This is a genomic window from Limnothrix sp. FACHB-406 (assembly GCF_014698235.1).
Lineage (GTDB): Bacteria > Cyanobacteriota > Cyanobacteriia > CACIAM-69d > CACIAM-69d > CACIAM-69d.
Genome location: NZ_JACJSP010000001.1, coordinates 1 through 57,671, shown reverse-complemented (window position 1 = coordinate 57,671; position 57,671 = coordinate 1). Strand labels below are relative to the sequence as shown.

40 protein-coding genes and 1 pseudogene (1 of these 41 running past the window's edge) are annotated in these 57,671 nt (G+C 55.4%); 16 read left to right on the top strand and 25 right to left on the bottom strand.

Features of this window, described 5'->3' with window-relative positions; genetic code table 11:
- Both H6G53_RS00205 and H6G53_RS00200 read left to right on the top strand, forming a co-directional pair.
- A protein-coding gene (locus H6G53_RS00205; protein ID WP_190530542.1) for a glycosyltransferase family 39 protein crosses the window boundary here: on the top strand, positions 1-1,046 show its 3' portion. 643 nt of this gene lie to the left of the window's left edge; only the last 1,046 of its 1,689 coding nucleotides appear in the window; the start codon falls outside the window, past its left edge; its stop codon occupies positions 1,044-1,046.
- Positions 1,047-1,280: 234 nt separating this feature from the next.
- Complete coding sequence (locus H6G53_RS00200; protein ID WP_190530541.1) at positions 1,281-1,811, top strand: DUF4149 domain-containing protein; 531 nt, start codon at positions 1,281-1,283, stop codon at positions 1,809-1,811.
- Between the two features lie 25 nt (positions 1,812-1,836).
- On the opposite strand, the gene H6G53_RS00195 is transcribed toward H6G53_RS00200, so the two are convergent.
- The 3 genes from H6G53_RS00195 to trpS form a co-directional block, all read right to left on the bottom strand.
- Positions 1,837-2,145 (bottom strand): hypothetical protein, encoded by a 309-nt coding sequence (locus H6G53_RS00195; protein WP_099533601.1) that lies wholly within the window; start codon positions 2,143-2,145, stop codon positions 1,837-1,839.
- A gap of 14 nt (positions 2,146-2,159) precedes the next feature.
- Entirely contained in the window at positions 2,160-2,816 is a 657-nt protein-coding gene (locus H6G53_RS00190) for an SDR family oxidoreductase (protein WP_190530540.1), read from the bottom strand.
- A 95-nt stretch (positions 2,817-2,911) separates the two neighbouring features.
- Positions 2,912-3,931 (bottom strand): tryptophan--tRNA ligase, encoded by a 1,020-nt coding sequence (gene trpS, locus H6G53_RS00185; protein ID WP_190355143.1) that lies wholly within the window; start codon positions 3,929-3,931, stop codon positions 2,912-2,914.
- Between the two features lie 282 nt (positions 3,932-4,213).
- Between trpS and H6G53_RS00180 the strand changes: the two genes are divergently transcribed.
- Positions 4,214-4,627 carry a hypothetical protein gene (locus H6G53_RS00180; RefSeq protein WP_190530539.1) on the top strand — a complete coding sequence of 138 codons (414 nt, stop codon included), beginning with the start codon at positions 4,214-4,216 and terminating at the stop codon, positions 4,625-4,627.
- Here H6G53_RS00180 and thyX read toward each other — a convergent pair.
- From thyX to H6G53_RS00160, 4 genes are all read right to left on the bottom strand, one after another.
- Complete coding sequence (gene thyX / locus H6G53_RS00175; protein WP_190530538.1) at positions 4,624-5,346, bottom strand: FAD-dependent thymidylate synthase; 723 nt, start codon at positions 5,344-5,346, stop codon at positions 4,624-4,626. The genes H6G53_RS00180 and thyX overlap by 4 nt on opposite strands.
- A 69-nt stretch (positions 5,347-5,415) precedes the next feature.
- The gene (dcd, locus tag H6G53_RS00170) at positions 5,416-5,997 is read right to left on the bottom strand and encodes a dCTP deaminase (protein WP_099533595.1); all 582 of its coding nucleotides are present in this window, start codon (positions 5,995-5,997) and stop codon (positions 5,416-5,418) included.
- A 151-nt stretch (positions 5,998-6,148) separates the two neighbouring features.
- Positions 6,149-6,679, bottom strand: coding sequence for a cob(I)yrinic acid a,c-diamide adenosyltransferase (locus H6G53_RS00165; RefSeq protein WP_099533594.1), 531 nt, complete (start codon positions 6,677-6,679; stop codon positions 6,149-6,151).
- Between the two features lie 138 nt (positions 6,680-6,817).
- Positions 6,818-8,881, bottom strand: a complete 2,064-nt coding sequence (locus H6G53_RS00160) for a Calx-beta domain-containing protein (RefSeq protein WP_190530537.1) — start codon at positions 8,879-8,881, stop codon at positions 6,818-6,820.
- A 216-nt stretch (positions 8,882-9,097) separates the two neighbouring features.
- On the opposite strand from H6G53_RS00160, the gene ilvC reads away from it, so the two are divergent.
- Complete coding sequence (gene ilvC / locus H6G53_RS00155) at positions 9,098-10,090, top strand: ketol-acid reductoisomerase (RefSeq protein WP_099533592.1); 993 nt, start codon at positions 9,098-9,100, stop codon at positions 10,088-10,090.
- A gap of 307 nt (positions 10,091-10,397) precedes the next feature.
- On the opposite strand, the gene H6G53_RS00150 is transcribed toward ilvC, so the two are convergent.
- Positions 10,398-12,080, bottom strand: a complete 1,683-nt coding sequence (locus H6G53_RS00150; protein ID WP_347343106.1) for an NAD(P)H-quinone oxidoreductase subunit 4 — start codon at positions 12,078-12,080, stop codon at positions 10,398-10,400.
- 457 nt (positions 12,081-12,537) lie between these two features.
- Complete coding sequence (locus H6G53_RS00145; RefSeq protein WP_190530535.1) at positions 12,538-15,510, bottom strand: cation-translocating P-type ATPase; 2,973 nt, start codon at positions 15,508-15,510, stop codon at positions 12,538-12,540.
- A 233-nt stretch (positions 15,511-15,743) separates the two neighbouring features.
- On the opposite strand from H6G53_RS00145, the gene H6G53_RS00140 reads away from it, so the two are divergent.
- The 4 genes from H6G53_RS00140 (at position 15,744) to H6G53_RS00125 (ending at position 21,976) form a co-directional block, all read left to right on the top strand.
- On the top strand, positions 15,744-16,883 hold the full coding sequence (locus H6G53_RS00140) for an ATP-binding protein (protein WP_190530534.1): 1,140 nt from the start codon (positions 15,744-15,746) through the stop codon (positions 16,881-16,883).
- A gap of 144 nt (positions 16,884-17,027) precedes the next feature.
- On the top strand, positions 17,028-18,134 hold the full coding sequence (locus H6G53_RS18615) for a CIA30 family protein (RefSeq protein ID WP_190530533.1): 1,107 nt from the start codon (positions 17,028-17,030) through the stop codon (positions 18,132-18,134).
- A gap of 79 nt (positions 18,135-18,213) precedes the next feature.
- Complete coding sequence (locus tag H6G53_RS00130; RefSeq protein WP_190530532.1) at positions 18,214-21,225, top strand: ATP-dependent Clp protease ATP-binding subunit; 3,012 nt, start codon at positions 18,214-18,216, stop codon at positions 21,223-21,225.
- Between the two features lie 142 nt (positions 21,226-21,367).
- Positions 21,368-21,976 (top strand): L-threonylcarbamoyladenylate synthase, encoded by a 609-nt coding sequence (locus H6G53_RS00125; RefSeq protein WP_099533589.1) that lies wholly within the window; start codon positions 21,368-21,370, stop codon positions 21,974-21,976.
- Between the two features lie 90 nt (positions 21,977-22,066).
- On the opposite strand, the gene H6G53_RS00120 is transcribed toward H6G53_RS00125, so the two are convergent.
- Positions 22,067-27,502, bottom strand: coding sequence for an ATP-binding sensor histidine kinase (locus tag H6G53_RS00120; RefSeq protein WP_190530531.1), 5,436 nt, complete (start codon positions 27,500-27,502; stop codon positions 22,067-22,069).
- An 821-nt stretch (positions 27,503-28,323) separates the two neighbouring features.
- Positions 28,324-29,421 (bottom strand): Fe(3+) ABC transporter substrate-binding protein, encoded by a 1,098-nt coding sequence (locus tag H6G53_RS00115; RefSeq protein WP_190530530.1) that lies wholly within the window; start codon positions 29,419-29,421, stop codon positions 28,324-28,326.
- Between the two features lie 537 nt (positions 29,422-29,958).
- Here H6G53_RS00115 and H6G53_RS00110 point away from each other — a divergent pair.
- Positions 29,959-31,062 carry an LD-carboxypeptidase gene (locus H6G53_RS00110; protein WP_190530529.1) on the top strand — a complete coding sequence of 368 codons (1,104 nt, stop codon included), beginning with the start codon at positions 29,959-29,961 and terminating at the stop codon, positions 31,060-31,062.
- Here H6G53_RS00110 and H6G53_RS00105 read toward each other — a convergent pair.
- Positions 31,059-32,021 carry a sensor histidine kinase KdpD gene (locus H6G53_RS00105; protein WP_190530528.1) on the bottom strand — a complete coding sequence of 321 codons (963 nt, stop codon included), beginning with the start codon at positions 32,019-32,021 and terminating at the stop codon, positions 31,059-31,061. The two genes, H6G53_RS00110 and H6G53_RS00105, sit on opposite strands and share 4 nt — an antisense overlap.
- Before the next feature lie 450 nt (positions 32,022-32,471).
- Positions 32,472-32,792, bottom strand: coding sequence for an STAS domain-containing protein (locus tag H6G53_RS00100; protein ID WP_099535598.1), 321 nt, complete (start codon positions 32,790-32,792; stop codon positions 32,472-32,474).
- A 537-nt stretch (positions 32,793-33,329) separates the two neighbouring features.
- Here H6G53_RS00100 and H6G53_RS00095 point away from each other — a divergent pair.
- Positions 33,330-35,966 (top strand): U32 family peptidase, encoded by a 2,637-nt coding sequence (locus tag H6G53_RS00095; protein ID WP_190530527.1) that lies wholly within the window; start codon positions 33,330-33,332, stop codon positions 35,964-35,966.
- A 68-nt stretch (positions 35,967-36,034) separates the two neighbouring features.
- Positions 36,035-36,625 carry a hypothetical protein gene (locus H6G53_RS00090; RefSeq protein ID WP_190527353.1) on the top strand — a complete coding sequence of 197 codons (591 nt, stop codon included), beginning with the start codon at positions 36,035-36,037 and terminating at the stop codon, positions 36,623-36,625.
- A gap of 370 nt (positions 36,626-36,995) precedes the next feature.
- Here the strand turns inward: H6G53_RS00090 and H6G53_RS00085 are convergent, their stop codons facing one another.
- Complete coding sequence (locus tag H6G53_RS00085; RefSeq protein WP_190355430.1) at positions 36,996-37,754, bottom strand: WecB/TagA/CpsF family glycosyltransferase; 759 nt, start codon at positions 37,752-37,754, stop codon at positions 36,996-36,998.
- A gap of 306 nt (positions 37,755-38,060) precedes the next feature.
- Complete coding sequence (locus tag H6G53_RS00080; RefSeq protein ID WP_099535592.1) at positions 38,061-38,336, bottom strand: HU family DNA-binding protein; 276 nt, start codon at positions 38,334-38,336, stop codon at positions 38,061-38,063.
- Positions 38,337-39,083: 747 nt separating this feature from the next.
- On the opposite strand from H6G53_RS00080, the gene H6G53_RS00075 reads away from it, so the two are divergent.
- The 3 genes from H6G53_RS00075 (at position 39,084) to H6G53_RS00065 (ending at position 41,939) form a co-directional block, all read left to right on the top strand.
- Entirely contained in the window at positions 39,084-39,878 is a 795-nt protein-coding gene (locus H6G53_RS00075) for a pentapeptide repeat-containing protein (protein ID WP_190530526.1), read from the top strand.
- Between the two features lie 90 nt (positions 39,879-39,968).
- Entirely contained in the window at positions 39,969-40,790 is an 822-nt protein-coding gene (locus H6G53_RS00070; RefSeq protein WP_190527356.1) for a SirB1 family protein, read from the top strand.
- A 204-nt stretch (positions 40,791-40,994) separates the two neighbouring features.
- Positions 40,995-41,939 carry a TIGR04168 family protein gene (locus H6G53_RS00065; RefSeq protein ID WP_190530525.1) on the top strand — a complete coding sequence of 315 codons (945 nt, stop codon included), beginning with the start codon at positions 40,995-40,997 and terminating at the stop codon, positions 41,937-41,939.
- A gap of 92 nt (positions 41,940-42,031) precedes the next feature.
- On the opposite strand, the gene H6G53_RS00060 is transcribed toward H6G53_RS00065, so the two are convergent.
- The 10 genes from H6G53_RS00060 to H6G53_RS00015 form a co-directional block, all read right to left on the bottom strand.
- Complete coding sequence (locus H6G53_RS00060; RefSeq protein WP_199291570.1) at positions 42,032-42,595, bottom strand: glyoxalase-like domain protein; 564 nt, start codon at positions 42,593-42,595, stop codon at positions 42,032-42,034.
- A gap of 148 nt (positions 42,596-42,743) precedes the next feature.
- Positions 42,744-43,067: a Grx4 family monothiol glutaredoxin gene (gene grxD, locus H6G53_RS00055; protein ID WP_099535584.1), complete on the bottom strand. Its 324-nt coding sequence runs from the start codon at positions 43,065-43,067 to the stop codon at positions 42,744-42,746.
- Between the two features lie 246 nt (positions 43,068-43,313).
- Positions 43,314-43,565: a BolA family protein gene (locus H6G53_RS00050; protein WP_099535582.1), complete on the bottom strand. Its 252-nt coding sequence runs from the start codon at positions 43,563-43,565 to the stop codon at positions 43,314-43,316.
- A 174-nt stretch (positions 43,566-43,739) separates the two neighbouring features.
- Entirely contained in the window at positions 43,740-45,005 is a 1,266-nt protein-coding gene (locus H6G53_RS00045) for a class I SAM-dependent methyltransferase (protein WP_242030765.1), read from the bottom strand.
- Positions 44,999-45,706: a Crp/Fnr family transcriptional regulator gene (locus H6G53_RS00040; RefSeq protein ID WP_099535580.1), complete on the bottom strand. Its 708-nt coding sequence runs from the start codon at positions 45,704-45,706 to the stop codon at positions 44,999-45,001. The genes H6G53_RS00045 and H6G53_RS00040 overlap by 7 nt, the downstream gene beginning before the upstream one ends.
- 331 nt (positions 45,707-46,037) lie before the next feature.
- Entirely contained in the window at positions 46,038-48,590 is a 2,553-nt protein-coding gene (locus H6G53_RS00035) for a mannose-1-phosphate guanyltransferase (protein WP_190530524.1), read from the bottom strand.
- A 333-nt stretch (positions 48,591-48,923) separates the two neighbouring features.
- Positions 48,924-50,126, bottom strand: a complete 1,203-nt coding sequence (gene corA / locus H6G53_RS00030) for a magnesium/cobalt transporter CorA (protein WP_190530523.1) — start codon at positions 50,124-50,126, stop codon at positions 48,924-48,926.
- A gap of 241 nt (positions 50,127-50,367) precedes the next feature.
- Positions 50,368-53,145, bottom strand: coding sequence for an S-layer homology domain-containing protein (locus tag H6G53_RS00025; RefSeq protein ID WP_190530522.1), 2,778 nt, complete (start codon positions 53,143-53,145; stop codon positions 50,368-50,370).
- A 270-nt stretch (positions 53,146-53,415) separates the two neighbouring features.
- Positions 53,416-55,773, bottom strand: coding sequence for an S-layer homology domain-containing protein (locus H6G53_RS00020; RefSeq protein WP_347343104.1), 2,358 nt, complete (start codon positions 55,771-55,773; stop codon positions 53,416-53,418).
- 47 nt (positions 55,774-55,820) lie between these two features.
- Positions 55,821-56,288, bottom strand: coding sequence for a DUF4079 domain-containing protein (locus H6G53_RS00015; RefSeq protein ID WP_190355342.1), 468 nt, complete (start codon positions 56,286-56,288; stop codon positions 55,821-55,823).
- Between the two features lie 200 nt (positions 56,289-56,488).
- Here H6G53_RS00015 and H6G53_RS00010 point away from each other — a divergent pair, with 200 nt between their 5' ends.
- Positions 56,489-57,100 carry a nitroreductase family protein gene (locus tag H6G53_RS00010; RefSeq protein WP_190530521.1) on the top strand — a complete coding sequence of 204 codons (612 nt, stop codon included), beginning with the start codon at positions 56,489-56,491 and terminating at the stop codon, positions 57,098-57,100.
- Positions 57,101-57,207: 107 nt separating this feature from the next.
- Positions 57,208-57,671: pseudogene (locus tag H6G53_RS00005) on the top strand (IS5 family transposase); the annotation flags it as partial.

Below are 57,671 nucleotides of genomic sequence, written 5' to 3'. Positions count from 1 at the left end.
CCACCCGATCGGCCTGGATGACCTACGGAGTCTTGGTGGCCTGCAATTTCTATGGTCATTTGCCCTTGGCCCTTGGGATTGCTGCCCAAGGAGCCTACGTGGCCCTGCGGGGATGGCTGGAGCGATCGCACCGGGGTTGGAATGCCTTGCGCCATAACCTTCTAGCCTGGGGTGGTTCCCTGCTGGGGGCGCTGGTGCTGTTCAGTCCCTGGCTGGTTTGTTGGCTGACCTATCGAAAACCCATGGGTTGGATCGATCGGGAGCTGACTTGGGGAACCTTGGTGCAGCGTTGGGGCCTGAATTTCAGCGCGATCGCCCTGGATTGGCAAGCCTGTTTCGATCGGCCCCTGTTTGACATCACCCAGGAAACCGACCCGATCACCCTGTCCTGGCACTGGCTCCCGATCGGGTTGTTGCTGGCGATGGTTGCACTCAGCATCCGGCGCTTGCTGCGGGTCACGCCGCCGGATATTTGGCTGTTTCCCCTGTTGACTGGCGCGATCGCCCTGCCCTTTGCCCTGTTGGATGCGGTGGATGGCGGCCAGCGATCGACCATTGCCCGCTACTTCCTTCCGGCCTACTTGGCCCTCACCTGGGTGCTGGCCTTTGGCCTCAGCGAAGCTTGGGCTAACCAACGGCGGCGGCCTTGGGCTGCGGGGGCGATCGCCCTGTTGTGGGTGGTGGGGCTGTGGTCCAGTAGCCAAGGCGTGATGGCTCCCACTTGGTGGAACAAATACAGCAGTTACGACGATCCGGCGATCGCCCAGCGGGTGAGTGAGCTGCAGCCACCCGTGGTGATCAGCGGCAATGCTCTGCGGTTGCTCACCCTGGCCCGTCGCCTGCCGTCCCAAGCCCAACTGATTTACCTAGAGGAACCCGATCTGCCCCTTCCTGAAACCATTCAGCGGGCGATCGCCTATCGGCCCAAAACAGAATGGCTCGATCGGCTCAAAACCAATCCCCGCTACCAAATCCAGGCGATCGAACCCTTTAACAACACTTGGGTCATTCAAGCGCTCGATCAATCACCCCCCAAAGCGCCCTAGCACCGATCGATCGGCCGATCGTCAACACTGGAACATGACCCATTGTGAAACTTGGGCAATGAGCAACCGAAGAACTTCATTTTTTCGATCAGACCATGATCCTCAATTCTCTAGATTCTTCAGCAATCGCCGGTATTACGGTTCATGTGCAAATCATGAATAAACCCAACAAAGGCTACCGCTGATCTCGGAAGTTTCCTAGGCTAGAAATTGGAATTTAGGAGGCGATCGAGCATGAGTTCTGAATTTAAAACCAGTCTCAGCCACGCTCTCGGTCTGGGGCAATCGGCTTGGAAAATGACCGTTGAGATCGCCCTCTTGTTGTGGGTTGGGGCCACCTTGGCGATCGACCTGGCGGCCATGCCGGCCCTCTACATGGGCGGCATGATGGAGCGGCCCGACTTTGCGCCCGTGGGTTGGTTACTGTTCAATGGGTTCAACCACGTGGGGCTGTTGGTGGCCGGGGTTGTGATGGCCGGTGCGCTGGCCTTGGGATATCGTCACGAAGTGAGCCGCCTCAGCGAGCGGTGGGTGGTGGCGATCGCGGCGGTGCTGATGGCCATTATGTTGATGCAAACCTATTGGCTCGCGCCGACCATGGCGGGGCTAGGGGCTTCCCTGTCTTGGGCTAGCACTGCTCCCTCGGTTCCGGCGGCCATGACCCTTTGGCATGGGGGCTACTTTGGGCTGGAAACCCTAAAGCTGCTGTTGAGTGGCAGCCTGTTGGGGTTATGTGTGCGAGGGGCGGTGGTGCGCCAATCCTAATGGCTTGTTATGTGTCAGCTTGGGGCTAATTCCCTGGCGTGATCGGGGCGCTGGGGGTGGGTACGCCAATCAGTCCAAATTTTTGGAAGGCAATCACCACCCCTACGGAGATGACCGCCCCGATCGCCAGACCCGCCAGAAGCAAGATCAAGAAAGTGCGCTGCATCAATTTTTTGGTGCGCGCATCCACGCTTTGGGGAGCCACTAGCCCAGTGCCGTAGCGATCGCCCCCGGGTTCTCCGGTGGGAGATCCAGGCAGTGAACCGGGCAGCGAACCGGGCAGCGACGACCCAGAACCCCCCAAGGGATTGGGATTGGATGAGTTAGGAAACATCGATCGAACCGCGCTTAAACGCTGGCAAAAAGGGCTGACCAAGGCTGCACGGGGGCATCATCCCGCGCCACGATTTCCACAATTTTGTTGCGGGCCGCCGGTTCCCACAAGGCTTCGACACAAACCTTGGCCACCTGCGATCGGGGAATCGATCCCTCAAAGAGCGTATCGACAGTGCTCATCACCACAGGGGTGTCCCGATCTTCGTTTTTCAGACCGCCGGGCCGCACGATCGTGTAGGTCAGGCCGCTGTTTTGCAAGTAGCGCTCACCCTGTTGTTTCCAAAACAGAATCAACCAAAACAAATTCAGCGGGTGGAGCAGTTTGGACACACAAAGGGAAGAGACCAGCACCAACTGCTCAATGCCCGCCGCCTTGGCTGCATCGGTTAAGTTCTTGGTTCCCAGATAATCCACCTGCAAGGGGCCCGTTGGATCCAAGCTGGGCCTGGCTCCGGCAGCGCTCAACACCACCGTGCAACCGGCTAAGGCAGAGTCGATCGAGCGGCGATCGAGTAAATTGCCCTGCACCACTTCCACCGAATCCGGCAAAATCGCGCGAGCGGTGGCCAAATCGCGCACCACGGCCCGCACAGGTACTTGGCGATCGACCAAGGCTTGCACAATTCGCCGGCCCGTTTCGCCGGTTGCACCAAACACCACGGCTTTCATCGTTGTTTCCGTCTCCCTTATCCAGTTGGTTATGGTCTCAAATTCCGGGGCCACACTGATCGCCCGTCAGCGGGTGATTAACCCTCGAATCGGCCCTAAAGCGGTCGCGAATAGCCCAAAGCATCCTTCACCCGAAGCAGGGTGGCATTGGCCACGGCGGCCGCCTTTTCGCGGCCATCCCGCAACACAGATTCCAGATAGCCCCGATCGCCCATCACCTCGTTATATTTTTGCTGAATTGGCTCCAGCGCCGCGATCGTCGTTTCCGTCAGCAGGGGCTTGAACTGTCCCCAACCCATGTCGGCACATTCCGTCGCCACTTCCTCGCGGGATTTGCCGGACAAAATTTGATAGAGACCCAACAGGTTGTGGCATTCGGGGCGATCGGGGTTATTAAACTCCAAACCGCGCTGGGGGTCAGTTTTGCAGCGCTTAATTTTCCTGGCGATCGTGTCGGGGCTGTCCAACAGCTCAATCCGGCTCATCTCCGTCGGATCCGACTTCGACATCTTCTTCGTCCCGTCCGTCAGGCTCATCACGCGGGCCCCTTCCTTGCGGATGGCGGGTTCAGGCACTTTCAGAATCGGCCGCTCCTCGCTGCCGTATTGATGATTCACCCGAATCGCCACATCGCGGGTTAACTCCAAGTGCTGCTTCTGGTCTTCGCCCACCGGCACCAAATCCGCGTCATAAAGCAAAATATCCGCCGCCATCAACACCGGATAGTCCAGCAGACCCACACTGACGTTTTCGCCTTGCTTCAGGGCTTTTTCCTTAAACTGAATCATCCGCTCCAGCCAATTCAGGGGCGTGACGCAATTCAGCAACCAAGCCAATTCGCTGTGGGCGCTCACGTGGGATTGGATAAAGATTGTGGAGCAACTGAGGTCAATTCCACAGGCCAAGTAGAGGGCGGCAATCTTGAAGCTGTCTGCGGCCAACACCGCCGGATTGTGGGGAACGGTGATGGCGTGCAAATCCACCACACAGAAGAAATTGTCGTACTGGTGCTGATCGACGACCCAATTACGGATTGCGCCCAAATAGTTGCCGAGGTGGATGCTGCCGGTGGGTTGTACGCCGGAGAGAACTCGTTTTTTGCTGGTTTGGCTCATGGGTTGCAAAGGGGGCCGATCGGGTGGAGCAGTTTTTTAGGTTGTCTGGGCGGCGACGAGGGAAACGATCGATGGCTCTTGTTCGTCTAGCAATTCCAACGGGGGAACTGCTGGCGTTTCTTGCCACCGCTTAGGAATCCTAGCGCGGCAGTTCGCCGGATTCAATCTGGATGACGATCGGGTTGGATAGCGATCTGGGTGCAGGCTGGGGCAATAACTTGGCTACAATCCGAGAAATTTTGCCTGAACTGTTGAGCTTGATTAGTGAAGAGGGCGATCGCGATGGGGCGGGTTATGGTCTGGGGATGGCGTTTGAGCGGCGGGGCGATCGGAGTCTTGTTGGGCGTGGGGTTAGGAACAATGGGGGCGATCGCCCAACCGGCAGCCCCCAGTGGCTCTTCGGGCAGCAGTCCCAAGCCCTCTTTTTTTGAAGAGTCCCGGAGGCCGGCCCGCACCGGCTTTTCCGAAACCTTTGTGATTGATGCACTGGATGGGATGGCGGATCCTCTGGGTGGGCGCGGCGCAACCGGTAGCGGCACACCCAGCACCGTGAGCGAAGGAGCCAATCGCCCCCGCAGCAACACCCCTAGCGCCACACCGAACAATCCCAGCTCTCCAGTACCGCCCGGGCTGCCCCCTGGGTTCGATCGCACCACCGTGATTATCATTCGGCCAACCGTCAATAATCAGCGCTAGGGCGACAACCGCGCCTTACCCAACCGATTGGTTTCATACCAATCGGCCAAGGCCGGCATCCAATTTTTGAAATGCACCATCAACAAGTCGCACAGCTTTTGAATTTCCAACTGTGCGTCAGCTTTGGCTCGCAAATCGAGAATATGCATGAGCGATCGGGCATTGCAACTCATCACGAAATGCTGGCGCACATCGAAGGGAATCAACCCGCGAGCGTGCTCTTCGGACAGGCCTTCCTCAATCCGTTGCTTATAGCGCTTGCAAGCTTCTAAGCACCAATCCAAATCCGCTTGCCGTTGCTCAGGCGAATAAAAATACTTTTTCCCTTGGCGATCGGCGTAGTAACCAACCGGCCGCAGGTAGAAAATTTCTTCCAGTGCCCGTTTTCCTTCGATTACGTCCAGAATTCGCATTCCTGAATATCTTCCGGACTGAACATCGAAGGAAATTCCTACTCGATGAGTCCGCAATTGTTGCATGGTTGAATGGGGAAAAAAGCCCACATTAAACACAATTTGCGGATGCTCGATCGGCCCAAAATGTCCCCGATTTCCCTGTAAGAGGTGCTTGATAATTAACTCACCCGCTCGGGCCTCGTCGGGGAATTGATCGCGCTCATCAACCACAAAGTTTTCTGAATAATCCTGGTGCATGGCTGCCCACACCAACTGCTGAGGATTGGGCATGGCGGAAAGCACTTCAACACGAAACAGATCCATGACGTTCGAGGGAAAGCGACAATGAGGGGCAGGAAAAGGGAGATGGATAACCGGCAAACTGGGTGCGAATTAGACTCGGGCAATCACGATCGACTCGGGTTGGTCTTGATATTTCCCCCGGCGGGTTTCATAGCTGACTTCGCAAGGATCGCCTTCCATAAAGAGCAATTGCACAATGCCTTCATTGGCATAGATCCGGCAATCGGCGCTCGATGCGTTGGAAATTTCCAGGGTCAAATGGCCGCGCCAGCCCGCCTCTGCTGGGGTCAAGTTGGCAATCAAGCCGACACGGGCGTAGGTGCTTTTGCCGATGCAAAGGACGGTGATGGTGTCGGGAATTTGCAAATGCTCTAGGGCGACTCCGAGGCCGTAGGAGTGGGCCGGCAGGATGAAAAATTCACCGTTCTCATCGCGGTGTAGCTCGGCGGGATCCAGGTTGGCGGGGTTGAAGTTTTTGGGATCAACGACTGTGCCAGGAATGTGGCGAAAAATTTTGAATTCCTTGGGCGACAGGCGGATGTCATAGCCAAAACTGCTGCACCCATAGGAGATGACGGGATGCTGTTCGATGCGCCGTACAAGTTTTGGCTCGAAGGGGGAAATCATCCCTTGGCGGGCCATCTCGGTAATCCAGGCATCGTTCTTGAGCATGATCGTCAGCGAGTGAGGTAGGGCAGCAAGCCACCTTAGCATAAAGCAGCCTTGGGCTTGCTACCCCTGGCTGTGATGGCTTTCGGGGGCGGCGCAATCTAGGGCGCAGTCCCGATCGAGCAGACCAGCCCAAACCAGCCAGAGTTAACGATCAAGAACGACGACTGCGACGCACTTCGGTGATTTGGTCAGCCGCATCCAACAGCGATTGGGGTACGTCGGGCCCAGTCAAAATCACGTCCAGGTGTTGCGGGCAGCGATCGAGCAAATCCAGCACTTCCTTGCAGTCGATCGCCCCCAGCCGAATTGCCAAGCTTAATTCATCCAACACGATTAGCTCGTATTGTCCCGATTGCACCCGATCGACCACCTGTTGCCAAAGATCGCGAATGGCGGCGATTTCTTCCGGCGTGGGCTGGGTTTCATCCAAATTGCGCGAGAGGTCACAACGCAGCCAATCCAGTCGTTGCACCAAGGAGATCGGATGGTCGCTGCCCTGACGAATACCGCCCTTGAGGAATTGGGCCACTAACACCGACTGTCCCTGGCCGGCCACGCGCAGGGCCTGGGCCATTACATCTGTCAGAAACGTTCGCCGGGGTGCGGTAAACACCTGCACCAAACCATGAGCGAGGGAGTTGGACGATCGCGATAGGGTGGAAACCTCAAGTTGCGAGACCATAGCTGATGGGACACCCACAATATCTAGCGTGAAACAGAAAACCTTTTTCAGTCAAACACTAGATATGCGACCCGTCAATGTTGAAGCAAATCAAAATTTTTGCTGTTCAGCAGGCTACGAATTGCAGTGGCGAGCAGCCTAGCCGATCGCGATGTCGTCCAAAATCAGCTTGTCTGCTTGGCTGCCGAAGGTGACCGATCGGGCAATGCCACTGAAGTTCACCACGAAGGGATCGCGGGTCAGGGCATAGGCTCCCACGGGTAAGTTGCTGTCGGCGGTCAGGGGCAGATCGATGATGGCCAAAATGTTTCCGGTGCCGTTGGGCCCATCGTAGAGCGTCACTTCGTGGAGGCCATCCCCATCGGGATCCCGGCGCGGATCAAGGGCAAAGGGGGCTGCATAACGGAAACTAAGTCGATCGCGAAACCCGTTGGCCACGGTCATCACAATCGATCGCCCTTCTCCGTAGGTCATCACTTGGGCGGCAGCTCCGGCATTCAGTAGCGGATCGGTGAAGTTGCCGCTGCCACCCGCGTTGTAATCCAAAATGCCTAGGGCATTGCTGGAAAATTGAACGCCCGTAATCGGATCCGTGCCGATCGGCTGGAGATCGCGCACTTGCCCAAAGTTGACCTGGGCCGTGAATCGATCGTTATCGGCAATCTCCAACACGGCCGTATTTTGCCGCCCCAGCAAGGCCCCGCCCGTCGGGTTGACCAGGGCCAGATTCACCACTTCGGTGGTTTCCAACAGGGCATCATCCCCGATCGAGAATTGAATGGTTTTGGGCGTGGTGTCCCCGTCGGCAAAACTCACCAGAGTGCTGGCAGGAATGCCAAAATCAGCACCGGGAACCGCCGTGCCGCTGGTGGTGGAAATGAGGGCGGTGACGGGGCCGCTGCTGCCGTTGCTGCGGGTAACCGTCACCGAGGCGATCGCCTGGCCTTCCACCACGCTAAAAACCGGCTGGCTGAAGGATAAAGTTCCGGCGGGGCCGTCGTTGTCGATGATTTCCAAGCGGGCGGCGGGGCGTTCTCCGGTGCTGGCTCCGTTGGTCAGGTTCACCAGCCGCAAAATGGCGCTGCGGGTTCCATCCTCCACAAAGTTGTCAATCAGCGGAACTCGGACAAATTGGGTGGTGCTGTCTCCGTCGGCAAACCGCACCACAGTGGGTTCCGGTGCGCCCAGGTCGCGGAAGACGATCGCGCTGTCATTGACAATATCGATCGTGGCGGTAATTTCGCCGTTGGTGCCTCCCGTGCGCGTGATGGCAATCAGGGCGGAACCATCGCTTTCTTCAACGCTGTAGACGGAGCCGCTGAAATCTAATCGTCCCGGTGAAGCCGCTGAAGGCTGGTCATTGTCCTCAATCAAGAGGGTCGCCTGCGTGCGATCGCCCAGTTTGCTGCCCCCGGTTGGATCCGCCAAGGTGAGGCGCAGGGTTTCCGTTCCCTCCACCAGCAGGTCATCCACCAACGGCAACACCACCGAGACCGATCGCTCATCGGCCCCAAACTCCGCCACGATCGGCCCATCCAAGCGCAAATCTTGGCCCAAGATCGCCGTGCCATTGCTCACACCCACCGTGACCGTTTTGGTGGTGATTGGCGATTTCAGAAAGGGAAAACTGCGCTCAATGCGAATACTGGTGAACGGTGTGCCATCTTCCCGAATCTGAAAAGTGCTGTCGCTAAATTGCAGCACCTCCGCTTCCACGAATCGATCGCGCCCCAAGTCTGCCAACCGCACATTGGCCACCCGGGCCAGCAGATTGGTCGTGCCCTTCAGAAAAATCAGCACTTCGCCAGGGCTGTCGGTGGTGCTGGTGGCGATGGTGTCATTGGCGCGATCGCTAACCCGCACAATCTCCAAATCCTCGAACCGCAGCCCCGGAGCCAGCCCAATTCGATCGCTCGTTGGATCAAAATCCTCAATCCGTTGCAGGGCCGCTGCTGTGCCGGTTCCGGCCTCAATCACAAAAATATCGCTGCCCGCCCCACCCCGCAGGCGATTATCTCCCTCGTTGCCGCCCAGGATGTCGGCTCCAGCACCGCCGATCAGGGTGTCGTTGCCCAGGCCGCCGTAGAGGATGTCATCGCCACTGGTTCCGGTTAGGGAGTCATTGCCCCCCTGCCCCAAAACCGCCTGGGCTTCCGTCAAATTCAGCCGATCATCCCCATCGGTCAGCACTAGCAACGCCATACCCAAACCTCTCTCAACATTCCCTATAAATCGCTTGACGACCAATCCCCGATCGCGTTCCCCAAGGGCAACCTGAGCCGGGCCAACGGTTCCCGTACCGTTCGACGTTTGGCCCACAGGCAACCTGAGCCGGGCCAACGGTTCCCGTGCCGTTTTGCGCTAGGATCGAACACTTGCAATGCCCCTTGCACGGCCCACGTCCGAAGGAGAAATCAAATGGCTCGGTTGTACTACGACAACGACGCAAACCTAGACCTGCTGAACGGCAAAACCGTCGCGATCGTCGGCTATGGCTCCCAAGGCCATGCCCACGCCCTTAACCTCAAAGATAGCGGCGTAAACGTCATTGTCGGCCTTTACGAAGGCAGCAAATCCACCGCCAAAGCGCGGGAAGCCGGTCTAGAAGTCGTGTCCGTGGCCGAAGCCGCCAAGCGTGCCGACTTCATCATGATTCTGCTGCCCGATGAAGTGCAAAAGACCGTTTACAGCAACGAAATTCTGCCGAACCTGAGCGCGGGCAAATTGTTGGCCTTCGCCCACGGCTTCAACATTCACTTTGGCCAAGTGGTTCCCCCCGCCGATGTGGACGTGGTGATGGTGGCTCCTAAGGGCCCCGGCCACCTGGTGCGCCGCACCTATGAGCAAGGCCAAGGCGTGCCTGCTCTGTTTGCGGTTTATCAAGACGCAACCGGCAAGGCCCGTGACCTGGCCATGGCCTACGCCAAGGGCATCGGCGGCACGCGCGGCGGCATCTTGGAAACCACCTTCCGCGAAGAAACGGAAACCGACCTGTTTGGTGAGCAAGCGGTGCTTTGCGGTGGCTTGAGCGCCCTGATCAAGGCAGGTTTTGAAACCTTGGTGGAAGCGGGTTATCAGCCCGAGTTGGCTTACTTCGAGTGCTTGCACGAAGTGAAGCTGATTGTGGACTTGGTGGTGGAAGGCGGTTTGGCCAAGATGCGCGACAGCATCTCCAACACGGCGGAATACGGTGATTACGTGACGGGCCCCCGCATCATCACTGACGAAACCAAGGATGAAATGCGTCGGGTGCTGAAGGATATCCAAGATGGAACCTTCGCCCGCAATTTCGTGTTGGAAAATCAGTCCGGTAAGGCTGGCTTCACGGCCATGCGTCGTCGGGAAGCAGAACACCCGATCGAGGAAGTCGGCAAGGATCTGCGGGCCATGTTTAGCTGGATGCAGAAATAGGATTCCCAGGAATTTCCTAGGGTGTCTTTAGCAAATTAATCATGACTAATCCAGGCTTATGAGTCTGGATGCGGCTTGAAAAGATAGCTTTCAAGGGAGTCGATCGGCTCCCTTTTTTGATCTGTATTTTTTCGATCTGTAATTTTTTAGGGCTGTATTTTTGCGGATCTGGTAACTGAATCGGGGGCGATCGACCATCCTCTTGAGATAGCGATCGCCCCCGATCGAAGTCTATTCAGTTAACTCAGTTAACCAATGAATTGACCGAGCGGCGAAACCGGGCATTTTCCAACCCGGTTCCACTGCCCTATTCCGCCAGCGTCGGAGCCTGAGCCACCTTCTGGGCGATCGACCGTTGGAACAGACCCTGGGCAAAGAACTCAGGATTGGCCTTCGCGATCGTGTAAGACTCCCGCACCTGCGAGTTCACGGCCACCGTCTTCACGTCATAGACCTTCGTGGCCAGTTGCGGATACACCCCGATCGCCACGATCGGAATCAGGAACGCCATCGAAATGGCCACCTCACGCTTCCGGGCATCCCGGAACACGGCCTGATCCGGCAACACGCAATCGGTACCGAAACAAACTGCGCCTTCCACATCCTGGTTTTGCAGGCCCGCATTGCCCACCTCGCAAGCCAGATCCGCACTCGTGCCGTAAAACACCTGACGCAGCATCGACAGCAGATAAATCGGCGTGAGAATCACACCCACCGCAGCCAAGAACACCGTCACCGTGCAGAACGTGGAGCTATAGATATCGCTGCTGGTGAACCCAACAAACACCGCCAGCTCACTGGCAAAACCGCTCATCCCCGGCAGCGCCAAGGAAGCCAGCGCCCCCGCCGTGAACAGCGCAAACACCTTCGGCATCAGTTGACCCATGCCGCGCATTTGATCCATCGCCAGGGTGTGGGTGCGGTCATAGGTCACACCCGCCAAGAAGAACAGCAGTGCTGCAATCAGACCATGGGACAGCATTTGCAGCATTGCGCCGCTGACCCCCAAGTCGGTGAACGAAGCGATGCCCAGCAACACAAAGCCCATGTGCGACACGGACGAATAGGCCAAGCGGCGCTTCATATTCGTTTGGGCAAAGGAAGCGAAAGCACCATAAATGATGTTCACCACCCCCAGAATGGCCAGTACCGGTGCGAAGTAGATGTGGGCATCGGACAGCAATTCCAGATTCAGGCGAATCAACCCATAGCCGCCCATTTTCAACAGCACACCCGCCAGAATCATGGACACGGGTGCAGAAGCTTCCCCGTGGGCATCCGGCAACCAAGTGTGCATGGGGAAAATGGCTAGCTTGACCCCAAATGCAATCAACAAACCCGCATAGAGCAACAGTTCCAAGCCCAAGGAATAGTTCTTGAGGGCCAAGTCTGCGATGTCAAAGGTGACGGGGCCGTCGCCGGACAGGGCCAAGGCCAAACCAGCAACCAAGATAAAGATCGAAGCGGCAGCGGTGTAAATCAGAAACTTGGTGGCGGCGTAGCGGCGCTTTTGACCGCCCCAAATGGAAACCAGTAGATACACCGGAACCAGTTCCAATTCCCACTGAATGAAGAGCAGCAGCAGGTCTTGGGCCACGAACACCCCGACTTGGGCTGCATAGAGCACCAACATCAGGAAATAGAACAACCGGGGCTTGCGATCGACCTGCCAGGAGGCCCACATGGCCAACGTGGTGACGAATCCAGCCAACAGAACAAGGGGCATCGAGATGCCGTCAACGGAGACGGCCCAGCTAAAGCCGATTTGCGGCAGCCAGGGATATTTTTCAACCAGTTGGAAGCTGGAGTTGCTGGAGTCGTAGTGCGTCCAGAACGTATAGACCATCAATAGAAAGTCCAATACGCCGACGCTGAGTGCGAACCAGCGGACGGTTTTGCCGTTGCGATCGGGGAGGAGGGGAATCAGGAAGGCCGCGATCAGCGGAAACAGAATGATCGCGGTCAGCCAGGGAAAATGATCCGCCATGATGGTGGTGAGCAAGAATACTTACTGCCTTATGGATGTTGCTATTCTACTGACTTCGTAAAGCGTTATTCATAAATCTTTTTTGCTGTAAGTAAAGAATTAAAAATGGGAATTTTAGGCAATTTTTGCCAGAAATCCTGCTATGGAGCCATTTGGGTGTTCAAGATTGCTGACAAGATCATGATCAGGAATGTCAGTGATTGGTCATGAATTGATAAAGAAATCTAAACTTTCAGTTCAGCAGACCTGAAGACTGGCGCGATCGCGTTACATTTAGCAATTTTTTGATCACCGGCCGCTGTCTTCAGGGAGGTGATTCTGCTCGCGGTGATCGTGCTTTGGGCCTTGGTCGCCACCAGCCATTAAAAACAAGCCATAAAAAAAGGGGAGCGATCGCCCCCCATCATGCTCATGCCAGTGATTTCAGTAATTTCACTGCTTGCGGCTGAATGCCGATCGCCTAGCGCTTGTTCCAGAACCAACGGAGGAACAGCTTTTCGCCCTCAATCCAAACCACAATCAGGGCGCTGAAGCCAAGACAAACCAGCAGTTCCGTGAAATCCAACGCCGAAGTGCCAAAGAAAGATTGCAGCGGCGGCAGGTAAACCAACGCCAGTTGCAACAGCGTGGTGAGCGTCACCGACCAGAGCACATAGGGATTGGAGAACATATTCATTTCCACAATCAGCTTCGTGTCCGATCGCACGGCCAAAGCGTGGCCCATCTGGGCAATGCAAAGGCTCGTGAAGACCATGGTTTTCCAGCTTTCGGGGTGGTCAGTGCCTTGGGCATAGTTATAGGACCAAACCATGAGAACGATGGTGACCACCGCAAACACAATCCCGATCCGCACCATGTAGGCCCCCAATCCACGCGCGAAGATGCCTTCGTGGGGGGCATGGGGTGGCCGCTGCATCACGTCCGGGGAAGCGGGTTCCATTGCCAGAGCCAAGGCCGGCAACCCATCGGTGACCAAGTTCATCCACAGAATTTGCAGGGGCGTGAGGGGCACCAAATCGCCACCCACCTGGGAAATGGGGATGATCAGAGGAGCGCTGGCGATCGTCAGCACTTCACCGATATTGGAGCCGAGGATGTATTTCACGAAGCGGCGGATGTTGTCATAAACAACGCGGCCTTCTTCGGTGGCGGCAACGATCGTGGCGAAGTTGTCATCCAGCAGCACCATGTCACTGGCTTCTTTGCTGGCATCGGTGCCGGTGATGCCCATGGCGATGCCGATGTTAGCCTGTTTGAGGGCGGGCGCGTCGTTCACGCCGTCGCCGGTCATGGCGGCGATTTTGCCTTGGTGTTGCAGGGCTTTCACAATCCGCAGCTTGTGTTCTGGGGAAACGCGGGCATAGACAGAAACGCGGCCCACGGCTTCTTCCAGTTCCCCTTGGGTCATCCTTTCCAGTTCCGTGCCGGTCAAGACCCGATCGCCCTCGGCGGAAATGCCCAACTCTTGGGCGATCGCTTTGGCGGTCAGTTGGTGGTCACCGGTAATCATCATTGGGCGAATGCCAGCCATGCGACAGCGGGCCACGGCTTCATTCACTTCGGGGCGCGGCGCGTCCATCATGCCCACCAATCCGAGCCAAATTAGGTTCTGTTCGGGGTCGGTGGCGGAGCCGTTCGGTTCCGGTGAATGATTGTTGGCTTCGGGGGGCAGTTGATCCAAGGGTTTGTAGGCCAAGCCCAAGACCCGTAGCCCTTTGCTGGCCAGTTCGTTATTGCGCTCCAAGATGTCGGCTCGATCGGCTGGGGTCAGGGGACGGGCCTCAACACCGCTTTGAAGGCGATCGCACCGTTCCAGCAACAATTCTGGCGATCCCTTGCTGGCCATCAAAACCTTGGCGGGGCCGGTGATGGCTGTCAACGACAGGGGCCCGGCCTGATCGGTGCGCACAAACACGCTCATCCGTTTGCGATCGGACGAAAACGGAATTTCAGCGGCACGGGGATAGCGCTTCGTCCACTCTTCTTGGCTCAGGTTGCCTTTGCCGGCCAGGGCCAACAGCCCTCCTTCGGTGGGGTCACCAATGATCATCCAAGGCGACTTGCCCCGATCGGTTACGGTTTTGTCGCACTGCAAAATGGCATCGTTACAGAGCACGCAGGCCGACAGCAGCAAATATACGTCCGGCGCTTCCTGGGCCAAGGTTTCGGCGGCGATCGGCTCACCCACTGGGCCCGTCGCATCCACCGGTTGCAGAGAGCCGAAGGGTTCGTACCCTTGGCCCGTGACCCGCACGGAGCGATCGCACAGTTCTAGGGCCTGCACAATCATCTTGTTTTGGGTCAGCGTCCCGGTTTTGTCGGAACAAATGGTGGTGACCGAGCCAAGGGTTTCCACGGCCGGTAGCTTGCGAATCAGGGCATGGCGGCGCACCATCCGCTGCGTTCCCAAGGCCAACGTCACGGTAATTACGGCGGGCAATCCTTCCGGAACCACGGCCACCGCCATACTGAGGGACACTTCCAACAGCTTGCGGAAGTTTTCCCAGCCCAGGGCAAAGGTTCCACCCACCACCACCAGCACCACCAACACCATGGAGCCAGTGACCAGGGCCTTGCCCAACTGCTCCATCCGTTGTTGCAGGGGGGTTTCTTCCGCTTCCACGGACTGGATCATGGTGGCAATTTTGCCCAGTTCCGTCCGCATTCCGGTTTCCGTGACCAGCACCTTGCCGCGGCCCTGAATCACTTCCGTGCCTTGAAACACCAGGTTGAGGCGATCGCCCAGGGATGTTTCCGGATCCAGGGTCAAATTCACCTGCTTATCCACCGCATGGGCTTCCCCGGTCAAGGCGGCTTCTTGAATTTGCAGATTGGCCAGTTCCAAAATTCGGCCATCGGCGGCCACCTGGTTTCCGGCTTCAATCAACATCACATCGCCGGGAACCAGTTCCTTGGCATCCACTTCCAAGATTTGCTGATCTCGCTGCACCCGAACTCGGGGGGATGACAATTTTTTGAGGGCGGATAGGGCTTTTTCGGCCCGACTCTCCTGCAAATAGCCCAACGTGCCGTTCAAAATCACGATCACAAAGATGGCCAAGGCATCCTTGGGAAAGGGAAATTTGCCCTGTTGGAAGCCTTCCGCCAAGCTGAGGTTGGCCTGTTGGGTGCTTTGCCAACCTTCAAACAAATCCAGGCCGGCGGACACAAAGGCAACCCCGATCAGCATCAGCAACATGATGTCGCCAAACTGACCCAACAGAATTTCCCAAACGCTGCGGCCACCGCCGTCATCAAGTTCGTTGGGCCCGTATTGGGCCAGCCGATCGCGCACTTCGGCGGAACTGAGGCCGGTTTCGGGTCGGGCTTGCAACTGCTCGATCGCGGCTTGTGGATCCAGGGAATGCCAGGCCACGGGCTTGGCTGCCGCCGCGTTGGGGGTGGCCGTGCGGGCAGGAGAGTCAATAGTCATAGATCTGGAGGGGGTGGGTGACCAAACCCGATCGCTCTAGTGGGATGGTGGGCGATCGCGGGGTTTGGGATCAGAAAATTTGCAAATGGGCTTTGGTCGCGTTGGTCGCTAAAAATTGCGATCCCCTAAGGCGAGATGAGTCAGCGGGATCGGCTGGCACTATTATATAGTGCTATCAGGATCGCAATCGATCTTGATTGAAGTCCGTCACTGGTTTGGCTGAGGTTGTGAAAATGGTCATCCTTTCGCCCGTGGCGGCTGCGAATGCATTTCCCGATCGCCCCCCGCTGAATCCCTTTATTCCGCCCTATTTGGTGGGCCGCGTGAGCGATCGGGAGCAGTTGTGTCAAATTCTGCAAGCGGATGGCGACGTGCTGTTGGCCGGAGTGCCGGGCATTGGTCGGCGCACCCTTTTGACCTATGCGGCCGCCAGCTTGGGGGCCCAAGTCATGGAAATTGATTGCTTGCGGGCCGTGAGTCCGGAGCGATTGGTGGACTGCTTGGCCACGGGTATTTTGCAAGCCTGCCGCCAAGAACGGGAGCGCCAAACCCTGCAACGCTGGGCCGAAACCATGGGGGCCGCCATCCGCTGGGGTCATCGGCCGGAACTGCGGTTGCCGCCCACGGCCGATCGATGGGCGAGTTTTCAATCTTTGCTGGCCTTGCCCCAACAGTTAGCCGATGGGCTGAACTATCGAGTGGTGATGGTTTTGGCAAACTTACCCCACCTTAGGTCATGGGATCGTGACGGGCGCTGGGAGCAATATTTGCGGGCCGAAATTCAGCGACAAACCCGAGTGAGCTATGCCCTGATTGCGACAACGGCCGATGAGTGGGTCACCGATCACAATTTGGCAATTTTGTTGCTGCCTCCCCTGTCGGCGGCGGAGTTGGAACCCTGGTTGCGGGAACGGAGCGATCGGCTGGGGTTGCATTGGACTCCAGAGGCGATTCGACGGTTTGCCCTGAATGCGGGGGGCCATTTTGGCGAGTCGATCGCCCTGGCCCGGCGGATTTGGCTTGATGTGTTGGCGGGGCAACGGGGCCGATCAACGGCGACCCCGGTGGCGATTACGGCAGAGCAGGTCGATCGCGCGGCGATCGGGTTAGTGGAGGACTTGTCGGCCACGTTTGAATCCTTGCTGTTGTTGCTGCCCGATTCCCAAGTGCGGCTGCTGGAAAGTTTGGCGTTGGATCCGACCGATCGCCCCCATGCGCGGGAATATGTCCAAAAACACCGCCTTTCGCGGGGGGGCGGCCTGCAAGGGGCCCTGGCCAGCTTGCAACAAAAGGGCTTGGTTTACGGGCCCGATTTGGGATATCGGGTGGCTTTGCCGCTCATGGCCCTTTGGTTGCGCCATCGATTGGGCTAAATCACGGCCCATGGTTCCGCAAAGCATTGGTGGAAATCATTAGGATCAATACAGTTCACAGGATCAATCAGTCCACTGCATCGAGTCTTTTCCTAAATCGTTTCCAATTGTTTCCTAAATCGTTGATTCACCCCACGCAAACCAATGGCAACTTGGGCATTTGATCGATTCGTCAGCACCCTGCGCTATTTTGGGGTGTTTCCCGTGATTGGTGATTTTGGTTGGGTACAAAAACTGATGGGGACACAGGCCAAGGTGGATTGGATGGAACCGTCTTTAGCCCAGACTGCGCGCCCGATCGCCCTGGTGTGGGGGGCTTGTGGGGATGTGGGCCGGCGGGTGGTGCGCTTGCTCTTGCAACGGAACTATCAGGTTTGGGCCTTGGGAGTTGATCGGGCCCGGCTCCCGGCCGATCCCCAACTCCATTGGCTGACCCTTGAGCAATGGGCTGAAGCGCCGATCGAACAGGCGGCGGCAATTTTGATTTTTGGAGCGGCGGCCCCCGAAGCCTGGGTCGATCGCGCGGCTCAAGCGACCCGAGCGCCCCAACGAGCGCCGCAAATGGTTTGTGATTTTCGGCAACCCAGCCCCGAACTGGCCCAAGTTTGGGGGGCGATCGACGATGTGGTGATGGGCGGAGTCAGCAGCAGCGATCTGCGTCTGTTTAGTGGGTATGGCCTGTTTGCGGGCAATGTTTCCACCGACAATTCCGGGGGGTTTGCCTCCATTCGCACCCGCAATTTTCAGGAACCGATTAATCTGTCGGCCTTTGAGGGGTTGGAATTGCGCATTAAGGGCGATGGCCAACGCTACAAGCTGATTTTGCGTGCGGAATCTCGCTGGGACGGCATTGGCTACTGCGCCTCTTTTGATACGGTCTACAACATTTGGCAAACGGTGCGCATTCCTTTCCGAACCTTGCGACCGGTGTTTCGGGCCCGTACCTTGACCGATGCGCCCGGGTTTGATGCCCGAGCCTTGCGGGCCGTGCAGTTGATGTTGAGCAAGTTTGAATATGACGGGGATTTGAACCCCAAATTCAAGGCCGGTGGGTTTTCCCTGGCGATCGAAACCATCACCGCCTATGGCCAAGCAACGCCCTCGTGCTGGATCCTCTGCGGTGCTGCGCCAGAGTTTGTGGACTATTGGCAAGGGAGCGGCCTGAACGGCCAGGTCTTGGCAACGCCTGAGTCGATCGACCCGGCCCAAGCGGAGCAGCTCGCCCAAACTTGTCTTCAGGCTGTTGATTAACCCCTAAAATAGCCAACGTCCTCGTAGGCACTCCCGATCGACTACGATCGGGCCATGCTCACTTTTCCTAGCGCCATCCATGCAGCCCACCGACCCCAATCAATTCACCGAAAAAGCCTGGGAAGCGATCGTTAATTCCCAAGAAGTGGCCCGCCGGATGCGCCAGCAGAACCTGGAGGTGGAGCATGTGATCTTGGCTCTGCTGGAAATTAACGACACGGCGGCGGTGGTGTTGGAGCGGGCCCAACTGGATCCGGCCCAGGTGGCGCGGCAGTTGGAAAATTTTGGCCAGCGGCAACCCCGGGGCGGCGCGGGTGACCAGCTCTATCTGGGGCGGGGGTTAGATGCCCTGCTCGATCGGGCTGATGTGGCTCGGGAATCCTGGGGCGATCGGGAAATTGGCATTGATCACCTGCTGTTGGCCTTTGCCGATGACGATCGGGTGGGGCGCAAAATTCTGCGATCGCTACGGGTCGATCCCCAGGATGTGGAAGCGGCCATTCGAGAAATTCGCAGCGCCATCAAGGCCCAGGAGCGATCGAGCGAAGCCACTGGCCCCGCCCGCGACAGCGTGAGCAAAGAAGAAGATCCCCTGGAAGCCCTGGAGCGCTTTGGACGCGACCTGACCGAACAAGCCCGGGCCGGCAAATTAGATCCGGTAATTGGACGCGACGAGGAAATTCGCCGCGTGATTCAGGTGCTCTCACGCCGCAGCAAAAATAACCCGGTGTTGATTGGGGAGCCGGGCGTGGGCAAAACCGCCGTGGTGGAAGGCTTGGCCCAACGGATTGTGAATGGGGATGTGCCGGAATCCCTCAAAAATCGGCGGTTAATTGTGCTGGACATGGGCAGCCTGATCGCCGGAGCCAAATTTCGGGGGGAATTTGAGGAACGACTGCGATCGGTCTTGCGGGCCGTGACCCACTCGGGCGGCTCCGTGGTGCTGTTCATCGATGAGCTGCACACCATCATCGGCACGGGATCGGGCCAAAGCAGCGCCATGGACGCGGGCAGCCTACTGAAACCCATGTTGGCGCGGGGGGAACTGCGGTGCATTGGAGCCACCACCCTCGATGAATATCGCACCCATGTGGAAAAGGATCCGGCCCTGGAACGGCGATTCCAACAGGTTTTGGTGGAAGAACCGACGATCGACGTGACGGTTTCGATCCTGCGTGGCCTGAAGGAGCGCTACGAAGTTCACCATGGGGTGAAGATTTCCGATGCGGCGTTGGTGGCGGCCACCCAACTGTCTAATCGCTATATTCCCGATCGATTCTTGCCCGATAAGGCGATCGATGTGGTGGACGAAGCGGCCGCCAAATTAAAAATGGAAATCACCTCCAAGCCGGTGGAGCTGGAGACGATCGAACGGCGGCTACGGCAATTGGAAATGGAGCGGTTGTCCTTGCAGGGCGAAACAGCCTCGCGCGATCGACTGCTGCGCATTGAAGCTGAAATTAGCACCCTTCAGAGTCAACAAACGGAGCTGGATCAACAGTGGCGGGGTGAGAAAGAATTGCTCGATGAAATTGGCAATTTGAAAGAGCAAGAAAGCACCCTGCAAAAACAAGTTGAACAAGCGGAACGGGACTATGATCTCAATTTGGCAGCCCAGCTTAAGTATGGTGACCTAGAGCGTATTCAAGAGGAACGAGCCGCTAAAGAATCCCAATTGTTGGCCATCCAAACGCAAATGGCCGTGCCCATGTTGCGAGAGCAGGTCACGGAAGCGGATATTGCGGAAGTGGTGGCGAAATGGACTGGCATTCCGGTTAATCGGTTGATGGAATCGGAGCGCCAAAAACTTTTGCAACTGGAGCGCTATTTACACGATCGCGTGATTGGCCAACAGGAGGCGATCACCGCCGTGGCCGCCGCCATTCGCCGGGCCCGCGCTGGCATGAAAGACCCGGGCCGCCCGATCGGTTCCTTCCTGTTTTTGGGGCCCACGGGGGTCGGCAAAACAGAATTAGCCCGCGCCTTGGCGGAGCTGCTATTTGATAGCGAAGATGCCATGATTCGGATTGATATGTCCGAATATATGGAGAAGCAAAATGTGTTGCGGTTGGTGGGTGCGCCGCCGGGATATGTGGGCTATGAAGCGGGTGGCCAGCTCACTGATGCAGTGCGGCGGCATCCCTATTCCGTGATTTTGTTTGATGAAGTGGAGAAGGCGCACCCGGATATTTTTAATATCTTGCTGCAAGTGCTGGATGATGGGCGCTTAACGGATGGCCAAGGGCGTGTGGCGGATTTCCGGAACACCATTTTGATCATGACCAGTAATCTGGGCAGCGAGCATATTTTGAAATCTAGCCTGGAAGAGGAAGGCTATGACGAAATGCGCGATCGGGTGTTGAAGGCTTTGCGATCGCACTTCCGCCCCGAGTTTTTGAATCGGGTGGATGAAACGATTATTTTTGAAGCCCTCTCGAAGGGGAATTTGCGCCAAATCGTGTCCATTCAAATGAAGCGAATTGAGCGATTGTTGGCCGATCAAAAAATTGCGATCGCCCTGTCTGAATCGGCCAAAACCTACATTGCCGATGTGGGCTACGACCCGGTGTATGGGGCCCGCCCCCTGAAGCGAGCCATCCAAAAGGAATTGGAAAACCCGATCGCCGATCAAATCCTGGCCGGCGCATTCACCGAAGGCGACACGATCGAGGTGGAAGCGATCGAGGTGAATGGTCAAACCAACTTGGTGTTTCGACGGGCCAGCGATCGGCCCACGGCGCATCCCGACGAAGCGACCGAAGCGACCGATTCGGAGCCAAACCCACCACAGCCGTCAACCCTCCCCGAGGTGCTCAATCCCCCAGCAATTGACCCGCTTGATCAAGAACCGCTCGATCGAGATGAAGCGGGCGATCGGGATAACTTTGCCGTTACGGTAGCCGATCGGGACTTGGATGCCCCGGCGGACATGGCAAAGGACGCAACCACCGACCCCCCGATCATTCCCACGGTGGTTGATTTGCCCGCCCTCGACTCCCTCGACCCAGAACAGCCGCCCCTGATTCCCACGAGCAAGATGTCTGAACCTGTTTTTTCCACCCGGTTCTATGACGAAGATGATGAGGTTTAGGGGTTGATGCAGCGGCTAAGTTGCTCCCGGTTGCGCCAAGCGCCCGCAGTTCTCGCACCCTAATTTTTCCTAATCTCTCCCAATTTCTTGTCATTTCTCGCCGATTTGGCCAACTGTTGCGATCGCACCAGGAGTTCTCAGCGTGCCCCAAGTCACTCTCTCAGCCCTAATCACCGGCTTGCGGACAGGAACCGCCCTCGCCAGTTTCCCTACGGATACGGTTCCGGCCCTGGCGGCTCGGCCCGATCGGGCCCCGGCGGTCTATGCCACCAAGCAGCGCGATTTCCAAAAGCCTCTGATTTTGATGGGGGCCCAGCCAGCGGATTTGTGGCCCTATGTGGACGATCGGGCCGGCGATCTGGGCCAATGGCAGGCGATCGCCCAAGACTATTGGCCAGGAGCCTTAACGATCGTGTTGCCTGCCCAGAGCGATCGCCTGCCGCCCATGAACGACATCTTGGGCCCCACACGCTCGATCGGGCTGCGAGTTCCCGCCTGTGAAGTAGCCAAGGCGATTTTGGCGCAAACGGGGCCGCTACTCACCACCAGTGTGAATCGATCGGGGCAGCCTCCCCTACGGATGATCGCAGACATTAACCGAGAATTTCCCGAACTGCTGACCCTCAGCCCCGATGAAGTGGCCGCCATGGGCGATTCGGAAGTGGGTTCCGGCGAACCATCCACCGTGGTGCGCTGGGGGCCGACGGGCTGGGAAGTATTGCGCCAAGGGGCCATCCAATTTCTTGGCTAAGATGCTGGATCGCATTAACTATCCATTGGGGCGAAACGATTCATGGGGGCGATCGATGAGCCATGCATTCGATGCGCAATTGATTACAGGTTAATTGGGACGCTCGATCGGCAAGCCAATCACAAATTCTGTCCCTTGACCGACCGTTGATTTCGCCTCCAAGCTGCCCCCATGGATATCCACCACAATTTGGCGGGCGATCGCCAATCCTAGCCCCGTTCCGCGACCCACTGCTTTAGTCGTAAACGCTTGGTCAAAAATCTTGCCGATAATTTCCTCAGGGATTCCCACCCCGTTATCAGCGATCGTGACTTGAACCGTTGCTTGGTCGGACGTGACGCGAATGGAAATTGCCTGAGCAGCGGCGGTTAATGCTTCAAAACTATGTCCTTGACTGGCCTCATCCAACGCATCGATCGCATTGGCTAACAAATTCATAAACACTTGGTTCAGTTGCCCCGGAAAGCAATAAATTTCGGGCACTGGATCGTAATTGGTGGCCACATGAATCGCTGGTCGGTGATCATTGCCCTTCAGGCGATGGCGCAAGATCAAAACCGTGCTGTCAATGCCTTCACGCACATCAAACAATTGCTTGCTTTCCGTATCCGCTCGGGAGAAGGTTCTCAAACTCTTGCTGATGGCACGGATTCGATCGCTACTTTCCTTCATGGCCCGAATCAGTTGCATGGCATCATCGCGCACATAGTCCAAATCCACTGCTTCCAATTCCGCTTGAATTTGGGCGCTGGGATTCGGCAACTCTTGAGCATAGAGATCTAGCAAGCTCAGAAGGTCTTCAATATAGATTTGGGTTGCGTCAATGTTGCCAATAATGCAGCCGATCGGGTTATTAATTTCGTGGGCTACCCCTGCCACTAAACTTCCCAAAGCCGACATTTTTTCACTTTGAACTAGCTTTAATTGTGCTTGCTGTAAGTCCGTAAAAGACTGTTGTACCTGCTGATAAAGCTTGGCATTGTTGAGAGAAATGGCTGCTTGCGTGCAAAGGAAGTTGAGAATAATCACTCGATCGTTGGTGAAAACTCCAGCGGTTAGCCGATTTTCCAAATACAAGCAACCCAATAATTGCCCCTGATTCAAGATAGGCAAACAGAGGACGCTCTTCGGTTGATGTTGATTTAAATAACTTCCGATTACTGGTAAATCCGTAACCAAATCATCAATAACAATCAGTTCTTGGGTATTTTTTACATACCGAATGAGCTTGGCCGGCACTTGACTGTGATCGGTTAAAGGATCATTTCCCAGTTGGGTCGATTTCAGTGTGGCCGTAGCACGCACTTGCCAGCTTCCACGATCATCAGCCAACACCAAAACGCAGCGTTCTGCTCCGGAATTTTGCAAAATAATTTGCGTGAGTTGACCCAACAATTCTTCTAATTGAATAGTGCTAGAAAGGGCCTGTGACGCTCGCAAAATGCTAGCAAAGTCCAAGGTTTGATTAAGCCGAGCGCTGCTAGCACTTTTGCGCGTGCTGCTGTGGATGGTCGGGTTAACCGAAGTAAGGGTCATCAACGTGTTGAGAAAGTCAACCGAGGTGGAACTCGCCTGAAGAATTGGTCGCAACAATTTGGGATAGCGAATTTCCAGATCTCGAATTTTGGCTTTGGCTCCCCAGCGGGCATAGCAATAGTAGGCTTCCTGGAGATAAACGGCGGCAATTTTCTCTTTACCCCAACTCATATAAAACTTCGCAGCCAGTTCATTGGCCAGGGCCTCTTCCTGGAGATAGCCCATGCCTTTGGCGTTGGCGATCGCCCAATCATAGGACTCGATCGCCTCAGGATATTGATTGGTGAGGCGATCGGTTTCCGCCTTGACCAAAAAGTAAAGGTGCAAGAAGTTTTCGGGACAATTATCGGCCCAAATTTTGAGCTGATCACGATAGCGAATGATGGTTGTCCAATCCCTGGCTTTTTGTTCTTCAGGGGTTTGCTCATATCGAGCCGCTAAGAGCAGTGCATAAACAAAACAGTGATGAACATAGGGCAATAGTCCTTGAGGAGCCACATTAATAATTTCTGATTCCGCCTGCTGACCGTAATAATAGGCTTCTTCCAGTTGATCAAAAATCAAAAGAACTTGGGTGCGCAGAATATTAAAAATGCAAATAACTTGCCAGTTTTTGTGAATCCGGCATTGCTCTAAGTAGGCTAGCTCTGACTGAATTTTGCCCCAGCCGATCGATAAATCCGTTGGGTCATATTCCGGGTCTAGGAGATTGGCAACCACCGACAGACCCCCTAACATCAGATCGATCGCCCACTGATTTTTATGCTTGCGACTGAAGTTTAAATATTCTGTAATTTCATCAAATAGTTGATCTAGGGGCAGGCTTTGATAAAACCGGCAATACATGTTGTGACCAAAAGCATAGGCCGCGTATTGCAAATTACTTGATTCCAGCCCCACTCGATAGGAAGATAGATAATCTTCCGTGGCAATTTTGAGGGGATCTGACCAATGGCGTAAGGAACTGCCAATCATCAAATAAGCCACACTTTCAGCGGACTTATTATTAAAAGCCTGAATTAGCTGAAGGGTAATATCCAGTAATTGATCAGTGCCTTGATAGTTATTCAAGGCATAGCCCCGCAGCCCACCAAAAGCCGGGTAGATATAGCCAATTTCCGGTGTATTGCCATATTGCAAACAAAGATTCACTGCCTTGGCACAAATGACCGACCACAGCCGTTGATGGGAGCGATAAGTGGGTGGCCCCATGCTAATTAACAGCTTGATCGCCATTTTTTGCTCCGGCTCAGTCATGATCGGCAACTGAGTCAGCACCTCAAAGGAATTATGATTGGCCAATGTTTTTGCTTGGCCTAATTCCTGGGCTAGGGCCGCTTCCAATTGATCAACAGGCAGATCAATATCCAGGAGGGCTAAGCCTTGACGGCCCGCTTGAATCGCTTCGGGATATTTGGCTTGCAAGGTATATTGCAAGATCGACATGTTGTAAACATCGGCTTTTTCTAAGGAAGTTTTCGCCTTGCTCAAGGCTCTTTGAATCCAGATTTCTGCTGCTTCCAGGTTGCCATTCAAATATTCAATTTCTGCCCGTTCTTTATCGAGCCTAAAACTGAGGTCATAGTCCTTTTGGGCGATCGCCTCCGGTAACAACTCGATCGCCGTGCGAATATAGGTCAATGCGGCGGCATAGGCGGTGGCGGCTTTGGCCTTGCAACCGGCTAAGAAATTTAATTGGGCTAATTCTCGCTGTTGGTTGGGTGCTGCAATGAGCGCTTGACCCACGTTGAGGTGGTTAACAATTTCAAAGATCCGCTCTTCCCGATCGCGCTCTGAAAGTTGCTCCAACAGTAACCGACCCACACAAAGATGGGTTGCCTGTTTTTGGTCGTCATCAATCAAGGCATAGGCTGCCTGTTGAACACGATCGTGCAAAAAGCGATAAACAGCCCGATCGCTCACTGTGGTTTCTGTTTCTGTCGCCTCTGGTGTTTCTTGACCTAAATAGAATTTATAAACCTCGCTTTGGGGCAAAATTAATCCCTCTTGCAGCGCTTTCCAGAGGGCTGCGGCGGTCTCCGTTTCTGACTGTTCAGAAACAATGGCCAAGGTGCTCAAATCAAACTGGTTGCCAATACAAGCGGCTAGCTTCAAAACTCCTTGGGTAACCGCAGGCAACTTCTGAAGCTGCAAGGCCATAAATTCCACCACATTGTCCGTTAAAGACAGGGTGCTGATGGGTGCTAAATCGCATTCCCAAACGCCTTGCTCTCGGTCAAACAAAATATAGCCATCTTCTTTGAGAGCCTTCAAAAATTGGGCCGTAAAGAAAGGATTTCCTTGAGTACGAAGATAAATTAGCTCCGTCAGCAAGCGCGATCGATCCAAGCCGCAATGCAAAGTTTCCGCCACCAACTGGTTAGTATCGCGAAACCCTAGGGGAGCAAGGGTGATTGTTTGCAGCGTGACCTCTGCTTTTTTCAGTTCCTCAATGGTCAGCATTAACGGATGGGCAGACGAGACTTCATTATCTCGATAGGTTCCCAATAGCAAAAGATAGGGATGACCATCCATCAAAATCTTAATCAGTTGCAAAGAGGCTGAATCAGCCCACTGCAAATCATCCAAAAATAAAACCAGGGGATGGGTCGCTTGGGTAAAGATTTGGAGGAAATTCTGAAAGAGCAAATTAAATCGATTTTGAGCCGCCGCACCGGATAACTCCGGAGCCGGTGGTTGCGAACCAATAATCCGCTCTAGCTCAGGAATCACGTCAATCAGTACCTGCCCGTTGGTTCCCAGGGCCGTCAAAATTTTCGTGCGCCATTGGGCAAGTTGTTGGTCAGATTCTGAGAGAAGCTGCCCCATCAAATCTCGAAACGCTTGAACAAAGGCCGAAAAAGGAATATTGCGGTTAAATTGATCAAACTTTCCCTTAATGAAGTAGCCCCGTTGCCGCACGATCGGCTTATGGACTTCACTAACCACGGCAGTTTTGCCAATGCCGGAAAATCCCGCCACTAACATTAATTCCGAGGCTCCCTGGGCCACGCGATCGAACGCATCTAAAAGGGCTTGAACTTCTGTGTGGCGACCATAAAGTTTTTCAGGAATCAGGAATCGATCGTTTAAGTCCCGATCGCCCAAAGAAAAAACCGCCACCCGTCCTTGAAGGGCATATTGGTTGAGGCAATGCTCCAGGTCATGCTTCAACCCCAAGGCACTTTGGTAGCGATCCTCCGCATTTTTGGCCATCAACTTGTTGACAATTGCTGCCACCATGCCAGGAACCTGAGGGTTCAACACATCCACCGCTGGCGGAATTTGCGTCATATGGCAATGAATTAGCTCCAGCGGATCTTGACCCTTAAACGGTAATTCCCCCGTCAACATTTGATAGAGCGTGACTCCTAGGGCGTAAAAATCAGCTCGATAATCGATCGCCCGATTCATGCGCCCCGTTTGTTCTGGAGCCAAATAGGCGAGGGTTCCCTCCAGACTTTTAGGACTTTGGAGGGATTGCGTTTCCTTCGGCAGCAGAGAAGCAATTCCAAAGTCAATTAATTTGACTTGCTTGGAAGTGGGGTCAATGAGAATATTGGTTGGTTTAATATCTTTATGAATAACTCGATATTGATGCAATTCATGGAGAATTTCAACTAAACGAACTGCAATTCCTAGAATTTCAACGAGAGTGACTGTATTATCTTGAAGATATTGAGCAAGGGAAATTGCTCCAAAATCTTCCATCACCAACCCATATCCATTGCCGTAGGGAATGAGGCTAAGGGGGTGAACAATACCATCAATGGGTAAGTTTTTGGTGACCGTATATTGATTGCGAAATTGGACTAATTCTGCAAAACTTGGATATTCCTGAGACAGAACTTTAATGATGACCGATCGCTGGGTTGCCTTTTCCACTGCGCGATAGACCAGTGTTCTTGTGCCTTCATACATCAGCTCAAGAATCTGGTATGCCGGAAGATGGGCGATCGCTGGGTTGGTGGAACCGGGCGCACTCGTCATGGGTTCAAACTCAGGGGAAGTAGTGTCACGGGAATTTCATCAGAAGCCCGAAACTTGAGTTTAGGTCACTGTCCTAGTTACTGCTTTAGTATAAAGAAAAATTTTGATTTGCCATCCCTCACTCCTGACCAAACTGGCTTTTAAAATGAGGGTTGACTAAACCAATTCTCATTTAGCTTGATCAGATTTTTGCCATTTTGAGAGACCGAGACTGTAAACAAAAACCTTCATTGTCTCGTTTCAGATTTTGATCAAGAAAGTGAGATGACTGTCATTATTGAACGAAATGATTCTGAATGAATTTCAGATGCTTTCTCAGATAATTGTAATATTTCTTCAATATTTTCTAAAGATTTTGCCCTGACGAGATCAACAGATTAACCATGAATTGAGACCAGTCTGTAACTTTTTTGACATTGAAAATTTAAATTTTGAATCAATTTTCAGGAATTATGAGTTTCCGCCCCAGCAACCTTGCTAAAAAAGCTACATTGCACCTGCGGAGATAGCACGAATTGGCTTGGCAAACACAAGCTGCAATTGGGCGATCGACAATAGCTCACTAGTTAGCAAAATTCAGTGACTTACTGAAAAACCTACTGAAACGATTTCGTGGCAGTTTGCACAAGGCACGCTGGATTTTTGATCCGATGACTGGATCTCATGAATTAGTCTAATAAGTTAAGTTAATTAGTCAATTGGATTGGGCGATCGAGCGGCAATGGCCATGAACCCATGACCACCCCCGCAGGGTCTGAGGCTCGAAGGCGCTCCAAACCAGAGGAAGCGATCGGGGAGTGGGTTCCTGGCCCATGGCAACGTTACTTCCAACCAGCGCGATCGAGCAGTTTGAGCGCCACCTCGTTGTTGCGGCCAAAGGTGGTGGCGCTCACGGTGGATTCCTTGAAAGTGCCCAGCTTGGCCAGATCTGGATCCAGCGCCACACCCTTCAGCACGGGATATTCGTGGTTGCCCTTGGCAAAGAGTTCCTGGGCTTCGGGACTCAGCAAATATTCCATGAACTGAATCGCCCCTTCGGGGTTACGAGCATTTTTCACCAGGCCCACGCCGCTGATGTTGATGTGGGTTCCCCGATCGCCCTGGTTTGGGAAACAGACTCCAATTCGTTGGAAGGCGGTGCGCTCTTCCGGTTTGGTGGACTTGGCCAAACGCACCAAATAGTAAGTGTTGGAAATGGCGATCGAACCAATGCCCGCTGCACAGGACATGATTTGCGCCGTGTCATTGCCTTCCGGTGGCCGCGCAAAATTCGCCACCATGCTGCGGGCCCATTGTTCCGTCTTGGCCTCGCCATGGACAGCAATCATTTCCCCCACCCAGGACAGGTTGTAGATGTTGCTGGAGGTGCGCACCAGAATTTGGCTGCGCCACCGGGCATCGGCCAGCGCTTCATAGGTGTTGAGTTCCGAGGGTTGCACCTTTTCCTTGTTGTACATAATCACGCGGGCCCGCTTCGACAGGGCAAACCACTGGCCTTCCGGGTGGCGCAAATTTTCTGGGACCGCGCTGTAAAGGTTGGGGGCCTGGGTGGGGGTCACCGGCTGAAACAACCCTTCTGCCGAAGCCCGCCATAATCGCCCCGCGTCCACTGTTAGCAACAAATCTGCTGTGCTGTTGCTGCCCTCTGCTTGGATCCGCTCAATGAGCTTGTCGGCATCATCGGAGATGTATTCGATTTTGATGCCGGTTTTGCGTTCAAATCCTTCATAAACAGCCTTGTCGCTGTCGTAGTGACGGCCGGAATAGAGCCGCAACACTGTTTGGCTGGATCCATTGCTGGAACTGCCGTTGGCGTTGTTGGAAGTGGATGAAGATGGGGTGCAACCCTGGGCGATCGCAACGGCGGCGGTGGCCATTGAGCTGGTCGCCAAAAAGGCGCGGCGGGTCAAACGTCTCATGGAAGCTGGCAATGTCGGGTTGATGAAAATCCGGTTCGGGGTGGTTGTCAGTCTGGGCAGGGAGATCGGCTGTTGTCGTGACCCAATTCCAGGGTCTACCCCGAGGGCGCTGAGCGCCTGGGATGGTGGGTCGATCGAGGATTGCTGATGACTGCTGGCGATCGCACCTCGGCCGGATAATCGGCGTTTTAATTGAAGTATGAGCCTAGCATTATTGCAATTAATTCTCAGTCTAGCTTAACAAAAGATTGTCTGAAGCTAGGACTGGGTAATGGATGATCATGGAATTATGAAATCAATCACTAGACCTTTTGTATCAATCAAGACCCTCACTCTAAATCCCTCTTCCAAGTTCGGAGAGGGACTTGATCGCCAGTCCCGAGATCTCTGTAACGCAATGGTTCTGGCTCCCCTTCGCCCTCCCTGGGAGAAGGGGTTGGGGGATGAGGGCTGCTAGCCGATTCGTGTAAGAAGTCTACTGATCAGGCTGCGGAGCCGTTCTTATTTCTATTCATAACTTTTTTCAAAAAGCGATTAATGATGATCAACCATGGGCGATCGCGCCGGTTTTGGCTGAGGGGTTTGGGTGCTCTGGCCCTAGCTACGCAAATCGACGGCCGATCGCTGGCCAGGGCGGCAGATTCTCCCTTGTCGCCATTGCCAACGGCTAACCCGGTGCGGCCTCTGCTGCGGCCGCGATCGCTCCGACCCGGCGACACGATCGCGATTGTGGCTCCGGCGGGGCGCGTTGCGGCAGCCGACCTACAGCAGGGCTGGCAGTGGTTGACTCAGCAAGGATTTCGGCTGATTCCGGGGCGACATTTATTCGATCGAGATGGTTACTTGGCCGGGCGCGATCGGGATCGGGCGGCGGATTTAAACCGGGCCTTTGCCGATCCGCAAGTGGCGGCAGTTATTTGTGCGCGCGGTGGGTGGGGCTGTGCGCGGATTTTGCCCTTGCTGGATTGGGAGTTGGCGCGATCGCACCCCAAAATTCTCCTGGGCTTCAGCGACATCAGCGCCCTGTTGTTGGCCTATTACGAGCGATCGGGCTTGGTCACGTTCCATGGCCCCGTGATCGCTTCTCGCTGGAATGCATTTTCCACGGCCGCTTGGCAACAGGTTTTGATGGCAGGGACAGCGGCCACCCTCCAAAATCCGCCCCAGCAAACCCACCGAGTGATTCACCCCGGCCAAGCCCAGGGCCCCTTGGTGGTGTCGAATCTGTCGGTGTTGGCGGCCATGGTGGGATCCACCTATCTTCCCCAGTGGGCGGGCAAAATTTTGGTGGTGGAAGAGGTGGGCGAGCCGGTCTATCGGGTCGATCGCCTGTTGTCGCAACTGAAGCTGGCGGGTTTGCTGGATCAGTTGGCGGGGTTCGTGTTTGCCCAATGCACGCGCTGCGAGAGTCCGGGCGATCGGGAGCCGGCCCTTTCCCTCAACCGCGTGCTGGATGATTGGATTCGCCCCTTGGGAATTCCCAGTTGGCAGGGGTTGGCCCTGGGCCATGTGCCCGACAAGCTCACCCTCCCGATCGGGATTCCGGTCGCGATCGATGCCGAGCGGGCCACGCTGCAATTACTGGAAGCCCCTGTGGAATTGCGGGAACCTCTCGATCGTCGCTCATCCAAGTCTCCCTAAGCCAAGGAAACCTTGCAGAGCAGTTCCATGCCGTTTTCGCTTGAAGTAGCCGTTAATTGCCCATCCATCGACTCGATCGCCAACTGAGCCACCCACAGGCCCATCATCGGTGATAGCTGACTGTGGGCCGCCATCGCCCGCAGATCGGCCACACTGTGGGCAACGGACATTCCCAGATCCATCAAGTCGATCGGGTCGCTCCAGGTTTCCAGCGCACAGGTGGTTTGGATTTGAATCTGAACCGTCTGCTCAATCACGGAGGTGCGCAGGGTAATTGGCCCCTTGTCGCCAATCTGGGCAAGCTGTGTGATCAAACCATCCACCACCAATGCCAAGGCCTGGCGCATTCGTTTGGAATCCACCCACACATCCACCTCGGGCGGTTCCTCAAAATCCAAGCCAATGTTGCGGTTTGCCGCCTGTAAATAGGTCAACCCTTCCACATCATCCAAAATGAGGGACAGGGCAACAACCTGAAAATCTGGCTCAATGGCTCCGCTATTAAATTTGGACACTTCAATCAGGCGATCGAGCAAATTCACCATCCGTTGAGCCGCTTGGTTGGCATCGGCCACGCACTGGCGTTCCTCCTCCAAGTCATCACACAGATCGTTCAAAATCATTTGGTGCAGCCCGATCGCGCTGCTCATGGGCGATCGCAACTCATGGGCTGTCCGGGCCAAAAATCCCGCCTGAAACGCACCCCACTGTTTCGCCAAATGATAGGCAGCAGCTAAGGCTGAAGTGTCCGCATTTGGCGGGCTGGTGTTTTGGACTTGATCGATGTTGGATGGCTCGACGTTGGATGGATCAGCATCCTGGGCATTGGCATCGGCACTGGCATCGGCACTTTCAGCATCTTTTTCGGCATCCAGTGAGTTGGCTGCAACCTCAGCCATTTCCGCATGGAGCCCAGGATAGGTTCCCGCCGCGATCGGCGGCATGGGCGCGACTGGCAAGATTTGCGATGCGGTTGCTTCAGGTGTTTTGGGTGATGATGCCGGACTGGTTGAGCGTCGCAGCGCCCCATAAAACCCAATGCCGATCCCTACGATCAAACTCGTCCAGTCTGGCCAACTCATGACTGCGCTTTCATTCCGCTAGTTGAACTAGGGCCGATGCAAATGCTCAAATCCAGTGTTTCGGCCTAGGGTTGCAAGTTGGTGTTCCAAATTCCAGGGTTCACCAAAAATTCACCGGCAGTTCACTAGAGATGCAAATCTAGACCGGCCCTCGCTGGGGCTTTGTGGAGGGGCCACATGGGCGATCGCCCCATCCGCCCGCCTTGGTTTTGGAGACTCCGCCACAGCGTTGATGCCTAGCATTGCACAGGGATCTTGCAGATTCATAGGATTTTCGCCCATAACTCACTGCCAGTCCCCAGGGGCGATCGAGCCTTCAATCGAACTTTAAAGGGAATTGAAATGCTCCATGAACGACTCCTGGTCGGGATAGATTTCAAATACCCGATCCATACTTGTCAGGTCAAACAGCATCTTCACTTGGTCATTGATTGAGCAAAGATAAAGCTTGGCTCCGGCCGATCGAGCCGTTTTCAAGGCTAAAACCAGGGCCCCCAGTCCCGAACTATCCATGAAAGACACATCTTGAAAGTCAACCAGGATATGTTGCATTCCTGATTGAACCTGATCGCTCACTTCTTGACGGAAGGGGCCAGCTTGTTTGCCGTCCAAAATACCGAAAGGCTGCACGATGCTTAGGCGATCCATTGCTGCTATTTAGGAATTGACACGCTAGGGACTTCAAACGATCGATCTGGGCCAGGGGAGCAAACACCGGCTCGATCGAACCAGAACCTGCACCCGCTGCCAGAATTCTCAGAACAACCTGACTAAGACAGACTAACTGACCCGGACAGATTGATCAGTATGAACTGGTCGGCATGAACTAATCAGCACAGGCTAATTAGCACAGACTAATCCAAACAGATTGATCGAGGTGACTGATCAGGGCGGCTGATTGATCACGGTTGATCACTAACCCATCATGCCTAGCCCATTTCAGGCTTCCACGCAACTCTGCACACCATGCCACTCTGCACAACTTCCATGCAACTGAAAATAATTCAACGAAACTGAGGGCCGCGAAAGGTGATTGCAGCCCACGCAAGTCCACCGCGATCGCGCCCACAGGACTTCAGCGGGAACTGCCTGCCCAACATCCCAACATACCGATTGCGGTACTTTTTCCTGATACTGGTTAGTGAACCTCTTGAACGAATCCACCAGCAGCTTTCAACCCCCATCATGCTTTCTTCGTTGCCCGACGCTCAGCAATCCGATGTTCCATGCTCCAAGCGCCCAGAGGATGTGGTGACGGCTTCGCGGCCCTTGGGGCTGCCGGAGTTGTTGGCTCCGGCGGGCAATTGGGACTGTGCGAAGGCGGCGGTGGAAAACGGGGCCGATGCGATTTATTTCGGCCTCGATCGCTTCAATGCGCGAATGCGGGCCGAAAACTTCACGGAGGCAGATTTGCCGGAGCTGATGGCCTGGCTGCATCGGCGCGGGGTGAAGGGCTATGTGACGATCAACACGCTGATTTTCACCGATGAGCTGGCGGAGGCGGAGCGCTACCTGAAGTCGGTGATTGCGGCGGGGGTGGATGCGGCGATCGTGCAGGATGTGGGGTTGGTGCGGTTGATTCGGCATCTGTCGCCGGATTTTCCGATCCATGCTTCAACGCAAATGACGATCACCAGTGCGGCGGGGGTGACGTTTGCGCGGAATTTGGGTTGCCAGTTGGTGGTGTTGGCGCGGGAATGTTCGATTCGGGAAATTGAGAAAATTCAAACCCAGTTGGGCGATCGGGGCTTGTCTTTGCCGCTGGAGGTGTTTGTGCATGGGGCCCTTTGTGTGGCCTATTCGGGCCAATGCCTGACTAGTGAGGCGCTGGGTGGGCGATCGGCTAATCGGGGGGAATGTGCCCAGGCTTGTCGGATGCCCTATGAGTTGGTGGCCGATGGACAGGTGGTGGATTTGGGCGATCGGGACTATCTGCTCAGTCCCCAAGATTTGTCTGGGTTGCCGGTGCTGTCGGAGTTGGTGGCGGCGGGGGTCAGTTGCCTGAAAATTGAAGGCCGGTTGAAAGCGCCGGAATATGTGGCCAGCACCACAAGAATTTATCGCCAAGCGCTCGATCGGGCGGTGGCCGCCGTGGCCGGTTGGGTAGACCCGGCGATTCAGCCCCTTGCTCCATCGCGATCGCAGCGACAAGCGCAGCCCATAACTGACTCAGCCGATCGCTACGAATTGGAAATGTCCTTTTCTCGTGGTCTATTCACGGGCTGGTTTGAGGGCATCAACAATCAAGCGCTGGTGCATGGGGAATATGCCAAAAAGCGCGGGGCCTATTTGGGGGAAGTGGTGCGGGTGGAGGGCGATTGGTTGTGGGTGCGATCGACTGGTTTGCACCTCAGCCCTGGCGATGGCATTGGCCTGGACGGGCCCGGCGGCGAACAGGGCGGCCGCATCTGTGAGGTGCGGGAACCGGGACGATCGGGCGAGCTGTGGGGTTTGCGGGTCGATCGCTTCAGTAGGTTGGATTTGCGACGTGTGCGATCGGGCGATCGGCTGTGGAAAACTTCCGATCCGGAACTGGAAAAGCGGGTGCGCCAAACCTACGCGGGCGAGCAACCCAAATTTCAGCGCCCGATCGCCATTGAATTCCATGGGGTGCTGGGTCAGCCCGCCACCGCGATCGCCCGGGACGAGTTGGGCCACATTGCCCAAGTGGTGTCCACCATGCCCCTGGCGGCGGCCGAGCGCCAACCCCTCACGGCCGAGCGGCTGCAAGACCAGTTTGGCCGGCTGGGCAATACGGCTTTTCGGCTCGATCGCTTTGAGCAACAACTCAGTGGCGAGGTGATTTTGCCCGCCAGCGAGCTAAACCGGATGCGGCGAGACTTGGTGGCTCAACTGGAACAGCAGCGGGCCCAACCGCCCCGTTGGACGTTGCACGCCACGGCGCGATCGCGAGACCTTTGGCCCGCCATGGGCGATCGACCGGCTCCGAAGCCTGCCCAACTGTCGGTTTTGGTGCGCAACCGGGCCCAACTGGCCAGCGCCATGGCCGCCGGAATCGATCGGCTCTATTGCGAATTAGAAGATCCGCGCCAATATCGATCGCTAGTGGAATGGTTTCGCACCCAAAAACAATCGGATCAACAAACCCTTTGGGTTGCGCCCCCTCGGATTTACAAAACCGGTGAAACCTGGATTTTGCAGCAAGTTCGCAACAGCAATGCGGATGGCTATTTGGTGCGAAATTATGACCATCTCAGCTTCTTTGCCCAGGATCGCTGCATGGGAGATTTTTCGCTGAATGTGGCTAACCCAATCGCCGCTAGCTATTTTCAGCAAGAATTTCAACTGGCCGGACTCACAGCCTCCTACGATTTAAATGCCGATCAATTGGTCGATTTGCTGAAAGCCTGTCCTCCCGACTGGTTGGAAATTACGATTCATCAGCATATGCCCATGTTCCATATGGAGCATTGCGTTTTTTGTGCTTTTTTGTCCACCGGAACTGATCACACAAACTGCGGTCGTCCCTGCGAAAAACAAACGGTTACCCTGCGCGATCGAGCCGGGGTGGAGCATCGGTTACAGGCGGATGCGGGCTGCCGAAACACGGTGTTTAATGGGGTGGCACAGACGGGCGCAGAGGTGGTGCAACGGTTAATCGCATCCGGGGCCCGGCAATTCCGGTTGGAGTTTCTAAATGAATCGCCTGATCGGGTCAGTCACTCGATCGCCCGCTATCAACAACTCCTGCGGGGCGAAATTTCTGGCACTGAACTTTGGCAAGATTTGCAACTGTCCAGCCAACTAGGAGTCACGCGCGGCACGATCGGGAAACGAGAGCGATCGCAATCTGGCCGCTAGTATTTTTCGCCAATCGGCCAAAGATCTTCATCCTTCAACCCCTTTTTCCCCCTTTTTTAGTCACTGGTATGACCCATCTCAAGCAAGCTCGTTGGATTAATTTTTGGCAATCGATCGCCCTTGCGGCCGCCGGTCTTTGCATTGCCATGGCGATCGCCCATTTGCAACCAGCCAATGCCACAGAGCCGATCACCCCTCAAAACACCGTGAATTTGATCAGCGAAAATCCTGGCGATCGGCTTGCGCAAACCACGCCGGCCTTGCCTGAACAGCCCATGACAAAACGGCAACTAATCACCGCTGTTTTGCAAGAATTGGGAGTTGCTGAACGCTACGATCAATATTTGGGAAATGCTGTAGATTTAGCCGTTTCGCCCAACCAGTCCCTGAAATTCATTAACTGGTTGAATGATGTGCTCAAGGAGCGGGCCGGCTGGAAAACCGTCGCCCTCACTTACAGCCGTCGTCTCGATAGCCAGTTTTCTGAAACCGAGCTTCAGGAACTGCTGAGTCTGGCGCAAAATCCCACACTTCGCAAACTGTTTCGATCGGAACTAGAAAATTATGGCAACACTGCCCGCGATCGGCGAATGTTCCTGTTCCGAGTTTGGGAAGACTACAACAATGGCAACATTCCCGTTCCTGAAGGCATGTTTTAGAGGGAATTGATTGATCAGGAATTACTAATTGATCAGAGTCTTATCGATCAGCCCGTGGGGTGGGCACTGCCCACCAAACCACTGCTTCATGGCATCCGTGATATGGCGTGCCAATTATTTTTAGGTAAAGGCTGTATCGATCAGGAACCAATTGGTCAAAGTCTCATTTGATCAAAGTTTCATTAGACCTCTTGCACGAATCAGCTCGTTGCCCTCATCCCCCAACCCCTTCTCCCAAGGTGGGCGAAGGGGAGCCAGAACTGCTGGGTTACGGCGATCTCGTGGCGGGTGATCAAGTCCCTCTCCCGACTTGGGAGAGGGATTTAGGGTGAGGGTCTTGATTAATGCAAGAGGTCTATTGATCAACGCCTTAACGAGAACTGGAGCGCTGGGGGCGTAGCGTTTCCAGCAGCGCCCGCCAAGCAAACTTCGGCAAAGCCAGCATTCGCCGCCAGCGCCAAGGTTCTTGATAGAGCCGATAGAGCCATTCCAGATTGTTTTCGCAAAACCAGGCGGGCGCGCGCTCCTTCGTGCCCGACCAAATATCAAAACTGCCCCCAACACCAATCCAAATGGCATTGGGACAAAGGTGGCGGTGTTCCGCAATCCAATATTCCTGGCGAGGAACACCCAGCGCCACCAAAATCAGACCCGGTTGAGCTTCTCGCATGGCCTGCACCATGGTCGATCGCTCGTCTTCGCTCAAAAAGCCGTGATAAATCCCTGAAAATTGAATGCCGGGGGCCCGTTTTTCCCAGGCTTGGGCCGCCGCCTGAGCAACACCCGGTTGACCGCCATAGCACCAAACGGTTCCGTAGGCATTGGGCGATCGACCAAAGGCCGTCAGCACCGATTCTGCTAACTCAATGCCCGGAACCCGGCGTACTTGGCGATAGCCCCGCAGCTTCAGGTATAGGGCCACGCCGGCCCCATCGGGAATGCACAAATCGGCTTGGCGAATCGTTTCCCCCAACCGGGCGTTTCGTTCCCCCTCGATCGCCATTTCCGCATTGAGGGTCACCACCTGCGCGCCTCCCTCCTGTCGCCGATCCAACAACCACTGGGTGTAGTCATCCAGCAGATGAACCGGCAACTGAAGCACCGTAGCCTTCAACGGGCGCGGGGCGATCGGGGAAGCATCCATGGAAGCGTGCATGGCAAATTTGCAAAATGATGGGTCGGGCAGTCGGGATTTAGTCTACAACCGATGCTTTTCCGTTGATTCATCCCGCCAGGGCGATTAATCCCAAACCGTCACTAATTCACTTGCAACTCACGGGCCTGGTTCGATCGGCCCACTCGATCGGCTCAAGGGCAGCTCGCTGCTTTGCCATGCAGATTGTTGAGCGCTGGTAAAACAAATTCCATGACCGACCCTCAAACACCAGTCGGCCATGGCAACCACAGAGACCTGAAAGGGCGCTTAGGGGACTGCCTAAGGCGCAACCTTTTCCTTGAACAACTTACCGGCAGAAAAGGCGGGAACACAGGTGGCCGGAATTTCCATCTTTTGGCCGGTTTTGGGGTTGCGGCCTTCGCGGGACTTCCGCTCACGGCGCTCAAACGAGCCAAACCCCACCAGAGTCACCTTTTCGCCTGACGAAACCGCTTCCACGATCGAGTCGAGCGCTGCGGTCAGCACTTGATCGGCCTGCTTTTTGGTGACATTCGCCTTTTCGGCCACCTTATCAATCAGCTCGCCTTTATTCATAATTCGAAATCTCCTGAATGCAAAGGGGAGCCAACCCAGTTTCCGGGTCGGCAATCAGTAGAATGAGTGGCTGAAACCCCTACCGAATAGCGGTTTCAATCGCATATTCTATCCATAAACTCTCGGGATGTGACCATAGGAACTGACAATTTGTAGCTATCTGAAGTTTTTTTTCAGTTTCTAACAGCTTGTCATCGAGCAAAAACCGGCTTCGATCTCGGGTCAATGCTGAGATCAATCTCCTCAATTTCTGCCCTGTTGCAATGGTTCTGAGTCCGAGGGGCACGGGCTGAAATGAAGACGGCGCGGCAAAATCCTGGAAATTCAGTCTGAGCAATTCAACCCAATCAGCACCACTGATTCAGGCTCGCCAACTGCGATGAGCTGCCTCAACTGAGCTGAACTTGAGCTGACTAGGGGGGAGATCAGATCTTTGCTAGTTTTTGGGGCCCGGGCAAGGGCAGGTGCTTCAAACTAACGGTGAGCCTGTGCAAAATCAACCCAATCAACGTTGATTGAAATCCGTTAACCCTGTAGGGGCGTACGGCCGTACGCCCCTACCCGGATTTTCTCGGTCTTCAGTTGAAGCCAATAGGGCAAGGGTTCATCGACCGAACCGACCAATCTGGCTGATGGGCTGGACTGATCGGCTGATCGATCAGCTTGAACGATCAATGACGATCAATTCGGACGTTTGAAACATCTTCTAAGATAGGGTGTCGGCACAAGAACCGGGAGGAAGCCGTTATGGAAGCTGGGCGTGGGCTGGTTGGGCTGGGCTGGGCATTGGGACTGACGGTGCTGGCCAGTCCTGCGAGCTATGGGGCCAATCCAGAGCATGTCCAAACACTGTTGCTCACGCGGCAATGTGTGCAATGCGATTTGACGGGGGCCAGCCTGGTTTATGCCAACTTGAGCGGCGCAAACCTGATGGGGTCTGACCTGCGGGGTGCAAATCTGAGCCGTGCCAACCTCAGCCAGGCCAACTTGAGCGGCGCAAATTTGCAGAGCGCCACCCTGTTTGGAGCCACGTTGATCAATGCTCAGTTGACCAATGCCAATTTGGTGAGCACGGATTTGCGGGAGGCGGTTTTCTTTGGGGCCGATCTCAGCGGGGCCACCATGACCCAAGCCCTGGTGATTGGGGCTGTGGGGTTGCCGATCGAGGTGGCCACGCCGCGCGATCGTTTCAACTGGGGCGTGTATGAGGCTGATCGACGCAACTTCGCCGGGGCCATTAATCACTACAATCAGGCGATCGCCCAGGATCCGCAATTTGCCGAGGCTTACCTAAACCGAGCCGTGGCGCGATCGCACATGGCGGACTATGGCGGGGCGATCGGGGATGGGCGAGTGGCGGCCCAGCTCTTTGCCCAGGCCAACAATCCCGAGCAGCAGGCATTGGCGGAAAAGTTTTCCGATGAATTGGAGCGCTATGTCAAAAAGGGCGGCCGTGAGCAGTCGGAAGGCAACGGAGTGGGAATTTCGGTGCTGAACTTTGTGCGCGGTGTTGGTTCTTTTCTAATTCCGTTATTATTTTGATTTCTGGGCTTTGCCTGTTTCGGGTTCTGCTGGCCTTAGATTTTCAATTTTGCAAATTCTCAACTCTGCCCTTTAGCGACGATCGCCACGATGGAATTTTCCCAAGCTCGACAGGCTTTTTTGCAAGAGGTTCGACGACCGATCGAGCAAATTGACCTAGCCCGAGCAGCCCTCTATCTTGCCCAGGAAGACTATCCGGGGCTGGTGGTGGAATCCTATTTAAACCAACTAGATCAGATGGCGGCGGTGGTGGGCGATCGACTGGCGGGCGATCGGGTTCCCATGCGGGTGATTCGGGCGATTAATCAATACCTCTTCACGGAATTAGAATTTAGCGGCAATCAATCGGATTATTACGATCCTCGAAATAGCTTTTTTAATGAAGTGTTGGATCGCCGTTTGGGCATTCCCATCACCCTTTCATTAGTCTATTTAGAAATTGCTAAGCGACTGAATTTCCCCATGGTGGGCATTGGAATGCCAGGCCACTTTATCATCCGCCCCGACTTTGAAGAGGCGGGGATTTTTGTCGATGCCTTTGCCCAGGGCGAAATTCTGTTTCCACAAGATTGTGCTGATCGCCTCAGTAGCATCTATGGGCAACCGGTCGCCCTCAAGCCGCAATTTTTGGAACCGGTGGATCCGCATCGTTTCCTGGTGAGAATGCTGACCAACCTCAAGGCAATCTACATCAGTCGGCAGGATCCGATCCGTGCAGCCCGAGTGATTGAGCAAATTCTGTTGATTTTTCCCGATGCGATTCAGGAGCGGCGCGATCGGGGACTGTTGTATTACCAATTGGAGCGATTTACCGAAGCCCGAGCTGATTTGCAAGCCTATTTGGAAGCAAAACCACAAGCGTTCGATCGGGCCCCGATCGCTGCCTTATTGGATCGTCTTTCGGACTTTTAATTCAATTTTGCCTTTAATTGGCTTCAATTGGTTTCGATAATTGGTTTTAATTAGTTTTCAAAGGTATCTCTAGAATTTCATTTTTTAACTTCATCGCTCAATTGCATCTGGAACCAATCGCATTTGGAATGCTTGAACTTCCTGAACGCCTTAACTACGCTTTAACGAAATCGCATCTCTAAAATCGCATCTCTAAAAATCACCATGACCGCCGTTGCCCCTCGCCCAATCCATCTCGCCATCATTGGCGATGTCCATGACCAGTGGACGGTTGACGATGCCCATGCGCTTCAAGGCCTAGGTGTGGATGCGGCGTTGTTTGTGGGTGACTTTGGCAACGAAGCGGTGGAAATTACCCGGGCGATCGCGGCGTTGCCTTTGCCCAAAGCGGTGATTCTGGGCAACCATGATTCCTGGTATAGCGCCACTCCTTGGGGCCGCAAAAAATGTCCCTACGATCGCAGCCGCGAAGATCGGGTGCAAGCGCAACTGGATCTGTTGGGGGCGGCCCATGTGGGCTACGGTTGCCTGGATTGGCCGGAGTTGGGGTTGAGTGTGATTGGGGGGCGGCCCTTTAGCTGGGGCGGCCCAAACTGGAGCTATGGGGAGTTTTACCGCGATCGCTTTGCCGTGACGGGCATGATGGATTCGGCCGATCGAATTGCCCAAGCGGCGGCCCGCGCCACTCAACCCACCCTCATTTTTCTGGGACATAACGGCCCCTATGGGCTGGGGGATCAACCGGAGTCGATTTGCGGGCGCGACTGGCAACCGCTCGGTGGCGATTTTGGCGATCCTGACCTGCGCCAAGCGATCCGCATTGCCCAACAGCGCCATCAACAGGTGGCTTTGGTCACCTTTGGCCACATGCACCACCACCTGCGCCACCGCAAAGATCGCTTGCGGCAGGCCACAGCCAACGATGCCCAAGGAACGGTGTATGTGAATGCGGCGGTGGTTCCCCGAATTCGAGAACACGATCGGGGACGGCTCCACCATTTTGTGTGGGTGGAATTGCTGGGCGGGCAGGTGACCCGGGCCGCTTCCGTTTGGGTCAATCGCACCGGGGCGATCGATGCTGCTGAGGCTTGGCTGGGGCAGCCCCCCGCACTTCAGCATCCATCAACACCGCTCATTCCGGTTCCTTGAGGTTGATTGATCAATGTTGATCGTTCCTTAAGGTTGATTGATCAATATTGATCAATGTTGACTGATCAAGGTTGATTAATCGCCCTTGATGGCTACTGGCCCGCTTCGGTTAATTCCAAGGTGCGACCCGACCAATCCTTGACCAAGAAATTGAGCGGTAACTCCTGGCGAATTTTGTGCCGAATTCCCCGCACCTGAATTCGCAACAGAATTTGCTCTAGACAGTCGCGATCGAAACAAACGTGGCGTTGGTGGTTACGATCGCCCAAACTGGCTCCAGCAATTACATGGAGCTGCACATTTTTCTTGAGTTGGTACCACAAACCATCGGGCACAGGAGCCGGATTGGCAACGCGCGCAAAGGTGCTGGGGGCCATATAAAGCGGGTCGATCGTGGTGGCCCCAAGGGTTTGTTCGTAGTTGTAGTAATACTGCAAGGGCACATCAGCCACCGCCAATTCCAAATCTCCCTCATAGAACTGTCGGGCAATTTCCAAATCCGACACCATGATGGTGTGAACTTTGGGCGCGCTGGACAGAAACATCCACATGGCTCCCCCATAGGCCATCAACAGCAGCACCATGATGCCTTGGGTAGAGAAAATCGTATCCAACGACAGGCCAAAAATGGCAAACATCAGGGGATGGAGGGTCATGGAGTTAGGAATGGGAATGGGTGAGTTGCCTAATCAATTAACAAAGACAAGGGGCGTATAACGAAGACAAGGGGCTTAAGCCCCTTGCCCCAAAATGACCAAAAGGCAATGGCTTCAAGGTGTTTTTTAGGCTTCATCTAAGAAGCAATTAAGAAGCAATCGCGACTTCCAACAGTTGTTGCAGCTCGCCGCTGTTGAACAGTTCAACGGCAATATCAGCACCACCGATGAAGTTGCCATCGATGTAAAGTTGCGGGATAGTCTGCCAGTTGGAAAACTCCTTGATGCCTTCCCGAATGTCTGGCTCATCCAGAACATTCAAAGACTCGAAGGGCACACCCACCGCATTCAAAATTTGCACCACAGTGTTCGAAAAGCCGCACATGGGCATCAATTTTGTGCCCTTCATAAACAGCATCACTTTGTTGTTCTGCACCAAGCTTTCGATGCGTTGTTTCGTTTCAGGGGTCATGGTGGCTATCTGCGATCGTAATAGTGGACGTGGTTAGAACAAAGTTAGAACAAAACAAGGAACTGCGGCTCCTTGCCTTGGTGATTAGGGTGAAACAGCTAAGGATTCATCCTGGCCAATTTTGGCTAATTTTTGCCTTTTTTTGACGCTTTCTGCATCTTCACTTGGCCAGTTTCCAGAAACTTTGGGTTTCTAGAGGTTCCTCATTCTCAGGAACTGCTGATGTTTTGCCCCGGCTGAGACCCCCTAAACGGTGGCTTGTTGTGCGGCCCAGCTTTCGGGGGTAAAGGTCTTGAGGGCGAGGGCATGAAGCGCCCCGCTGCGGAGATCTTCATTCAGCGCGCCATAGACCAGTTGGTGTTGCTGGACACGGCTTTTGCCCGCGAAGGCCGCAGAGACAACGATCGCCTCGTAGTGGTCGCCGTCACCCGCAAGCTGAATTTCTGCGTCGGGCAGGTTGGCCTTGATGGCAGTTGTGATGCGATCGGGCGTGACCATGGTTGCTGTTCAAAGGGATAAAGATTGAATCCGTTTTTCGTTAGAAAATTACGGGATCTGATAACCCCGCCCCAAAAGGACGGCATTCTTGATTGTAGTCGGCATTGTAGTCGGCCACTGGACAAGCGGTGCTGGAACCGGGCGATCGGGCTGGAGATTCCCCCTACACAAACCCTACATAAAGCCCAGACCCATGGGTTCTTGCAGGCCTTTGAGGGGAGAATCGATCGCCCCCGGTGGGAGGTTCTTGGCCTGAATCAGAACTCCAAAGTTGCCGAGACCCGTGGGATCGATGAGGCGGTGCAACACATCTCGACGGTGCAAGATTTGCTGAAAATTGATCGCTTGGGCGATCGCCCCGCCCTGACTGAGGGCCATTAGTCGATCGCCCAAGCCAAGGGCCATTAAAAACAAACTTTGGCGTGTGAATCCTAGGGTTTGCAGGCCCTGTTGTTCGCCCCAATGTTGCAGGGCGCTGAAGTCCACGTGGGCCGTCAAGTCCTGCTGGCCCGGCAACCAGTAGGGATCGTTGTGGTGGGCGTGGCGGGTGTAGCACTGTAGCGTGCCGCCCGATCGGCTGGGGTGGTAAAACCGCTGCGCATCGTAGCCATAGTCAATGGTGAGCAGGTAGCCCGATCGCAGTCGATCGGCCAAGGTTGCCAACCAGTCCAATGCGGCCAAGTTCACCTCTGTGCAATAGCCCTCGGGATAAGCACCCTGAGCAAAGTCAATGTTGAGGGTCTGGAAATAGGTGGCTAGCCGCTCCGTGGACAGGGGCCCCACGCAATCGCTCAGGTGTCCTTCGGAGGCGGTGACGTAACATTCTTGGAGCTGCCCCCCTTGCCAAATCACCCGATGAACAGGGAACGCATCCACCAATTCATTGGACACAAAACAGCCGGTGATCGAGTTGGGGGCGATCGCCTCCCAGGTGACCCAAACGACCCGATCGCCCGCCGCTGGACAGGCCGCCAAGCGCGATCGCTGCACAGCCCTGAGGGCCGGCGAAATTTCCACAATTCGATAGGTGGTGGCGGCCCAACAGTCTGGATGGGCCGTTCGCAAATGGGTGAGCAAATCCGCCGCCATCACCCCTTGGCCGGCTCCCATTTCCACCAGGTCAAAGGCAGACGGACAACCCAGCCTTGCCCAACATTCGGCCACCTGATCGGCCAACAGTTCCGCAAAATCGGGGCAGAGGTGGGGCGAGGTGACAAAATCGCCCTGGGGGCCAATGCCAACCCGATCGCCCGATCCCGCGTAGTAGCCCACCTGGGGGTCATACAACACCAGGGCCATGTAGTCGGCAAAGGTGATTTGTCCCCCGGCGGCAGCCAGGCGATCGTGCAAGGTCTGGGCCATGGCCGGGGCGATCGGGGGCGGATCTCCGGCCGCGGTTCCGGCTGGGCCTGGGGCCCCGTGGCGCGACCAACCTAGCAAATGGTTCGCTCCAAAGCGTTCAAACTGGGGATTCGCAGCACATCCCCATCCCGTTCAATCAAGCTCTTTTTTTCCAACTTGGTCAGCACCCGGGTCACGGTTTCGCGGGCCAGGCCACTAAGGCTGCTCAGTTCGCGATGGGGCAAGTTGGGAATCTCCACGCCCCGATCGCTGCTGCGGCCCTGACCCTCCGCCAAAAACATCAAAATATCGGCCACCCGCGATACGCTGTCGGATTCCCGCAATCGCAACCGCCGGTTCACCTGGCGCAACCGCCGCCCCATCAGTTGGGCCAACTTGATGCCCGCCTGGGGTTCCGTTTCCACAAGGGTAATAAAGTCTTGGGCGGGAATGCTGCCAATGGTGGTGGGGGCCAAGGTAATGGCATCGGTCGATCGGGGCACTTCATCGAGGGCCGCCATTTCGCCAAAAATTTCACCGCGACCCAGAATATTCAGGGTCACTTCCTTGCCTTCCAGGTTGTAGGTGCGGATTTTGACCCAGCCTTCCAAGATGAAGTACACCGAACCGCCCCAGTCATTTTCCAGCAGAATGACTTGGTTCGATGGGTGGGTGCGGGTGACAACGTGGGCAGTGGCTAACTCAACGGCATCACGCGGCAGCGCCCGGAAAAACGGAGCCGATTCGATGAGCCGCTCAATGTCCGCATGGGTGTCACGGGAGGTGGGACGGTCTTCCATGGGGTGATCGCGAGAGTCATTCACAGAATACTCGATTGTGCCGAGTTTGGTGGCGACTGAATGCTACGGAATGCTACCGGTTTCTGGGTGGAATCCCAATTCCAGTGATTTGTTTGTATTAATTGTTACTTGGGTTGTGGCAGGGGCTGCGGAGGGCTGGCCGCGGCCAAGGTCTGAATCAAGATTTCAGCCAAGATCCAGCTATCAGGGTGAGTATTATTGACTACGACCTAATTCACGACCTAATTCACGACTCCCTAGCCAAGGCAACATCTAGCCTCAAAGCGATGATTACCCTTTCTTCAGATGAAATGCGCTAGGTCAAAATGCGTTAGGCCAAAACGCGGTTTTCAAACTCCACAATTTCTTCAATTCCCCGATCGCGTGCAATGAATTCCTGCACCAATTGGCGATAGTCCCGCAGGGTCAGCTCCACCCATTCTCGACTGGGGCTATCAGCAATTAAATGCACCAGGGGTTCACTGGCATCGGGCAGCACCAGGATCCAACTGTCCCGCGCGCGATCGTGGACTTTGATCCCATCAATCATTTCCAAGGTGCTGGGCGAGTGGGATTCAACCAAGTGGCGCATCAAGGCTCCCTTCACCGTCCAGGGACAGCGCACCGTGAAGTATTTGTGATAGATGCGGGGCAAACTATCGGCTCGCAAATCCGCTAAGGTGCGCTCTTGAATTGCCAATAATTCGATGAGTTTGGCAACACAGAACATGGCATCAAAACCCGGGTGCAATTCTGGAAAAATGAAACCCATATCCCCACTGCCGCCCAGCACAACGTTGGGATAAGCACGGCAGGTTTCCATCAGGGCGGTGGGATTACATTTGGTGCGAATGACGCGGCCATCGTGGCGGCGGGCAATTTGTTCGATCACGCCCGAAGCCCGCACGGGAACCGCCACGGACGATCGGGGATGGGCCGCCAACACGGCCTCCACCATCAATGCCGTCAGCGCCTCCCCCCGAATCAGGCCACCGGCTTCATCGGCCAAAATTAACTGTTCCCCATTGGCCAAAATTTGGGCCCCAAAGGTGGCGGAAATCGCTTCCACCACGCGGCCGAGTTGCACCAACAGGGCTTCTCGGCCATCGGCATCGGCCACCATTTGGGTCAAGCTGGCATTTAGCACCACCGCTTCGCAACCAAACTTACTCAGCAGTTGGGGCAAAATAGCACCGGATACGGAATAGGCATAGTCCACCACCACCTTGGCGTTGCTATAGCGAATGGCCTCTAGGTTGAGGTGTTTTTCAAAGCAACTGCGGTAGATTTCAAGGGTTTGGCTGGGGTAAAAAACATCGCCAATTTCGTCAATTTGCACCCGGCGCAAATCTTCTTTGAAATAGGCTCCTTCGATTTTTTTCTCTTTGCCTTTGGAGAGGTTAATGCCCTTGTCGTCAAAAAATTCAATGGCGGCGCGATCGGGTCGATCGGGATCAATGCGCACATGCACACCGCCCACCACTCCCAAGGTGGGCACAACACTGCGAGCTACGGGAATCGGTGTGGCCTCCAGGTTTTGGACATTGACTCCCACGGACATCAGGCCGGAAATGAACGATCGCGTCACCATCCGCGAGATGCTGCGTTGGTCGCGCGAAACGGTCACCTGTGCGCCCGGTTGCAGGGTGGAACCATAGGCGGCTCCCAGTTTGACGGCAAATTCTGGCGTGATGTCAATGTTGGCTAAGCCAGCTACGCCGCGCTGACCAAACAGGTTGCGGTGGGCGGTTTGGCCCCAAATTAAATCCAAATTGAGGATGGCTCCCGATTCAATGTGTTTGCTGGGCCAAACACGCACCAGGCTGTTGATTTGGGACTCTTCGCCCACCATGGACAGGGAACCGATCGCCACGCCTTCAAACACCCGGGCCCGGCGATCGATTCGCACCCCTCGGGCGATCGTGCAGGCGTAGAGGTGGGCTTCTTCGCCAATAATTGCCCCGTTCCAAATGATGGGGCGCTTGAGATCCGCTTCGGTGCCGATCGTGACGTTATCGCCAATGACCGTGCCGGACTCGATCGTGGCACGGGGGCCAATTCGGCAGTTGTGACCAATCAAAACGGGGGGCACAATTTTGGCGCGATCGTCGATCGCGGTATTTTCGCCCACCCACAAACCCGGCGAAATCATTTGATAGGCGAAATCCAGTTTGACCTTGCCGTGGAGGGCTGCATAGTGGGCTTCGCGATAGGTGTCCAAATGCCCCACATCGCACCAATAGCCCTCGGCGATATAGCCATAAATGGGTTCTCCTTCGGCCAGCAGCAGGGGAAATAAATCTGTGGAAAAGTCCGCTTCCTGATTACGTTCTAGATGGCGCAAAACTTCCGGTTCTAGAATATAAATTCCCGTGTTAATTGTGTCTGAAAAAATTTCGCTGGCCGATGGTTTTTCCAAAAAACGAACGATTCGCTGATCCGAGTCCACAATCACGGCCCCAAACTCAATGGGGTTGGGAACCCTTGTCAACACTAGGGTCGCTTTCGATTGCTTTTGGCGATGGAAGTCGATCGCTGCTTGTAAATTAAAATCCGTGATGCTGTCGCCGCTAATGACCAAAAACGTGCCGCTCAGCCACTCTTCCACGTTCTTCACTGAACCGGCCGTGCCAAGGGGTTGATCTTCCTCAACGGCATAGCTTAAACGCACACCAAAATCTGACCCATCTTGAAAATAGTCCCGAAAAATATCGGGTAAATAGTGCAGGGTGGCGATAATTTCAAAAATGCCGTGGCGCTTGAGCAGGTTAATAATATGCTCAGCGATCGGGCGGTTCAAAATGGGAACCATTGGCTTGGGTAAGTCACAGGTCAATGGGCGCAGGCGCGTTCCAGAACCACCAGCCATTAACACTGCGCGCATAGCCACCTCCCGATCGGTGATTGCAAAATCCAGATCAATCGCGATTTATGCCGAAATAGGGGCCCGCAGCAAGAAGTTTTGGGCTTAATTGCACGAAGTGCGGCTACTGCCCGATCGGCTGAGACTTAAACCGGTTCAGTTTCATTATGGCCCGGTTCTTCGATCCCTGAGCCGCTCGATCGTGCTTCGCAATGGTGGGGTTAATCTTCGATCCAGATCGCTCTCGATCCAGATCACCCTTAACCCACTGAACCCCGATTTTCCCATTGCCCAACTGCCCATGGCCCGAGCGGCCACCATCAGCGGCCACAATCAACAGCACCCACCAGTTTCCTAAAAAGAATTCTTGAACCAGCCTCTTCGCCAAAAATACAGCACCAATCCACAGGCAGTGACAATCATCACCAACCAACAGACAAGATAGCCATAGCGCCAATTCAATTCTGGCATATTCCAAGGCGAAGTTTCGGTATTGAAATTCATGCCATAGATCCCCGCCAAAAAGGTGAGGGGAATAAAAATTGCCGAAACAATTGTTAACACCTTCATGATTTCATTCATGCGGTTGCTGACAGCGGACATGTATAAATTCATCAGGTTCACAGTCAATTCTTGATAGAGCGTGACCACATCCAAAATATCCGTGGCATGTTCATAACACTCTTGCAAATAAGCCCGCACGTCTGGGCTGATTAGGGGATGTTGTTCGCGCATCAACAGGGCGATCGCGTGGGTTTGGGGAGCCATCCACCGCCGTAGGGTTAACAAATCGCGCTCAATCATATAAATTTCGCGCATTAATTTGCGATCGGGTTCAAACAAAATGGCGCATTCCAATCGTTCAATTTCCTGGGCGTAATAATCCATGGCGGGATAGCACCCATCCACGATCGCATCCAAAAGGGCACATAGCAAATAATCCGATCCCATCCGCCGAATAATTCCGCGATCGGTTCGCAAGCGTTCTCGCACGGGTTCTAGGGCATCGTGCTCCGATTCTTCTTGCACGGTCACAACATAATTGCTGCCCAACAAAAGGCTGACTTGTTCTGTGAAATAACCGCCACCTTTGCCCCTGGGCGACAACATATGCACCAACACCAAGATGCGATCGTCCTCAAATTCCACCTTGGGCCGTTGGGGCACATTGGCAATATCTTCCAAGGTGAGGGCATGGAGGCGAAACACTTGCCCCAACTGGCGCAACACCTCCTCGGAACCCAGCCCTTGCACATCCAACCAAGTGACCGATCCGGAATCGAGCAGGGGTTCACAGTCAGTGGGGGCAGCCAAAAGTTGCCGCTCCCAGTGAGTGCGACTGTAATCAATGGCGATTAGCTCCGACGGGGCGGCATCGGGGTCAATCCGCAATGTCCCCGGGGTACTGCCGGGTTCTTCGGCAAAAAAGTCTTCGGATCCGTCCTGGGTCCAGGGAAAAACGGCGGGCTGCACGATTTGCGCAGGAATGCCAAACAGCTTGGAGCGCCGCTGACCACGCCAGAGTTTGAGGCGACGAGGAATGGCTTGGAAAGGCATGGGGGATTTTGATCGGGTTTGCACCCCCATGTTGCCAAAATCACCCCAATTGCCAAGGGGGGATTAATGGCAATCTTGGGGCGATCTTGGGGCAATTTTGGGGCGATCTTGGGGCAATCTTGGGTTGAAATCCTGAAGACAAGAGGCTAAATTTTCTTGCCTGCGATGGTTTGGACGAAATCATTAGCGATCGCCCTAAACAAGCGCCCTCGATCACCGTCCTTGATCGTCTGATGGGATCTCAAGTGGGCAGGGGAGCCGGTTGGCTGATCATGTCGGAGTTCAGGGGTTTGAGCCGGCCGCTGGCGACCAGGGCTTGGTAAAGCATGACGACAACTTCCGCCCGGGTTGCGGTGCGATCGGGATCGAGCCGCTGGGGATCGGGATAGTTCACCAACAACCGGCGACGCAGGGCGGTGGCCACCTTGGGTTGGGCCCAAGCGGGAATCGCCGCACGATCGCTCAAGCTATTGAGCACCGCCACGGCTTCATCGGCCCACCGCAACCCGCTCACCAAGGCCACGGCCACTTGCAGCCGCTTGAGGGGGCCATCGGGCTGAAATTGATCGGCTCCCATGCCCGAAAGAAACTCGGCCGCATAGGCCTGCTCAATGGCGCGATCGGCCCAGTGACCTCGGGGCACATCCCGAAACGCCTTGGCAGGTCGCCGGGCTAGGGGTTTGATGGCGGCAGTTACCAGCACGGCAAATTGGGCCCGCGTCATGGGGTCATTGGGGCGAAAAGTGCCGTCTTTGTAGCCGCTGATCCAACCCTCGATCGCGAAGGCTTCCACAAAATGCCGGGCCCAATGTCCCTCCAAATCGGCAAACAGGGGCAAGGTGCTGGGGTCGATCGGCTGCACAATATGCTCGGAATTTAGCGGCGGAACGGTTCCCCGCGCCGCCAGGGCCTGGTGAATCAGGGTCGCCAACTCTCCCCGAGTGAGGGGATCTTGGGATCGAATCTGGCGTTTTTGGGGATAGTTCACCACCATGCGCCGCTCTGTGGCCGTGGCGATCGCCCCCGTTGCATAGGGAGGAATGGTGGCCCGGTCTTGGTACAGCCCCAGCAGTTTCAGATCGCCCGCCGGTAACCCCAAACCATTCACCAGAGCGGTCATGGCATCGCCGCGCCGAATTTCCGCATTGGGCAAGAAGCGATCGCCCTGATAGCCCGTTAAGAATCCCATCCGCCAGGCCTTTTGCACCGCCCCATGGGCCCAATGGTTGCTGGGCACATCCACAAACGATCGCTCCGCCCTCCGCAGGGGTAAATCAAATGCCCGACCCAATACCGCCGAAAACTCCGCCCGGCTGATGGTGTTGTTGGGGCGAAAAGAGCCGTCTTCATAGCCCCCCATGACTTTGCGATCGCGCAGGATCTGAATGAAGTCTTTCGCCCAGTGCTCGGACACATCATCGATCGGGTCGGGTCGCGGGATCGGCAACGGATTAGGAAACATGTCCTTTTCAAAGTCCGCAAACTTTTGGGAGAGGGCCTGCCCAATCCCGTAGATGGTTGGCAACTGACCCCGCGTTTTCAGAATTTGATTGACCTCCACGTTGGTCACATCGGCCAAGTTGCGCCCCCCTTGAATGGCGATCGCCGCCGCAATCCCCAAACCTTGGCCCACGCCCGCATTCAACTCCACAATCCGCCCGGCCGCCGGAGCAATGCCGAAATAACCAGAAGCCGGACTCACCACCGCCACATTGGGCACGGATTTAGAAATGGCGTGGCGAATGCCGTAGTTAAACACCGGCACTGGCTCCGCCAAAAATTGCAAACTCTTGTGATTTTTAGCCAGCGCTTTTTTGCCCAGGCCAGGAATGCCGCCCCGCACATCGAATTTGTAGCAGAACGTGCCTAGGGCCTCACGGGTGGGCAAACCGCCCGCCAGCATTTGGGCCCCAGAAAAGGGGTGAATGGGATCGACCATGCTGCCGGCATAGCGAATGTACAGCTCATGGGCCGGGGTCACGGCGATTTGTTGCCCAAAGCTCTTGAGCCACCGACTCACATGCTCCACCTCCTGCTGCATCCGGGCGGTGGGCAGTCCGGCATTTTGGGCCAAGGCTTCCGCTTCGTTGGCGGTCACAAAACAAAGCAGTGCGTTCCAGGACATGCGCCCGCCTGGCAGCACGGCAATGTTCGGTGAGTCGAGAATGAATTTGGTTTGCTCCAAATTCCAGGCGGTTCCGCGATAGGCGTGATAGAGCACCGAGAGGACATGGCAGCGCACATCGATGTAGTCGGGGCCAACCACCATGGTCATCGGTCGGCCGGCACTATCTTGCATTCGGGAGATGAACCACTGCACGCGCTTGGGATCGCCGCCGGCCGCGATCGAGAGATATTTTTGAGCTTCGGTATCCTTGGGATTACAGAATCGTTGGATCCAACCTGCCTCGGCCCGGCGCAGGAAGTCTACGGTGAGGCCCTGGGTCTCGAAAACCAGCGAAACGGGCAGGGCCGAATCGGGTAGCCCCAACGTGCCAAAGCCTCGGACGGTCAGGCCCTGGGCCCTTTGCAGGAGGCCCGCATTCACGGTGGAATCGATGAATTGCTTGGCTTGGAAGGTGTCGCCATCGTCGGTGGTGATGGACAGGAGCTGATCGCCCGTTTTTTGAACGCGGCTGATTTTTGCCTGGTCAACAATATCCACGCCCGCTTCCAACAGCATTTCCCGCAGGGCCCGATCGCCCTTGCGCCAATCGAGGCCCACTTCCACCACGCCCGATCGCTGCAAGAACTCCTGATATAGGCTGGCGGGATCGCCATAAAGACCCATGCCGTATTGTTCCCGAAGCTTAGGGGAGAGGTGGGTGCGGTCTAGGTAACACAGTTGTCCTCGGATTAGGTGGCCGCCCACGCCATAGCTGGTGTCGCCGGCCGTGAGCAGCAGGGTTTTGAGTGGTTGACCGCCCGATCGGGCCCGATATTCCCGGGCCGCCGCCACCAGGGCCAGAACCCCTGGCACTTCATCACCGTAACCAATCAGGTCATAGTCCCGAGTCATGGCAGGATTCACCGACGTTGCTTTGCTGGATTGCTGGACTGGATTGCTGGACTGGATTGCTGGACTGGATTGCTGAACTAGATTGCTGTTCCGCAGGGTGCTGCGGCGTGGTGGGGGGATCTGGGATGCTTGGTTGAGGGTGGGTTGCGGCCGATTGCCCTTGCTGATCACGCCTCAAATCACGTTGGGCGATCACGTTGGGCGATCGCGCACAACTCCCCATCCAGCCCCGATCGGCTCCCGATCGATCCCCGATCCCCCCCGATCGGCCTAAGCCGAAAGAACGTAGGGAGAATTAATGGCCGTTAACGATCCATCCCGATCGCGCAGGGCCTGGTACAACATGGCCGCCACCTCCGCCCGCGTTGCAAACCGCTCGGGAGCAAAGGTGTTGGCACTGGGGTAACTGACCAACGCCTTGCGCTTCAAAACAGCCGCCACCTTGGGCCGGGCCCACTTGGCCACCGCTTCTCGATCGCTCAAGGCCGCCAAATCCGCCTCCGTGCCGTCCGGCCAATCCAAGCCACTGGCCAGGGCCACGGCAATTTGCACCTTTTGCAACGTGGCATCGGGGCTGAAGGTGGTTTCCGACGTGCCAGACATAAAGCCCGCCCGGTAGGCCTGCTGGATCGCCGCATTGCCCCAGAAGTTGGAATTCACGTCCGTAAAAGTTTTGCCCGGTCGCTCGGCCGGTGGATTAAAGACCTTGGCGATCGCGCTGGCAAACTGGGCGCGGGTCATGGTGGCATCGGGACGGAAGGATCCATCGGGGAAGCCCCCGATTAGTCCCCGATTCGCCAAGGCCTCGATGAACGGCTCTGCCCAGTGGTTGCGCGTGTCCGTAAAGGCCGGCAGCTTGGTATCGGGCTGTACGATGTAGGGCGATGTGAGGGCCGACGCTTGGTTCAGCAACACCCGTGCTTGATAAATCAAAGCGGCCACTTCAGCGCGGGTAATGTCTTCTAGGGGACGCAGGGCGTTCAGTTGGGGATAATTCACCACCAGGCGATTGGCCGTGGCCGTCGCGATCGGGTTGGTGGCGTAGCTGGGGATTTGCGCACGATCGGCAAAATTCCCCAACAGATTCAGCGATCCACCCGACAGGCCCAAACCATTGGTAATGGACAACAGGGCTTGGGTGCGGGTCAAGTTCTGGCCCGGGCGGAAGCTGTTATCTGGGAAACCGGAAATGAAGCCCATTTGACTGGCCTTAGCAATCGCCCCGATCGCCCAAAAACCCGCTGGCACATCACTAAAACCAATGGGAGGTTTGACCAGCGGGCGATCGAACGCCTTCACCACCAGCGCCGCATATTCCGCCCGCGTCAACTTGTTATTGGGCCGGAAAGAGCCATCCTCAAACCCCTTCACCACCCCCTGGCTGATCAAAGCCCGAATGAAGGCCTCTGCCCAATGGCCCTTCAGATCGTCGATCGGGGTGGGCACAGGAACCGGCGTGGGTACGGGAACCGGCGTGGGAGTTGGGGTCGGTGAGGGGCCCGGCGACGGAATTGGCACGGGCGTAGGCGAAGGCGACACCGAACCGGACGAGGACACGGATCCCAACACCGTGCCAATCTGGTTGCCAACGGCCACGATCGTGTTCGTGGTGGCGTTTTGGATGTCGTACTTACCGTTCGCCCGAAACACATTGTTGCCCGGTTGGCCAGTGCTGCCCAAGTCCGGCAGGGCCTGATTAATGACCGTCAGACCGTCATCTCGGTTGTTCTCGATCGTGTTGTTGCGCAAAATGGGGCGGGCCGTTTGGGAAGCCACCACACCGCTACGGTTCCCTGTAATCACATTGCCGCTGATCGTGGGGCTGGCGTTGCCCCCCACCGCAATCCCAAATCCCGTATTTCGGAAGGTGTTGCCGCGAATTGTGCCGCTAGAGTTCCGGTCGATCGACAAGCCATTACCGGAGTTGGTTTCAAACAAGTTCCCTTCCACCAGGGGCACACTGGAACCGCTGACGAACACCCCTTCCCGGTTGGAGTTCACAAAGGTATTGTTGGCGATCGTGGGGCGAGCCGACTCTACCCAAGCCGCCGTTCCCCGAGTTTCCGGATTAGTCGCCGTCACCCCCCGCAGGTGGGCATCATCCGTCAATAGAAAAAGGACATTTTGACCCGCAAAGGTGGGGCTAACATAGCGGCCACTGCCCCGCACCAAAATGCCGCCGCCCTTCGTTCCTTCGTTGCCCACCACGGTCACCCCCGAAGGAACCGTCAGCGGAAATTCTTCGCCGCTGGTGCTGCTGTAAGTTCCCGCAGCCAGTTGCACCCGATCGCCCGCTTGGGTTTTGCGCAGGGCCGCCGCAATGGTCTTCAGCGGCGCACCCTGGGATCCATCAGCGCTGTCATTACCGCTGGTCGGGTTCACATAAAACGTCTGTGGCATGGTTGATATCGATGCTGTATTAACAACGGATGAAGGTGCTGCGGCCCCGGGCGAGGCGATCGCCCTTAAACGCCCTTCAACGCAGGTGGCGCAAGTTTGGGCCCAATTTGGCCATGGTAACGTTGCGATCGCCCGTACGGGCAGGGGGGAGCCGGCCTCCAAATTGGTGGCCACCCGGTCTCGATCGGCCCCGAAGCAGGGGCCCAAAAAAAACCGGCGCGATCGCACCGGCCGCCTACACAGGATCCATCAGGCTTTGGGTCAGCAACCTGCGCCTAGAAATTCTGCAAAATGCGCTGGAAAATATCCATTCCCGAAACCGCCTGCCAGCCAAACAGTCCCACAATGGCCACATTCAAACCAATGTGGGCATAGCGGGCCCAATCTTGCCCCTTTTGCATCAACGGTGAAAGGGCCGCCGACACCGCAATCAGCCCCGTCATCCCCAAGCCCGCCAACAGGTGCGGCCCCACAAACAGCTTGTTGTTATTGATATAGGTCGCTGCCATCCCCCCGATCGTCCCCAACACCATCAGCGCCAAAATCAACGAACCGATTTGGTAGTGGCGATTGGCAAACTTCCCCTTAATCAACTCCTTGCGCACCTCCGCCTCCGCTGTCCGAGTCCGACGGGCCTGGACTCCCAAATACAGTGCATAAACCGTCAGACCCAGCAACACCCACATCAAAATCGGGTGAAACAAATTCAAATAGGGCTTAATGTCTTCGGGAATCAGATTCACGGTGTTTCTCCTAGTCGTCGCAGTTGCGGGCAATGTTACTAAACTTAACGCAGGGTGAGGAGAAATTTTCGTCGGTTTCGTTCCCCGGTTTGATTTCCCCACCCTGAGCTTGAACCAAAGTCGCTAGGAGGCGGCCCATGGCCTTGGCGACCCGCAGTTTTCCCTTAAATTGAGTCGATTCACCCTATTCAGGACAGCTCATGGATACCCTGACCGCTATTCAGCAACGTCGCGCCGTCAAGCATTACGACCCCAATCATCAAATGTCTGAATCGGAAATTCAGACCCTAATGGAACATGTGTTGCTGTCGCCCACATCGTTCAATATTCAAAATTGGCGATTTGTGATTGTGGACGATCCCGAATTGCGCCAACAAATTCGGGCCGCCTCTTGGAATCAAGCCCAAGTGACCGATGCGTCCCTGTTGGTGTTGTTGTGTGGAAATTTGAACGCTTGGCAACAGCAACCGGAACGCTATTGGCAAAATGCCCCCGAAGCGGTTCGCCAACAACTGGTGCCGATGATTATTCAGTTCTATGAGGGAAGCGAGGCCCTGCAACGGGATGAAGCCATGCGTTCCTGTGGGATTGCGGCCCAAACCTTGATGTTGGCTGCCAAAGCCATGGGCTACGATACCTGTCCGATGATTGGTTTTGATCCCCAGGCGGTTGCTGACATTATTCAGCTACCGGCCGACCATCTAATTGGCATGATGATTACGGTAGGCAAGGCCGTGCAACCGGCGCGGGGACGGGGTGGCCAATTGCCCCTTTCAGAGGTGGTGATTCGCAACCAATTTCCCAGTGCTTAACGTTGAAGATTTGATCCTTAGAGCTAATTCATAAAGAGAAGCTAAAGCCGACTTGGCAGCTCTAAATTCGGTTTTAGGCTAGACCTACCCGAAGTATCACCCAGCTCATGAGTCGTCTCCCGGTCATTGCCAATCCTACCCGCAAAGCCTATCCCAGTGATTTGAGCGATGATGAGTGGGTGCTCCTCCAGCCGCTGCTGCCCGCTCCTAAAGGCTTTGGACATCCGATAGAAGTTGATTTCCGAGAAATCCTCAATGGCATCTTTTACGTCCAGCGCACTGGCTGCCAGTGGGAAATGCTGCCTCACGATTTACCCCCTTACAGCACGGTCTACCATTACTTCCAGAAATGGCAACGGAAAGGAATTTGGCAGCAAATGCATGACCAGATGCGAGAGCAACTGCGGAGCAAATTAGGTCGTTCAGAGCAATCTAGTGTCAGTATCGGTGACTCTCAGTCGGTGAAAACGACGGAAAAAAGGGGGTGGTCTACGGCTTCGATGGTGGCAAAAAGGTTAAGGGACGTAAACGCCACATTATCGTTGACTCGCAAGGGTTCCTAATGGGGGTG

Excerpts from the sequence above, each read along its gene's own strand:
- H6G53_RS00200 (WP_190530541.1), top strand. The coding sequence starts at position 1,281 with ATGAGTTCTGAATTTAAAACCAGTCTCAGCCACGCTCTCGGTCTGGGG.
- H6G53_RS00195 (WP_099533601.1), bottom strand. The coding sequence starts at position 2,145 with ATGTTTCCTAACTCATCCAATCCCAATCCCTTGGGGGGTTCTGGGTCG.
- H6G53_RS00190 (WP_190530540.1), bottom strand. The coding sequence starts at position 2,816 with ATGAAAGCCGTGGTGTTTGGTGCAACCGGCGAAACGGGCCGGCGAATT.
- trpS (WP_190355143.1), bottom strand. The coding sequence starts at position 3,931 with ATGAGCCAAACCAGCAAAAAACGAGTTCTCTCCGGCGTACAACCCACC.
- H6G53_RS00180 (WP_190530539.1), top strand. The coding sequence starts at position 4,214 with ATGGGGCGGGTTATGGTCTGGGGATGGCGTTTGAGCGGCGGGGCGATC.
- thyX (WP_190530538.1), bottom strand. The coding sequence starts at position 5,346 with ATGGATCTGTTTCGTGTTGAAGTGCTTTCCGCCATGCCCAATCCTCAG.
- dcd (WP_099533595.1), bottom strand. The coding sequence starts at position 5,997 with ATGCTCAAGAACGATGCCTGGATTACCGAGATGGCCCGCCAAGGGATG.
- H6G53_RS00165 (WP_099533594.1), bottom strand. The coding sequence starts at position 6,679 with ATGGTCTCGCAACTTGAGGTTTCCACCCTATCGCGATCGTCCAACTCC.
- H6G53_RS00160 (WP_190530537.1), bottom strand. The coding sequence starts at position 8,881 with ATGGCGTTGCTAGTGCTGACCGATGGGGATGATCGGCTGAATTTGACG.
- ilvC (WP_099533592.1), top strand. The coding sequence starts at position 9,098 with ATGGCTCGGTTGTACTACGACAACGACGCAAACCTAGACCTGCTGAAC.
- H6G53_RS00145 (WP_190530535.1), bottom strand. The coding sequence starts at position 15,510 with ATGACTATTGACTCTCCTGCCCGCACGGCCACCCCCAACGCGGCGGCA.
- H6G53_RS00140 (WP_190530534.1), top strand. The coding sequence starts at position 15,744 with ATGGTCATCCTTTCGCCCGTGGCGGCTGCGAATGCATTTCCCGATCGC.
- H6G53_RS18615 (WP_190530533.1), top strand. The coding sequence starts at position 17,028 with ATGGCAACTTGGGCATTTGATCGATTCGTCAGCACCCTGCGCTATTTT.
- H6G53_RS00130 (WP_190530532.1), top strand. The coding sequence starts at position 18,214 with ATGCAGCCCACCGACCCCAATCAATTCACCGAAAAAGCCTGGGAAGCG.
- H6G53_RS00120 (WP_190530531.1), bottom strand. The coding sequence starts at position 27,502 with ATGACGAGTGCGCCCGGTTCCACCAACCCAGCGATCGCCCATCTTCCG.
- H6G53_RS00115 (WP_190530530.1), bottom strand. The coding sequence starts at position 29,421 with ATGAGACGTTTGACCCGCCGCGCCTTTTTGGCGACCAGCTCAATGGCC.
- H6G53_RS00110 (WP_190530529.1), top strand. The coding sequence starts at position 29,959 with ATGATGATCAACCATGGGCGATCGCGCCGGTTTTGGCTGAGGGGTTTG.
- H6G53_RS00100 (WP_099535598.1), bottom strand. The coding sequence starts at position 32,792 with ATGGATCGCCTAAGCATCGTGCAGCCTTTCGGTATTTTGGACGGCAAA.
- H6G53_RS00095 (WP_190530527.1), top strand. The coding sequence starts at position 33,330 with ATGCTTTCTTCGTTGCCCGACGCTCAGCAATCCGATGTTCCATGCTCC.
- H6G53_RS00090 (WP_190527353.1), top strand. The coding sequence starts at position 36,035 with ATGACCCATCTCAAGCAAGCTCGTTGGATTAATTTTTGGCAATCGATC.
- H6G53_RS00080 (WP_099535592.1), bottom strand. The coding sequence starts at position 38,336 with ATGAATAAAGGCGAGCTGATTGATAAGGTGGCCGAAAAGGCGAATGTC.
- H6G53_RS00075 (WP_190530526.1), top strand. The coding sequence starts at position 39,084 with ATGGAAGCTGGGCGTGGGCTGGTTGGGCTGGGCTGGGCATTGGGACTG.
- H6G53_RS00070 (WP_190527356.1), top strand. The coding sequence starts at position 39,969 with ATGGAATTTTCCCAAGCTCGACAGGCTTTTTTGCAAGAGGTTCGACGA.
- H6G53_RS00065 (WP_190530525.1), top strand. The coding sequence starts at position 40,995 with ATGACCGCCGTTGCCCCTCGCCCAATCCATCTCGCCATCATTGGCGAT.
- H6G53_RS00060 (WP_199291570.1), bottom strand. The coding sequence starts at position 42,595 with ATGACCCTCCATCCCCTGATGTTTGCCATTTTTGGCCTGTCGTTGGAT.
- grxD (WP_099535584.1), bottom strand. The coding sequence starts at position 43,067 with ATGACCCCTGAAACGAAACAACGCATCGAAAGCTTGGTGCAGAACAAC.
- H6G53_RS00050 (WP_099535582.1), bottom strand. The coding sequence starts at position 43,565 with ATGGTCACGCCCGATCGCATCACAACTGCCATCAAGGCCAACCTGCCC.
- H6G53_RS00040 (WP_099535580.1), bottom strand. The coding sequence starts at position 45,706 with ATGGAAGACCGTCCCACCTCCCGTGACACCCATGCGGACATTGAGCGG.
- H6G53_RS00035 (WP_190530524.1), bottom strand. The coding sequence starts at position 48,590 with ATGCGCGCAGTGTTAATGGCTGGTGGTTCTGGAACGCGCCTGCGCCCA.
- corA (WP_190530523.1), bottom strand. The coding sequence starts at position 50,126 with ATGCCTTTCCAAGCCATTCCTCGTCGCCTCAAACTCTGGCGTGGTCAG.
- H6G53_RS00025 (WP_190530522.1), bottom strand. The coding sequence starts at position 53,145 with ATGACTCGGGACTATGACCTGATTGGTTACGGTGATGAAGTGCCAGGG.
- H6G53_RS00010 (WP_190530521.1), top strand. The coding sequence starts at position 56,489 with ATGGATACCCTGACCGCTATTCAGCAACGTCGCGCCGTCAAGCATTAC.